Annotated in this window: 52 protein-coding genes and 2 pseudogenes; 29 read left to right on the top strand and 25 right to left on the bottom strand. The window is 42.3% G+C overall.

Annotated elements, in window-relative coordinates; genetic code table 11:
- Positions 1-279: 279 nt before the first annotated feature.
- The 3 genes from hemF to VHE99_11820 all read right to left on the bottom strand — a co-directional run bounded on the left by hemF (position 280) and on the right by VHE99_11820 (position 4,781).
- The gene (gene hemF / locus VHE99_11830; GenBank protein ID HVV69698.1) at positions 280-1,188 is read right to left on the bottom strand and encodes an oxygen-dependent coproporphyrinogen oxidase; all 909 of its coding nucleotides are present in this window, start codon (positions 1,186-1,188) and stop codon (positions 280-282) included.
- Positions 1,189-1,453: 265 nt separating this feature from the next.
- Entirely contained in the window at positions 1,454-3,886 is a 2,433-nt protein-coding gene (gene gyrB / locus VHE99_11825) for a DNA topoisomerase (ATP-hydrolyzing) subunit B (GenBank protein ID HVV69697.1), read from the bottom strand.
- Positions 3,887-4,046: 160 nt separating this feature from the next.
- Positions 4,047-4,781: a hypothetical protein gene (locus VHE99_11820; protein ID HVV69696.1), complete on the bottom strand. Its 735-nt coding sequence runs from the start codon at positions 4,779-4,781 to the stop codon at positions 4,047-4,049.
- Positions 4,782-4,945: 164 nt separating this feature from the next.
- On the opposite strand from VHE99_11820, the gene VHE99_11815 reads away from it, so the two are divergent.
- From VHE99_11815 to VHE99_11795, 5 genes are all read left to right on the top strand, one after another.
- Positions 4,946-5,614, top strand: coding sequence for a 50S ribosomal protein L25/general stress protein Ctc (locus VHE99_11815; protein HVV69695.1), 669 nt, complete (start codon positions 4,946-4,948; stop codon positions 5,612-5,614).
- A 2-nt stretch (positions 5,615-5,616) separates the two neighbouring features.
- Positions 5,617-6,207, top strand: a complete 591-nt coding sequence (gene pth, locus VHE99_11810; protein HVV69694.1) for an aminoacyl-tRNA hydrolase — start codon at positions 5,617-5,619, stop codon at positions 6,205-6,207.
- Between the two features lie 125 nt (positions 6,208-6,332).
- Complete coding sequence (locus VHE99_11805; protein ID HVV69693.1) at positions 6,333-6,866, top strand: superoxide dismutase family protein; 534 nt, start codon at positions 6,333-6,335, stop codon at positions 6,864-6,866.
- Positions 6,867-7,132: 266 nt separating this feature from the next.
- The gene (gene gpmI / locus VHE99_11800) at positions 7,133-8,689 is read left to right on the top strand and encodes a 2,3-bisphosphoglycerate-independent phosphoglycerate mutase (protein HVV69692.1); all 1,557 of its coding nucleotides are present in this window, start codon (positions 7,133-7,135) and stop codon (positions 8,687-8,689) included.
- A gap of 150 nt (positions 8,690-8,839) precedes the next feature.
- A complete protein-coding gene (locus VHE99_11795) occupies positions 8,840-9,958 on the top strand; it encodes a peptidoglycan DD-metalloendopeptidase family protein (protein ID HVV69691.1) in 1,119 nt (372 codons plus the stop codon).
- Between the two features lie 62 nt (positions 9,959-10,020).
- Here VHE99_11795 and VHE99_11790 read toward each other — a convergent pair whose 3' ends face one another.
- Positions 10,021-10,440: a hypothetical protein gene (locus tag VHE99_11790; protein ID HVV69690.1), complete on the bottom strand. Its 420-nt coding sequence runs from the start codon at positions 10,438-10,440 to the stop codon at positions 10,021-10,023.
- Between the two features lie 194 nt (positions 10,441-10,634).
- Here VHE99_11790 and VHE99_11785 point away from each other — a divergent pair.
- Positions 10,635-10,724 (top strand): annotated as a pseudogene (locus VHE99_11785) (hypothetical protein).
- Positions 10,724-11,050, top strand: a complete 327-nt coding sequence (locus VHE99_11780) for a hypothetical protein (GenBank protein HVV69689.1) — start codon at positions 10,724-10,726, stop codon at positions 11,048-11,050. The pseudogene VHE99_11785 and the gene VHE99_11780 overlap by 1 nt, the downstream one beginning before the upstream one ends.
- A gap of 51 nt (positions 11,051-11,101) precedes the next feature.
- Here VHE99_11780 and VHE99_11775 read toward each other — a convergent pair whose 3' ends face one another.
- Positions 11,102-13,051 carry an RNA-binding domain-containing protein gene (locus VHE99_11775; protein HVV69688.1) on the bottom strand — a complete coding sequence of 650 codons (1,950 nt, stop codon included), beginning with the start codon at positions 13,049-13,051 and terminating at the stop codon, positions 11,102-11,104.
- 190 nt (positions 13,052-13,241) lie between these two features.
- Here VHE99_11775 and VHE99_11770 point away from each other — a divergent pair, with 190 nt between their 5' ends.
- Entirely contained in the window at positions 13,242-17,372 is a 4,131-nt protein-coding gene (locus tag VHE99_11770; GenBank protein ID HVV69687.1) for an SEL1-like repeat protein, read from the top strand.
- A 59-nt stretch (positions 17,373-17,431) separates the two neighbouring features.
- Here the strand turns inward: VHE99_11770 and VHE99_11765 are convergent, their stop codons facing one another.
- The 7 genes from VHE99_11765 to VHE99_11735 form a co-directional block, all read right to left on the bottom strand.
- On the bottom strand, positions 17,432-18,631 hold the full coding sequence (locus VHE99_11765) for a UbiH/UbiF/VisC/COQ6 family ubiquinone biosynthesis hydroxylase (GenBank protein ID HVV69686.1): 1,200 nt from the start codon (positions 18,629-18,631) through the stop codon (positions 17,432-17,434).
- A gap of 26 nt (positions 18,632-18,657) precedes the next feature.
- Positions 18,658-19,734, bottom strand: coding sequence for a zinc metalloprotease HtpX (gene htpX, locus VHE99_11760; protein ID HVV69685.1), 1,077 nt, complete (start codon positions 19,732-19,734; stop codon positions 18,658-18,660).
- Positions 19,735-19,740: 6 nt separating this feature from the next.
- Positions 19,741-20,367: a LemA family protein gene (locus VHE99_11755; protein HVV69684.1), complete on the bottom strand. Its 627-nt coding sequence runs from the start codon at positions 20,365-20,367 to the stop codon at positions 19,741-19,743.
- Positions 20,368-20,496: 129 nt separating this feature from the next.
- Positions 20,497-21,348 (bottom strand): 16S rRNA (cytidine(1402)-2'-O)-methyltransferase, encoded by an 852-nt coding sequence (rsmI, locus tag VHE99_11750; protein HVV69683.1) that lies wholly within the window; start codon positions 21,346-21,348, stop codon positions 20,497-20,499.
- Entirely contained in the window at positions 21,335-21,931 is a 597-nt protein-coding gene (gene rsmD / locus VHE99_11745; protein ID HVV69682.1) for a 16S rRNA (guanine(966)-N(2))-methyltransferase RsmD, read from the bottom strand. The genes rsmI and rsmD overlap by 14 nt, the downstream gene beginning before the upstream one ends.
- Positions 21,924-23,264 (bottom strand): pitrilysin family protein, encoded by a 1,341-nt coding sequence (locus VHE99_11740; protein ID HVV69681.1) that lies wholly within the window; start codon positions 23,262-23,264, stop codon positions 21,924-21,926. The genes rsmD and VHE99_11740 overlap by 8 nt, the downstream gene beginning before the upstream one ends.
- A 96-nt stretch (positions 23,265-23,360) precedes the next feature.
- The gene (locus tag VHE99_11735; GenBank protein ID HVV69680.1) at positions 23,361-24,734 is read right to left on the bottom strand and encodes a pitrilysin family protein; all 1,374 of its coding nucleotides are present in this window, start codon (positions 24,732-24,734) and stop codon (positions 23,361-23,363) included.
- A gap of 209 nt (positions 24,735-24,943) precedes the next feature.
- On the opposite strand from VHE99_11735, the pseudogene ftsY reads away from it, so the two are divergent.
- The 11 genes and pseudogenes from ftsY to VHE99_11680 all read left to right on the top strand — a co-directional run bounded on the left by ftsY (position 24,944) and on the right by VHE99_11680 (position 35,497).
- Positions 24,944-25,891: pseudogene (ftsY, locus tag VHE99_11730) on the top strand (signal recognition particle-docking protein FtsY).
- On the top strand, positions 25,888-26,547 hold the full coding sequence (ftsE, locus tag VHE99_11725; protein ID HVV69679.1) for a cell division ATP-binding protein FtsE: 660 nt from the start codon (positions 25,888-25,890) through the stop codon (positions 26,545-26,547). Before ftsY ends, ftsE begins: the two are co-directional and overlap by 4 nt.
- A 24-nt stretch (positions 26,548-26,571) precedes the next feature.
- A complete protein-coding gene (locus VHE99_11720) occupies positions 26,572-26,889 on the top strand; it encodes a hypothetical protein (protein HVV69678.1) in 318 nt (105 codons plus the stop codon).
- The gene (ftsX, locus tag VHE99_11715) at positions 26,810-27,574 is read left to right on the top strand and encodes a permease-like cell division protein FtsX (GenBank protein HVV69677.1); all 765 of its coding nucleotides are present in this window, start codon (positions 26,810-26,812) and stop codon (positions 27,572-27,574) included. Before VHE99_11720 ends, ftsX begins: the two co-directional genes overlap by 80 nt.
- A 57-nt stretch (positions 27,575-27,631) precedes the next feature.
- The gene (locus VHE99_11710; protein HVV69676.1) at positions 27,632-28,561 is read left to right on the top strand and encodes a glyoxylate/hydroxypyruvate reductase A; all 930 of its coding nucleotides are present in this window, start codon (positions 27,632-27,634) and stop codon (positions 28,559-28,561) included.
- A gap of 52 nt (positions 28,562-28,613) precedes the next feature.
- Positions 28,614-29,807: a serine hydrolase domain-containing protein gene (locus tag VHE99_11705; protein HVV69675.1), complete on the top strand. Its 1,194-nt coding sequence runs from the start codon at positions 28,614-28,616 to the stop codon at positions 29,805-29,807.
- 151 nt (positions 29,808-29,958) lie between these two features.
- Positions 29,959-30,285: a thioredoxin TrxA gene (trxA, locus tag VHE99_11700; protein HVV69674.1), complete on the top strand. Its 327-nt coding sequence runs from the start codon at positions 29,959-29,961 to the stop codon at positions 30,283-30,285.
- A 390-nt stretch (positions 30,286-30,675) separates the two neighbouring features.
- Positions 30,676-31,932 (top strand): transcription termination factor Rho, encoded by a 1,257-nt coding sequence (gene rho, locus VHE99_11695; GenBank protein HVV69673.1) that lies wholly within the window; start codon positions 30,676-30,678, stop codon positions 31,930-31,932.
- Positions 31,929-33,392, top strand: coding sequence for a 4-hydroxy-3-polyprenylbenzoate decarboxylase (ubiD, locus tag VHE99_11690; GenBank protein HVV69672.1), 1,464 nt, complete (start codon positions 31,929-31,931; stop codon positions 33,390-33,392). Before rho ends, ubiD begins: the two co-directional genes overlap by 4 nt.
- Before the next feature lie 185 nt (positions 33,393-33,577).
- Positions 33,578-34,975: an amino acid permease gene (locus tag VHE99_11685; GenBank protein ID HVV69671.1), complete on the top strand. Its 1,398-nt coding sequence runs from the start codon at positions 33,578-33,580 to the stop codon at positions 34,973-34,975.
- 243 nt (positions 34,976-35,218) lie between these two features.
- Entirely contained in the window at positions 35,219-35,497 is a 279-nt protein-coding gene (locus VHE99_11680; GenBank protein ID HVV69670.1) for a hypothetical protein, read from the top strand.
- Positions 35,498-35,552: 55 nt separating this feature from the next.
- On the opposite strand, the gene VHE99_11675 is transcribed toward VHE99_11680, so the two are convergent.
- Positions 35,553-35,888, bottom strand: a complete 336-nt coding sequence (locus tag VHE99_11675; protein ID HVV69669.1) for a hypothetical protein — start codon at positions 35,886-35,888, stop codon at positions 35,553-35,555.
- A 450-nt stretch (positions 35,889-36,338) separates the two neighbouring features.
- Between VHE99_11675 and VHE99_11670 the strand changes: the two genes are divergently transcribed.
- On the top strand, positions 36,339-36,782 hold the full coding sequence (locus tag VHE99_11670) for a universal stress protein (protein ID HVV69668.1): 444 nt from the start codon (positions 36,339-36,341) through the stop codon (positions 36,780-36,782).
- Positions 36,783-36,947: 165 nt separating this feature from the next.
- Here the strand turns inward: VHE99_11670 and rsmB are convergent, their stop codons facing one another.
- Positions 36,948-38,249, bottom strand: a complete 1,302-nt coding sequence (gene rsmB / locus VHE99_11665) for a 16S rRNA (cytosine(967)-C(5))-methyltransferase RsmB (GenBank protein ID HVV69667.1) — start codon at positions 38,247-38,249, stop codon at positions 36,948-36,950.
- Positions 38,250-38,441: 192 nt separating this feature from the next.
- On the opposite strand from rsmB, the gene asd reads away from it, so the two are divergent.
- Entirely contained in the window at positions 38,442-39,296 is an 855-nt protein-coding gene (asd, locus tag VHE99_11660; protein ID HVV69666.1) for an archaetidylserine decarboxylase, read from the top strand.
- On the opposite strand, the gene thpR is transcribed toward asd, so the two are convergent.
- The gene (thpR, locus tag VHE99_11655) at positions 39,274-39,849 is read right to left on the bottom strand and encodes an RNA 2',3'-cyclic phosphodiesterase (GenBank protein ID HVV69665.1); all 576 of its coding nucleotides are present in this window, start codon (positions 39,847-39,849) and stop codon (positions 39,274-39,276) included. The two genes, asd and thpR, sit on opposite strands and share 23 nt — an antisense overlap.
- Before the next feature lie 128 nt (positions 39,850-39,977).
- Between thpR and VHE99_11650 the strand changes: the two genes are divergently transcribed.
- Complete coding sequence (locus VHE99_11650) at positions 39,978-41,021, top strand: hypothetical protein (GenBank protein HVV69664.1); 1,044 nt, start codon at positions 39,978-39,980, stop codon at positions 41,019-41,021.
- Between the two features lie 229 nt (positions 41,022-41,250).
- Complete coding sequence (locus VHE99_11645; protein HVV69663.1) at positions 41,251-42,228, top strand: DUF2807 domain-containing protein; 978 nt, start codon at positions 41,251-41,253, stop codon at positions 42,226-42,228.
- Between the two features lie 84 nt (positions 42,229-42,312).
- Here the strand turns inward: VHE99_11645 and VHE99_11640 are convergent, their stop codons facing one another.
- The 3 genes from VHE99_11640 to VHE99_11630 all read right to left on the bottom strand — a co-directional run bounded on the left by VHE99_11640 (position 42,313) and on the right by VHE99_11630 (position 44,383).
- A complete protein-coding gene (locus tag VHE99_11640; GenBank protein HVV69662.1) occupies positions 42,313-42,858 on the bottom strand; it encodes an OmpA family protein in 546 nt (181 codons plus the stop codon).
- Between the two features lie 94 nt (positions 42,859-42,952).
- The gene (locus VHE99_11635) at positions 42,953-43,195 is read right to left on the bottom strand and encodes a cold-shock protein (protein HVV69661.1); all 243 of its coding nucleotides are present in this window, start codon (positions 43,193-43,195) and stop codon (positions 42,953-42,955) included.
- Positions 43,196-43,516: 321 nt separating this feature from the next.
- Positions 43,517-44,383: a hypothetical protein gene (locus VHE99_11630; GenBank protein ID HVV69660.1), complete on the bottom strand. Its 867-nt coding sequence runs from the start codon at positions 44,381-44,383 to the stop codon at positions 43,517-43,519.
- Positions 44,384-44,617: 234 nt separating this feature from the next.
- Here VHE99_11630 and murI point away from each other — a divergent pair, with 234 nt between their 5' ends.
- Together murI and pyrE are read left to right on the top strand one after the other, a co-directional pair.
- Entirely contained in the window at positions 44,618-45,433 is an 816-nt protein-coding gene (murI, locus tag VHE99_11625) for a glutamate racemase (GenBank protein ID HVV69659.1), read from the top strand.
- A gap of 9 nt (positions 45,434-45,442) precedes the next feature.
- The gene (pyrE, locus tag VHE99_11620) at positions 45,443-46,081 is read left to right on the top strand and encodes an orotate phosphoribosyltransferase (GenBank protein ID HVV69658.1); all 639 of its coding nucleotides are present in this window, start codon (positions 45,443-45,445) and stop codon (positions 46,079-46,081) included.
- A gap of 54 nt (positions 46,082-46,135) precedes the next feature.
- Here the strand turns inward: pyrE and pyrF are convergent, their stop codons facing one another.
- Both pyrF and VHE99_11610 read right to left on the bottom strand, forming a co-directional pair.
- Positions 46,136-46,915 (bottom strand): orotidine-5'-phosphate decarboxylase, encoded by a 780-nt coding sequence (gene pyrF, locus VHE99_11615; protein HVV69657.1) that lies wholly within the window; start codon positions 46,913-46,915, stop codon positions 46,136-46,138.
- 141 nt (positions 46,916-47,056) lie between these two features.
- Positions 47,057-47,737, bottom strand: a complete 681-nt coding sequence (locus VHE99_11610) for a hypothetical protein (GenBank protein HVV69656.1) — start codon at positions 47,735-47,737, stop codon at positions 47,057-47,059.
- Positions 47,738-48,741: 1,004 nt separating this feature from the next.
- On the opposite strand from VHE99_11610, the gene VHE99_11605 reads away from it, so the two are divergent.
- A complete protein-coding gene (locus VHE99_11605; GenBank protein ID HVV69655.1) occupies positions 48,742-51,054 on the top strand; it encodes a penicillin-binding protein 1A in 2,313 nt (770 codons plus the stop codon).
- Positions 51,055-51,124: 70 nt separating this feature from the next.
- On the opposite strand, the gene ubiA is transcribed toward VHE99_11605, so the two are convergent.
- Both ubiA and VHE99_11595 read right to left on the bottom strand, forming a co-directional pair.
- Complete coding sequence (gene ubiA, locus VHE99_11600) at positions 51,125-52,006, bottom strand: 4-hydroxybenzoate octaprenyltransferase (protein HVV69654.1); 882 nt, start codon at positions 52,004-52,006, stop codon at positions 51,125-51,127.
- A gap of 89 nt (positions 52,007-52,095) precedes the next feature.
- The gene (locus tag VHE99_11595; protein ID HVV69653.1) at positions 52,096-52,593 is read right to left on the bottom strand and encodes a DoxX family protein; all 498 of its coding nucleotides are present in this window, start codon (positions 52,591-52,593) and stop codon (positions 52,096-52,098) included.
- Between the two features lie 234 nt (positions 52,594-52,827).
- Between VHE99_11595 and VHE99_11590 the strand changes: the two genes are divergently transcribed.
- The 3 genes from VHE99_11590 (at position 52,828) to VHE99_11580 (ending at position 55,234) form a co-directional block, all read left to right on the top strand.
- Positions 52,828-53,097 (top strand): ankyrin repeat domain-containing protein, encoded by a 270-nt coding sequence (locus VHE99_11590; protein ID HVV69652.1) that lies wholly within the window; start codon positions 52,828-52,830, stop codon positions 53,095-53,097.
- A 206-nt stretch (positions 53,098-53,303) separates the two neighbouring features.
- Positions 53,304-54,035 carry a 4-hydroxy-tetrahydrodipicolinate reductase gene (gene dapB / locus VHE99_11585; protein HVV69651.1) on the top strand — a complete coding sequence of 244 codons (732 nt, stop codon included), beginning with the start codon at positions 53,304-53,306 and terminating at the stop codon, positions 54,033-54,035.
- Positions 54,035-55,234 (top strand): class I SAM-dependent rRNA methyltransferase, encoded by a 1,200-nt coding sequence (locus VHE99_11580; GenBank protein ID HVV69650.1) that lies wholly within the window; start codon positions 54,035-54,037, stop codon positions 55,232-55,234. The genes dapB and VHE99_11580 overlap by 1 nt, the downstream gene beginning before the upstream one ends.
- Positions 55,235-55,374: 140 nt before the next feature.
- Here VHE99_11580 and VHE99_11575 read toward each other — a convergent pair whose 3' ends face one another.
- The 3 genes from VHE99_11575 to VHE99_11565 are packed head-to-tail and all read right to left on the bottom strand — an operon-like array spanning position 55,375 to position 57,496.
- Positions 55,375-56,394, bottom strand: a complete 1,020-nt coding sequence (locus VHE99_11575; GenBank protein ID HVV69649.1) for a hypothetical protein — start codon at positions 56,392-56,394, stop codon at positions 55,375-55,377.
- Entirely contained in the window at positions 56,391-56,573 is a 183-nt protein-coding gene (locus tag VHE99_11570; protein HVV69648.1) for an ATP-binding protein, read from the bottom strand. The genes VHE99_11575 and VHE99_11570 overlap by 4 nt, the downstream gene beginning before the upstream one ends.
- Positions 56,519-57,496 (bottom strand): PAS domain-containing protein, encoded by a 978-nt coding sequence (locus VHE99_11565; protein HVV69647.1) that lies wholly within the window; start codon positions 57,494-57,496, stop codon positions 56,519-56,521. The genes VHE99_11570 and VHE99_11565 overlap by 55 nt, the downstream gene beginning before the upstream one ends.
- Positions 57,497-57,671 lie beyond the last annotated feature (175 nt).

Below are 57,671 nucleotides of genomic sequence, written 5' to 3'. Positions count from 1 at the left end.
CTCTTAGAGAAAAATTGACACTCCAAAACCTCGAAGCCCTATGGTTAAATAAATTACCATCCCTGGCTCCGTCCCTGGAAATGAAGAAGTTACTTTCCTAAACAATTTATCTATTACTATTAAACCATACCACTTTTGATAAGGATGTAGTCCATAAGCTCTCTGTGCAAAAAAAATACAGACAAGCCAATCCCTTCATGCTTTAATAAGGCTGGCGCTGGATAAGAGACTGATTAATCGACGCGGAAGGGCGGCAAAAGATAAGATGTAATCACAAAGCTATACCCAATCTCGGGCTACTAGAAAATCTTCACACAATTGTGTTTCAACGCTGTTTTTCGGCAAGTTCCAATCATAACGCCAAATCACTTCCGGCGGCAGCGAGATCAAAATGGATTCTGTCCGCCCTCCAAATTGTAGACCAAATAAAGTCCCTCTATCGTAAACTAAATTAAACTCCACATAACGACCGCGCCGGTAATTCTGAAAATCACGCTCACGCTCACCATAGGGCAACTGCATGCGGCGCTTGACGATAGGAATATAGGCTGGCAGAAAATGCTCACCGATACTTTGCGCAAACGCAAAACTCAAAGCAAAATCATTTAGGCGTAAATCATCAAAAAATAGCCCACCTATGCCACGATGTTCTTTACGGTGTTTAATATAAAAGTATTCATCTGCCCATTGTTTAAAACGCGGGTAGAGATCTTCTCCAAAAGGCTCGCAAGCTTTTTTGGCGGTTTGATGCCAATGTACACAATCTTCCACAAATCCATAATAGGGGGTTAAATCAAATCCACCCCCAAACCACCATACCGGTTCATCTTGTAGATTGTTTGCAGAAAAAAAACGTAGGTTAAAATGGGTGGTGGGTACATAAGGATTGCGTGGATGAATGATGATAGATAATCCCAAGGCTTCAAAACCACCTCCTGCCAATTCTGGGCGCTTGCTGGTGGCAGAAGCAGGCAATTGTTCACCCCAGACATGAGAGAAATTTACACCGCATTTTTCAATCACGGCGCCTCCTGATAAGGCATGGGTACGACCCTCACCACCTTCGGGACGCTGCCATATATCTTGGATAAAAGCAGTATCTGGCTCTAATGCAGAAAGCGTAGAACAAATGGTTTCCTGCAAAGCCAGCAAATAGGTTTTTATTTTTTGTATCTCATCTGACTGCATATTGATTCTTTAATGTGAATTTGGATGTTGAGGATATTTCCTGCTTAATATCTTCTAAATTTGATAATTTTTTTGCTTTAACTCTCTTTAACAATTTGATGCAAATTTAAAAGATCGATTTATTTGAATGGTTTTAGAAGGGGGCTCTGAGGAACTTTCTTTTAGAGTCTGCAGCCATAGTTTGTCAAATTGGAATACTGCAAAAAATCTAGTGCATAATCCTTCTCCCCTTGTGGGAGAAGGATTATATGATGGCTAAGCTCTTCTACACATCCACATTAACCGCCGCCAAAGCATTATCTTCAATAAATGCTCGACGCGGTTCTACTTGATCGCCCATTAACGTATTGAAAATCTGATCCGCTGCAACTGCATCTTCCACACTGACGCGTAATAAACGACGGATGCTGGGATCCATGGTGGTTTCCCAAAGCTGTTCGGGGTTCATTTCACCAAGACCTTTGTAACGCTGTATGGTGAAACCTTTTTTCGCTTCCGTCATAGCCCAGGTAAACACATCGCCAAAACAGCTGACCGATTGCCGGTATTCGCCTTTTTGCAGATAAGCGCCTTTATCTAGCAAGTCACCAGTTTTCTGGTACAGCTCTCCCAAATAGCCATAATCACCGGAAGTAAAGAAATCATAATTTAACTCATGCACAGTTGTCGCACCGTGATGGGTGATAGAGATCGCGGGAACAAAGATATGGCGTTCGCGATTTTCTTCTACTGACACTTGATAAGCGGCCGCATTTTGTAACGCCGTCTTACCGCCCGTGAGTTTATGCTGCAATTGCGACGCCCAAGCGGATACTGTCGCATGATTTTGTAAATCTTCCAGCGTTAATACCGGCATATCTAACAACTGCTCCAGCACAACGCGCGGATAGCGTCGCGATAAACGCGAAACCGTGGCCAGACCCACCTGGTAATGGGCAAGCAGCTCAGAGAATGCGTTATCAGTCAGTGGTTGAGCGTTTTCACTCAAGAATAAACTCACGCCATTGGTGCCCAGCTGCAATAAATAATGACTCAGCGCTTCATCATCTTTAATGTATTGCTCTTGCTTACCTTTTTTAACTTTGTATAACGGCGGCTGCGCAATGTACACATGGCCGCGTTCGATTAATTCCGCCATATGACGGTAAAAAAACGTCAATAGCAAGGTGCGAATATGCGCACCATCAACATCGGCATCCGTCATAATCACAATACGGTGATAACGCAATTTATCCGGATTATATTCTTCCCGGCCAATACCGCAGCCCAAGGCCGTGATGAGCGTTGCCACCTCTTGAGAAGATAACATACGATCAAAACGCGCCTTTTCAACATTAAGAATTTTACCCTTAAGCGGCAAAATGGCCTGATTCTTACGATCGCGTGCCTGTTTAGCAGAACCGCCTGCAGAATCACCCTCAACGATAAATATTTCAGATTGTGCTGGATCAGTTTCCTGACAGTCGGCTAATTTACCTGGTAAACCGGCTAGATCTAGCACGTTTTTGCGGCGCGTCATATCGCGGGCTTTGCGAGCCGCTTCACGGGCACGTGCTGCATCGATGATTTTCAATACAATCGCTTTGGCTTGCTGTGGCTTTTCTAGCAAATACTCTTCCAACTTATCGGAAACAATGGTTTCTACTACCGGTTTCACTTCGGAAGAAACCAGTTTATCCTTGGTTTGTGAAGAAAATTTAGGATCGGGTACTTTGACCGATAACACACAGGTCAGACCTTCGCGAATATCATCACCCGTCGTCGTGATCTTGGCTTTTTTATTATAGCCTTCTTTTTCCAGGTAATTATTAATCGTACGGGTCAAACCTGCGCGGAAACCCGCCAAATGAGAGCCACCATCACGCTGGGGGATATTATTGGTAAAACAAAAGACATTTTCCTGGAAGCCATCGTTCCATTGCATGGCAAACTCGACCGTGATGCCATCTTGGATACTGGAGAAATAGATAATAGGGGTATTAACTGCGATTTTATTGGTATTGAGCAATTCGACGAAAGCCTGAATACCGCCCTGATAACAGAAATCATCCTGTTTGCCGGAACGCTCATCCAAGAGACGAATCCGCACTCCCGAATTGAGGAAGGCCAATTCACGCAGACGTTTGGCTAGGATATCATATTGGTATTCGATTACATTGCTAAAAGTATCAAGGCTAGGGCGGAAGCGGACTTCAGTGCCGGTGGTATCGGTTTCACCCACAGCCTTTAACGGCTCATCAGGGACACCTAGGCGATAGGTCTGGGCATATACTTTGCCATGCTGACGGATAGTGAGGTGGAGCTCAGAAGATAAAGCATTGACTACCGATATCCCAACACCGTGCAAGCCGCCAGACACTTTATAAGCATTGTTGTCAAACTTACCGCCGGCATGCAGCACGGTCATGATGACTTCAGCAGCGGATTTGCCTTCCTCCTCATGCATGCCGGTGGGGATACCGCGGCCGTTATCTTTGACGGTGACGGAGTTGTCGGTATGGATAGTGACAGAGATATCATTACAGAAACCCGCCAAAGCCTCGTCTATGGAGTTATCCACCACTTCAAACACCATATGATGCAGACCAGTGCCATCATCGGTATCACCAATATACATCCCTGGTCGTTTGCGCACAGCATCCAAACCTTTATAGACTTTGATACTGGTAGAATCGTAGGCGGTTTGTTCATCTGGCATAGTGGCGGTTTCTGTGTCTGAATTCTGCATAAATCGGGTGACTCCTGGGGCTCAAAAGGCCTTAGCTGCTGTGGTTTTCAAAACAAGATATTTTACCACACAATGCAGGAAATTACGCCTTTTTTGCGAATTTTAATCATTCATTTTACAACCACATCCCTCATCCTGGTGTTTTCTTGGATACATCCGATGCAGCCAATTCAACTTCAGCAAATATTCTGAATTTATTCTTTTTTTCTTCTGATGGGGCACTCCCAAATGGAAAACGCGCATAGCCCTGCGGTTCCTGCATCTGTTGCTCCTCAATGGGAGAGGAATATACACTGACTCCCTGAGTCAATTGTCCAACTTCATCGATCCTTTTTAAAAATAGGTTTATATAATCCAACCATATTGGATCATTAGTTAAATGAGAAGATATTTTTTCCATAGCGAACCATAAGCGTTGCAAGTAATTCACTACGCTTCTAATATGCTTAAAAGACTTTGTTGCTTTGAACTCATCTTCTGCAAATTGCTGAGGCAATTGCCCCTTTAGAAAAAGATTTATTTGCTTTTCACATTCATCAATAACTTTTCTCGCCCGTTCAAACAGCAGTTTTTCATCCTTTTGCAACACTTGTCGCAGTATTTGTGCTGACACGAATCCCGATACTTCACCTTCTAGAGTAAACCCCACAAGCAGTAGGATTAATGCGTAGACAGCACTTTGCAGCTCTGTTTCAGGCAATGTTACGGGTAGGAAGGATGAACAAAGCAATATCGGATGCGTTATAACCCATTCAGGATTTGTTAGAAATATCCCAGCTATGGTTTGATTAAAACTGGGAATGCCGCGTTTTTTTTGATCTCTTATCTCTGTTACAAAACTATTATTCTTCTTTTCATCTGTCATTATCTCACCTTTTTTATTATTATTTTATAAAAATCAGTGCTGGCATCTTGATTAAGATGCTATACAGATTACAGCCTCCACTTAAAAAATAGTATCTTTTTTCCTAAAAACGCGTGTAAAATGCCGCCTCACTTTTTATTCAGAACAGTTTTGAGGAGAATCCCATGGCGGACAAGTTTGAGCTTTCAGCCGAAATACGAGAACAAGCGGGCAAAGGTGCTAGCCGCCGTCTACGCCGCGTAGACAATAAAGTTCCAGCTATAATTTATGGCGCAGGCAAAGAGCCTAAATCCATCACTATTTTGCATCATCATTTCAACAATGCCCTGAAAAACCAGGCGTTTTATTCACATATTCTGACATTGAACATTGGTAACTCTCATGAAAAAGTAGTGCTAAAAGACCTGCAGCGCCACCCCAGCAAACCGCAAATTCTGCATGCAGATTTCTTGCGTGTCAGCGCCACTGAAAAGCTGCATATGCACGTACCTTTGCGCTTTGTCAATGAAGACACCGCACCTGGAGTCAAATTAGATGGCGGACAAATTTCCCACTTACTGAATGAAGTGGAAATCCGCTGCTTACCCAGCGATCTACCTGAATTTATTGAGGTGGACCTTGCGGAATTAAAAATTGATGAGTCCATTCACCTATCTGAGCTTAAGACACCTAAAGGTGTGGAATTGATTGCGCTATTGCATAACGATGACCGCCCTGTGGTCAACATCCACCGCCCACATGTAGTTGAAGAACCTGAAACCGTGGTCGCACCACCTGCTGAAGTGCCACTGGTTGGTAAGGAAGAAGAAAAACCTGAAGAAGGTGAGGCTTAAGCTTGTCTTCAGCACACAGTGCCATCCGCTTAATCGTAGGCCTTGGTAACCCCGGCGAAAAATATGTAAATACTCGCCATAATGCGGGTGCATGGTTTGTAGAACAATTAGCCACTGAATGGGGCATAAAGCTACTTGTAGAAACCAAGTTTCATGGGAAAGCCGCCCCCTTCAGTTTTCAAGGCCAACGTGGTTGGCTGCTATTGCCAACCACCTTTATGAACGCCAGCGGCCAATCTGTGCGTGCTTTCAGCCAGTTTTATCAAATTCCACCCGAAGCCATTTTAGTCGCACATGATGAGCTGGATTTCCCTGCCGGCACCATACGTTTCAAAGAGCAGGGTGGTCATGGCGGACATAATGGCTTACGCGATATTATGCAGCATCTCAGCACTGACCGTTTTAACCGTCTGCGCATAGGCATAGGGCATCCTGGGCAACGCAGTGAAGTACTTAACTATGTTTTAGCCCCCCCCTCCAAGCAGGATAAGTGCTTAATTACAGAGGCGATACAGCAGAGTTTTTCGATTTTGCCGGAATTAGTGACAGGCGATATTCAACAAGCTATTCAGAAACTGCATACGCCGCTGTGAGTTTCACACTTTTTCCCTCCCTCTTTCTGCCTAGGCAGCGACGCTTTCTATGCTATTCATCTTTTCCGGGCTGCCAGTTCGGAAAAAAAGAGAGAGCATTACACCACCACCAAGGAGCAGTTCTTATGAAAAACCCCATTCACCAAACTTTCCGCATCATCTCTTTAGTAGCTACTTTGACCATCAGCAGCATGGCCATAGCTCAGCCTACAACTCAGGCAATAGACGTCTTGACACCTACCCAAGGTAATACCGTTACCGGAATTGTCACTTTTTCCAAAGTAAAAGATGGCATAAAAATCGTTGCTGATGTTTCAGGACTGCCACAAGGTGAACATGGTTTTCATATCCATGAATTCGGGGATTGCAGCGCACCTGATGCGATGTCCGCCGGCGGGCATTTCAATCCTCTGCATATGTCCCATGCCGGTCCCGAAGACAAACTCCGCCACGAAGGTGACCTTGGTAACCTCTCTGCAGATGCTTCAGGAAAAGCTCACTACGAGCGTACCGACAAAATCATCATGTTAAGCGGTACTGACGCTATTATCGGACGCAGTGTCGTCGTCCACAAAGATGTAGATGATTTTAAATCTCAACCGGCAGGTAATTCCGGCGCGCGTGTCGCTTGTGGGGTGATTGGTCTGGCGAAGCAGTAGCGCCGCATTCTCCTCTAAATTAGTCCAACACCTTTTTCCCTTCTCCCGTCTGTGACCGAAGGGAATCCTCTTGTGGGATGGGAGAAGGGAAAATGCCAAGGCTTTAAGAGAGGCACCCTTTCCCAAAAAGAGAAAAAGAAAAAGGTGTTAGCTAATTTTAGACACACAAGCCCATATCAATACGCGTGCACACCACCGCAATTCCCGCTAAAATCCACTGACTTTAGCTCTACCTCCGTCTACTAAATCACAACGAGAATACGCCCATGACCAACTTGTCTCCTCATGCACCTTTAGTTTTAATCGTACTGGACGGCTGGGGCTATCGCGAAGATCCACAATTCAATGCCATCCACGCCGCCCATGCACCGTTCTGGCAGCATCTATGGCAAGATTATCCACACACTTTAGCCGTAGCCTCGGGATTAGCAGTGGGATTACCCAAAGGACAAATGGGCAATTCAGAAGTAGGTCATCTGCATATGGGCGCAGGACGTCTAGTACCACAGGATCTGACCCGCATTGATCTGGCTATTGAATCAGGAGAATTTTTTGAAAATCCAGTGCTGACTCGCACCATAGATCAACTGCTTAAATCCGGGCGCAGCTTGCATATCATGGGCTTACTCTCTCCAGGCGGCGTACATAGCCATGAAAAACATATCATGGCTATGATTAAACTCGCCGCACAGCGTGGATTAAAGTCCATTTATTTACACGCCTTCCTCGACGGCCGCGATACCCCGCCACAATCAGCACAAGCTTCTTTAATCGCCATCAACGAGACATTTAAGCAAGTAGGTATCGGCAGCATTAAAAGCCTGATTGGCCGCTATTATGCTATGGACAGGGATCAGCGCTGGGAGCGTACCGAACGCGCTTACGATTTATTAACCCAAGGCCGTACAGATTTTCATGCTTCCTCAGCGCTTGAAGGTTTAGCTGAGGCTTATGCACGCGGTGAAAATGATGAGTTCGTACAGCCAACTGCCATACACGCTCCCGGTCAAGAGCCGGTGATTCTACAAGACGGTGATGCCGTCGTGTTCATGAATTTCCGCGCTGACCGCGCCCGACAATTAACACGTGCCTTAACTGATAATCAATTTACGGGTTTTCAACGCAAAGTCCGACCGATACTAGCTACTTTTGTGACCTTAACTGAATACGCAAGTGATATAAACGCTGAAGTCGCCTTTGCGCCGACTTCATTAAAAAATTTCTTAGGGGAGTATGTTTCTAAGCTCGGTTACCGACAATTGCGTATCGCCGAAACTGAAAAATACGCACATGTGACTTTTTTCTTTAATGGTGGAGAAGAAAAACCTTACCCCGGAGAAGATCGCGAGCTCATTCCTTCCCCAAAAGTAGCCACTTATGACTTACAGCCAGAAATGAGCGCCGATGCACTGACTGAACGCTTGATTACTGCCATAGAAAGTCGTGAATATTCTCTGATTGTTTGCAATTTCGCCAATCCTGATATGGTCGGCCATACTGGTGATTTTAATGCAACAATTAAAGCGATAGAAACGATCGATCATTGTTTGAAACGTATTATTACTGCACTTTTGGCTGTCAGTGGTGAAGCCGTAATAACCGCAGATCATGGCAATGCTGAATGCATGTATGATCCTGCTACAGCTCAGCCCCATACCGCCCATACCACCAACTTAGTTCCAGTCATTTATATTGGCCGCCACGCTATTCCTACCACCCATGAAGGCGTGTTATCTGATATCGCACCCACGTTGCTAAATTTGATGGGACTGGAAAAACCGCAGGAAATGACGGGTAAGCCATTGTTTCAAGTAGTCGATTGATTGCGCCTAGGCGCCAAGTGAAGACATCCTCCTTTAAATGGGGGGTATTAAGGGAAATTTATGACCGAAGGAAATTTAAGCAGAAAAAAATTTAATCGCTTAAGAAGTCTCTTTAAATCCCCCTTCCCCCCCTTTTTCAAAGGGGGGGAAATGGCAATAGCTGCTCTGCTTTTATGCATAAATACCCATGCCCTTGCCACCGATAACGCCAAAAACCTATTACAACTCCAAACACAAATTCAAAATCTAAAACGGGATTTAACTACTCAACAATCCTCTCGTGAACAATTACTACAATCCCTAGCACAAGCTGAAACCAATCTAGGACAACTTAATAGCGCTCATAAAAAAAACACGATTGCACTCCACAAACAAAAAATGCTCTTATCCTCACTACAGCAACAACAACTGCAATATCGGAAATCTCTGGTGCAACAGCAACAACATATTGCCCAGCAAATTCGTGCTGCTTATCTTTTAAGCCAGCAGAATTATCTAAAAATGCTGTTGAATCAAGAAGACATAACGTTAGTAAACAGAAATCTAACTTACTATCATTATTTCATTCAGCAACGACTTAATCTAATTAATCAGCTCAATACCACCTTGAACCAACTCTCAATCAATCAACAAGCAATTATTCAACATACCGCGGACTTATCTACATTGCTCGCAGAGCAGCAACAGCAAATCCTGCAAATAAAATCCAACCAGCAACAGCGTAAAGAAATTTTACAACAATTAAACGCTGTCCTTACCTCGAAATATCAACAATTAAATGTCTTGCAGGCGAACAAACAAGCTTTAGAAACCGTAGTCCAAAAATTACAATCACAGCCCACCACTTCTAACGTTGCTTTTACCCATTATCAATCTTTCTCCCAAGCGCAAGGCAAATTAAACTGGCCAACAAAAGGCAAAATCATTTCCCACTTCAACTCACCCATCGATAACAGTGAGTTAAAAACCAATGGTGTTATTATCGCGGCAAAGGAGGGCCAAAATGTCTACGCCATCGCCCCTGGAAAAGTCATTTTTTCCGAGTGGCTGGCGGGTTATGGTTTATTATTAATCGTAGATCACGGCCATAATTTTATGACTCTCTATGGACGCAATGCGAGTTTGAATAAAGCCGTTGGAGATCATGTCACTGCAGGTGAGTTGCTGGCGACAGTTGGTAAATCCGGTGGTTATTCACAACCTGCTTTATATTTTGAAATCCGTAAGCAAGGTAAGCCGCTGAATCCTGAGAAATGGTGTGGCGGCTAAACGGTCATCTGGAGCAATCGTCTGTCATCCTGAGCGCAGCGAAGGATGACAGCATCGATACTTCAAATATAATAACAAGCCAAATGATATCGAGCGACAGCCGTCTGGTCATCATCGTGTGGAATATATTGCATCATGACAGAAAAATTAGTTTTCTCACCCATATATTGTTGCTGCGGTGTAAATTTAAAATAAATCACTGGCTGTTTAAGGTCAGCATGCCCTTCTGAATAGGCAAAAGGACAATGATGCGTTTTATCAACCGCACATAAGGTAATATCCAGAAAAATAGTCCCTGCCGGCGGTATTGTTTTGGGAGTTAATTCACAACTAAATTGATAAGTCTTTTTTGGAGTTAGCGCCAAAATTTCATGACCTAATCCTGCGGCATTTTTTGTCGCATTCAAAGACATATTAATCGATTCTGCAGTTGCTATGTTTAACATTAAAATACTGACACAGAAAATTATCGCTTTTTTCATCAATACATTCCTCATAATTTAAAGGGTTATTATAAAATAAGGAAAATTGCTTAATGTATATATTGTGTATTATTTAAAAGTAACACATGTCCGCGTCGTCCCGTGACAGGGGGCTTAACTCGGAAAATCCACAACTCTATTGCTGATTTTCGGGAATATTAATAACATAGCTGTTGATATCCTGGGAGAAATCTATGTTTATAGCGCATATACTTAACCTGCCTGAATTATTAAAAAGAAAATCCTTTTTCCTTTTTGGGCCACGCGCCACCGGTAAATCTTCATGAATCCACCAGCAATTTCCACCCCAAGTTCCGGCTTGGAACAGTGTCTTAAAGCTATCAATCGTATGAAACAAGAAAAAAATAACAATTCTTCCTTGCTTGGAGCTTATCTAAAGAGCATCAAAGAATATTCAACCGAATTTAATACTATACCTTTTAATGCTCAAACGAGAGAAAAGTTTGCAGATGCCTTGAGCTCTTATGATCTACAAGGCTTAAAACACTATATTGATAAACATGCAAAAAAATATTCCGATGTTTTAGCTACATTTGAATTAATTGTAAAAAACGTTGACTCCCACAGCAATAAACCACCCACATTTTAACCTGTAAATTCCAGCAGAAGATTTATTGAATTAAATTGCTCAAATAGCATCTCAACATTTACTCATATCATCCTCGCACAATTCCGTCCTCATCTGTGTGATTGAGGTATAAGCCTGGTCAACTCGATTCGGTTTATCTGGATAACGTAATTTCAACAAACCATGCTCTACCATGGGAGATAGGAAACGTGCGCGCAGCCCATCTGAATGACGACCTAATAAATCCGCCAAATCCTTTCTCGACAGCCAGCGATTCTGGCAAAGCTCATATATAACAGTCTCCATTTCAGTGCGTACCAAGCGCCGTTTCTGCCTAGCAGAAGCCGCAATGGCTTGTAACCGACCATCAGCCTCACTCTTATTTGCTTTACTATGTACGGAGTCAAGGGGCTTATGTATGGAGTCAAGGGGCTTATGTACGGAGTCAAGGGGCTTATGTACGGAGTCAAGGGGCTTATGTACGGAGTCAAGCAGATTATCTGAAGTACTCACTAAGATAGGTACAACGTCCTGTTCCATTGGCAGCCGATACCTGCTTCCACGAGTTTGACCCTCTTGTATGAGAGCACCATTAGCTACTAAGCCCTGTAGCACACGAGTGATATCAGCAGCATGATGCCCGGTAATTTGGCGCATACGCGCATTATCAACGGAATTCTCAATATCAGCAGTTGCCAGCACTTGCACCTCGGCTTGATTAAAATTCTGATATTTATCACCAAAACGTGACTTTAAGCGTTCTAGAGATTCAATAGGGATTAAGCTAATCATTAATAATTGCCACTCCACCCGATCTGGCCGGAACAGTTGGCGAACTAGAGGTGACCGCCAATGTTGAGAAGACCAACTTTTCATTATTTTATCTACCCCAGAACCGGCTTTTTCAGCAGCCCCTATCATCATGAACATAGTCTGCAGGGACTTATTTCTGCATTCACTGACATTTCCACGCAAAAGTTGTTCAAGAGAAATTAAAAGGGTGCCTGGATTTGAAAAAACAAAGTGGTCTGGAAATTTTTCAATAATAATTCCACCCGTTCCATAATAATCAGCATGAATTAATGCATTAACTAAAGTTTCACGTATTGCTGCATGAACTTCAGTCTCTCCAGCGCGGAACAGTGCCTCATCTAAATGAAATGGTAACTTTATATCAGCAGCTAATCGCTGAATCACTCGTAAATAAAATTGAAATAAGTTCGCATGCCAAGTTCCATCTATGGTCAAACGATCTGTCCAACGAATAGCTGGGTCATTTAAAAGTTTTTCTCTGTAATCTACATGATAATTAGGAACCGCATCACGAATTGCACCATCTTGTCCAAACATGAGAAGTCCCGCCAATGTTAATCCTTCTCGTTCTGTTTTACGATCGCGCCGCCAACCATTTAGCTTAGTTAATAATCCTTTGTCATCCTCACTTAACCAGGGATGAATTGGTTTGTGAGAAGCCAAACGCTGGCGATATTGCTGTAAACTTGTTATATCCAAATCATCAAACTTAAAGTTGTCTAATATTCGACTATCCGCTGGCTCTTCAGCCCGATCTGAAAGCATTCGACTCACTTCTTGTTCAGTACAATGGTAATCTCCTTCATGCGTTCGGCGATAAGTGCCTGTCAAAGGATTTTGATTAAGGTAAATAGGTCGCTGATAGCGACTGGCTTGTGGCACCCTAATTGCAAGAATCTGGACTGAAGCACATGACAATTCAACAACATCTGCATTAGTGAGCAAATTAGCGCTGACTTTGCCACGATTATTTATAACATCCCAGAAATTTTTTTTAATTTTAGCCGGCTCAAGAACGCCACTGACTGCCCCATCATCTTCAACTCCTAATAAAATAATACCCCCTTGAGTATTCGCCATTGCGCTATAAGTTTCCCATAAACTTTTAGGTATTCCTCCTTTCGCGGATTTAAATTCTAGATGCTCACCTTCCTCCCAATTCAAGCGAGCTATAATTTCCAATGGATTAATTATTTTGTTTATTCCCATGAAATAGACTCCTATCAACCAATCATTTGTTCACAAACTAATTTGCTAATTTTCAGCTCCTACAACTGATAACATCTTATCACCAGTTAGATTTAAAGATAACTTCAATCAGCCAAAAAAACATAGACTTTCAGACAAAATTACATATAATATTCAGCCTAAAATTAGATATCAGTATTGGAGAGAGCGCGTGGATAAAAAAGACACCAGAGAAACAATCAACCAAAGTTTCGGGTTGATTCAAACCAGTTTATCAACATCAATAACTGAATCAAAAGATAAAAAATTTTCACCGTCACCCACTATCTTACCCACCCCTGCTGCACCTTCAATAAAAGAATTACAACAATTCATATCCTCGACTAAAGATCGCAATATAGGCAAACCTTATGAACTCTGGTTGGAAAAAAATGCTGAAACTCCTAGACTAAGAATACTCAGCATTAGCAATACACTGGCATTAATCCAGCAAGATACCGGATATTTTGGAAAACTGCCCAAAACACAACTAGCAAACTATGTAGCAGATCTCCTACAATTACTTGAAAAAACTGTCGCCCCTTTATCTACATACTCCCCAATCGATGAACAAACCATACGCATTATCCTATCTAGTTTAGACTGTTTAACCAACCTTCCTTCTACAACAACGCTAGCTATCACAAGAACATCTGCTTGCTTACTAACGAATTTGTGTCGCATCGCTGATAACTTTCAACTCTCCGATTGCTTGTCGAATACAAGCATCAATGCTCTATTAAAACTACTGGAAAAATCAATATTCACTGATAACGCCGGAACTTTTCAACAGATACTCAGCAAACTAAAATACTTAATAGAAATTTCAGCAATTCAAGATGATGACTTATTGGATTTTAAATCAATATTTTTTATCCTGCGGCAAACCCTACAGGCCACTAATGAGCCACAAATATTATCAGAAGTTGTGTTCGTGGCAAAAACACTTATCCATTATAAACCTGCTAGTATCGACACTGATTTTAAGTTATTCCGTCCCGCAATACACAACTTATTAGAAACCTGTAAACAACCCACAAAATCTAAAGGTGATAGCAAAAACAATTTATCTGAAGACAATAAAGCTAAAGCGATTGGCAAAATTTTGTTGAATTTAGGCGCAATTAATAAAGGGCAACTATTATATGCGCAGCTAACAGAGGAAGATTTTCAAGTATTTGACGAGTTGCTTGAACAGTTATTTCTAGTAACCCAAAAGAAAAATCTTGATAGAGAATCAAGCTGGCATATCGTCCATGCTTTATTAGGTGCCGTGTGGCTAGGACAGCCGAAGTTAGGCAAAGACAGTAAGGATATATCCAAAAAATTAGCAGACCAGGTAGAAACTTATATTAGTGCTGAAAAAAACCAGGCTGTTTTTTCGTATCGTGAGTTTTTAAAATTAACTAATCAATTGATTTATCACCACTATGCTAGAAGAGAAAAACCGTCATCTTGGCCGCTTGTGCTACAAACAGCTATAAAAAAACAACGTCCTTTAATAAAAAATATGACTGTTTTAATGCAAGGGGTTAGAGACAGGTTAGCTGACATCAAAAAATCTCCGAAGAAATACCAGAAATTTACCGTTTCATTCATAGATCCTGAATTTGGATTTGGACCATTTTTTGTTGATATTTTTTTAAAAGTAATTACGCCACATCAGCATAAAAATTTACGCTTATCCATTGAAGATAATGGCAGCACGCATGAAGGTATTATTGCAGCAGGCAAAGATTTTCTACGCACTTGTTTAATTAAATTAAATGATGATGCTGATGAAATAGTCGATATTGACACTTGGCAACACAGCTTTAGTATTGATGATGTTATGGACAAAATAGAACAGACAGTTTCTAAATATGATAAAGCCGATATAATTTCATTGACTGAGAAAAATGAAAAGCGACAAAGATTATGCCATCTTATTGTTCCGTATTTATCACAAGCTAAAGAGCTTGAAGTATTGGACAGCTTTACTACTTCACCAATACCTATTTTAAACTCTACCTCTGGAGCATCAACTGCCTCATCATCTGCCTCTTCAGTATCGTCTTCGCAGACATCCCTAGCTTCCGAAGCAGCTATATCTAAAAAAGAAACTCCCAAACAACCAAACAAAGATAAAATTTATAAAAGCAAAACAAAACCACCTCGTGAGAAAAAGTCTAAAAAGAAAAAAATTGTTACCGATCAACCTCGCACCGCTACTAGCGTAGAACCCACAGTTCCCCCCTCACCAGAAGATAAAAAGCGAACATTTCAAACGATTAAAGACTACTCTCTGGGTGTTATTAATTTCCGCAAACCAGATCCAAAAATTAGCGATCTAAACCCTAAACAGGCATTACAACTTTATCTTAAATCTCACCGAAGTTTACAGCGAATATTTAATTTAGCACGCCAAGATGATCCTGCAGCACAAAAAACGTTAGGGGATTTATATACACATGGATTAGTTAATTTAAAACCAGATAAAAAAGCAGCAGCTGCGTGGTATAGATTGGCAGCAGAACAAGAATATCCTCCAGCACAGTATAATTTAGCAATATGCTACTATCATGGTTATGGCGTAGAACAAGACCGGAAAGAAGCATTTACCTGGTGTAAAGAAGCTGCAGAAAACAATTTTTCTCAAGCCCAATTCGACTTAGGATTATTTTATCAACAAGGAGAAGGTGCTTCTAAAAATGATAAAGAGGCCATTGCCTGGCTGACTAAAGCTGCAGAACAAAATAATCCCGATGCGCAATTTGAATTAGGAAACCATTATTTTTTTAAGCAGGGAGTTGAACAAAATCTTCCGCTAGCGCTGGAACTTTATCGAAAAGCCGCGGCACAAGGTCTTCCACTCGCTGAATTTTATTTAGGGTTTTGTTATTATTACGGGAAAGGGGTTAATAAAAATTTCGAAACTGCTATCATTCATCTTCAAAAATCCGTAGAGCAAGGTTGTTCACTTGGATTTGATCTTTTGGGACTTTGTTATCGAGAAAAAAAGGATTTTAACACCGCATTTAAATTCTTTAAACAAGGCGCTGCTCAAAATAATGCCTGGTCACAATTGTATTTGGCTGGGTGTTATGAAGAAGCTCAAGGTACCGATCAAGATCTTAATGCTGCATTTTATTGGAATAATGAAGCAGCAAAGCTCGGTTTAATAGAGGCACAGTACAAGGTGGGTGTTTTTTATTTGCATGGAATTGGTACACCAAAAGATGAAAAAACCGGTTTTAACTGCTTAAAAAAACTGGCCGATCAACATTGCCCTGAGGCCGAATGCGAAATAGCACTTTGTTATCGTGACGGGAAAGGCACTCAAGTAGATATTTCCTTAGCATTCGACTATTTAAAGCGCGCTGCTGAAAAAAATTTCCCTAAGGCACAATCTAATTTAGCAACTTGTTATATGTGGGGACTAGGTACCCCAATAAACGAAAAGCTCGCATTTACTAATTTTCAAAAAGCTGCAAAAGGAGGAATACTCGAAGCACAAATTGGTTTAGCCATCTGCTATTTTAATGGAGAAGGCGTTGGAACAAATCGATTGCTTGCAGCTGAATCGCTTACGAAAGGGATAGCAAGACCTTCAACATTGTCAAAAACTATGGGACAACAGTTAAAAACCCAAATATTGACCCAACTGGAAACTAAAGCCAAATCAAATCCAATAATACAATACGAGCTAGGCATGCTATATGAGCGAGGTTGGTTAGTTGAAAAAGACACCTCCATAGCGATTTCTTGGTATCAAAAAGCAGCAGGGCAGAATCATTCAGAAGCAAGAAAACGCTGCGCTGTCCTAACTCAGCTTTCTACACCGAAAGATAAAACATTACCACGCCTAGCCAGAGATACACCTATTCATAACAGACCCAAAGCACCCGATAAAAAAGATTTATTTACTGATTTACTTCAAGCTGCACAGCAAGGTAATGCAAATGCACAGTGTGAGTTGGCGTGTTGTTATTATAAAGGAGAAAACACCAAGATAGATTTATTAAAAGCTCTTGAGTGGTTTCACCAGGCAATTCAACACCCCAGTGAAATACGCCCTAACTTACAACAGAAAAGTGAAATCTATATCGGGGAAATACTATCAAGGATAAATCAGGGAGTACATGAGGACGACCGCGAATCACTCTATATATGCGGCATAACACAAGAAAAGGGTTGGTTCACTCAAAAAGATGAATCATTCGCTTTAGAACTGTATCAAGCCGCAGCAGAAAAAGGACATAAGGAGGCTGAAAAGTGTTTAAACAATTTAATTGGGAAAACATCAGCTACTATAGGAAAATAATACGCTAAAGAAGCTTCACCCCCTTTGAAAAAGGGGGTGAGAACTGCCCCACTTTAATTTTAATCCAATCCCATTGCATAACGCATCAAATAATTTTTTATTAAAGGTAGCTTTTGCGTGAAAGCAAAACCCAGGCTGCGCAGATGACGTAAGACTTCTTGTTGGTTACCAAACAATTGCTTGAATCCAGCCATCGCAGTCATCATTAAAGCGTTTTCACTTTTGCGTGCGCGCTCATAGCGCCGCAAGGTGCTGATACCACCGATATCACGCTGCAATTGTAATGCAGTTTTAAGTGTTTCCGTCAAACAACGTGCATCAGCAAGACCTAGGTTTATGCCCTGGCCTGCTAAAGGATGCAAGGTGTGTGCCGCATCACCGCACAGTACGATGCGGGGTTTTATATAGCGCTCGGCGTGTTTTTGCGTTAAAAGAAATACTTGACGTTTATCCAACACTTGCACATCGCCGAACTGATATTCTATGGCCTGCGTCAAGGCTTTATTAAATGCGGTATCATCGAGTTGCTGCAAATGATTAGCATGCGTTGTGGCGGTAGACCAGACAATAGAAACCCAATGTGGATCGGCAAGCGGTAAAAATGCTAAGACACCCTGCTTTAAAAAACGTTGCCAAGCAGTATTTTGGTGCGTCTGCTGAAGATGTACTGTGGTGACAATGGCGCTTTGTTGATAGGGTTTACTCTTTACCGATAATTTTGCTTGTTGTGCTACCCAAGAGTCTGCACCATCTGCTCCAACCAAAAGCGGTGCACTCAAATAATCACCATTTTCCAATCTGATGGCTACTTGATCGTTGCTCTCAAATAAACTGGCAGTCTGCGCTTTGGGAAATAATTGTACTTGTGGTTGATGCTTTAGATATTGCCATAAGCTACTTCGCATGACGCTGTGTTCGACGATATGACCTAAATAGGGCTGACCGAGTTCAGTGCAGCTGAAATGGATTTTTGCTGGGCTGTTGGCGTCCCATACTTGCATTTCTTGGTAACTGGCAGCGCGTAATGCGTTGATGGTGTTCCACAAATCTAGAGAACTAAAAACGGCTTGTGAGGCGTGATTCAGTGCACTCACTCGTTTATCATAAGGCTGTGGTAATTGGAAATGCTCAGATGGTGCGCCTTGCTGGTCAATAACGGCTATTTTTAGGTTGGTTTTTGCCAAAAGTCCGGCTAATGCTAATCCGACAATACCGCCGCCAACAATAATGACATCAAAATCGGAATTTTGGGTTGGCATGGGGTTTCCTTTAATGGGATTAAAACCTACTGCCCTTTTTTCATGGTAAATCCCAAAGCCTGCAAACGTTTTTCAATAGGCGGATGCGTGGAAAAAAGGTCAGCTAATGATCGGGTGCTGGCGATACCTGCTTCTAGTGGATCGTACAAATAAGCTTGTCTGCGTATGGATTCATGGGCAGTGGCTTGAGAAGCCGCGCTGTAATTATCCGCATTTTGTTGATAATCACCTTGAATTTTTAATAATGCCCGCGCCAAGGGTTCATTGTCACGGGTTAACTCCACACAACCGGCATCCGCCATATACTCGCGGGTGCGGCTTAAATATAACATCAACAGTATCGTAGCCAACGGCAATACCCAACGTAAAATCAAAATGATAAATAACAGCTGGTTACGCGAACGGCCATTGCCTTCTTCATCGGAGCGGCGGCCGCTGAATATTGCGTTATAAAACAAAATATCCAACACGATCAAGGTTAAATTACTTAATACAGAAGCCATCAAGGTCAATTTGATATCCATATGGCGGATGTGACTTAATTCATGCGCCATAACCGCTTGTAATTCGCTTCGGTCTAATTTTTCAATCAAGCCGCGGGTAATGGCCACCATCGCCGATTTTTCACTATAACCACTGGCAAAAGCATTCATATAATCGGCTTCTATCAAATACACCTTGGGCATAAATCGTAAGCCGGCTGCGACTTTCATTTCTTCAACCACATTGTATAACTGTAATTCCTGCGTGGATTTGGCGCTTTCGGGGGTGATTTCACGATACTCGGTTCCGAGCAGCATGAGTTTGTCATGGAAACTGAAGGTGACAAATAAAGAAACCAAGGCCACCAGCAACGTGATTAATGTGACTTTTGGGAAGAGTTGAAAAGTAATCAATGCGAAAAATAATTGCGACAATGTCGCCTGGGGATAACTTCCAGCATAAATATACATATCCACCAATAAACCAATACAAATATAAATCAAAATAAATGTCGCAATCACTAGGCGCGTGCGGCGCGAATTGTGTTTTAATGCTGAACGCCAATCTGCCGCCTGCTCTGTGTATGGGTCTAACGGTTTGTTGGGTGGAGAAGTCGTCATAAAATGTTACTGTTTGGTTTCATCGGAAGATTTCGGCGCTTCTGGCGTTTGTCCTTCCAATTTGACGGTGTAACTTTCTTTGGCGGTTACTTGATCCTGGGTTAATTGCCAATAATCAAAATTAAAATCCAGTTTGCCTTTGAATAGGGAGACGATCATAGCGGCAAAAAAGGATTTTTTATCGGCGTTATAGCGTTCTATGCTATCGTTTAGCGCCTGTTTGGAATAGGCGAGTTTGTTTTCGGTGTTGACGATTTCTTCTTGTAATTGCAAGGCGTTTTCATTGGCTTTAAGGTTAGGGTATTGCTCAAACACCAGATTTAAACCGCCTACGGCCTGGGATATTTTATTTTCTGCTTCCATACGGGTTTTTTCATCGCCCTGTAGATGTGCCTGCTGCGCCTGATTACGCAAAGCGACGACATCTTTTAATGTGCTCTGTTCGTAATTCATATAATTTTTTACGACGTTGATTAGCGATTCGAAAACTTTGAAGCGCCGGTCTAATTGAATATCAATTTGCTTTTGATTGTTTTTTACCGCTTCAATTAAAGCAATCAAGCGGTTATAGGTTGCAACCACAAACGCGATGATTAAAAGAACTATAATTAATATGATAATAAATAGGCTCATTAGATTGCCCTCTTGGGGTAAATTAAGACAAAAGTATTTATAGTATAGCAGTGTATTCTCTTCTTGCCTAAAAATAGCCATGGCCTTTTTCCTTCTCCCACAAGGGGAGAAGGGGGAAAAAATCCCACTTCAGTAATGCTGTTTCACCGCAAAATTATATAACACATTTTTCTTCACCCCAGTAATTTTCGCTGTCAGTAGAGCCGCCTGTTTCAGCGGTAACTCATCGCATAATAGCGCTAAAATACGTTGTGCTTCCTGGGGAATTTCCGAATTTTTTTCTAGTGAAGCCCCTTCTACCAACACCACAAACTCACCTTTTTGATGATAAGGATCTGCCTTTAGCCAATTATAAACTTCAGCTGCAGTGCCTGCAAAAAACGTCTCAAAGGTTTTGGTTAACTCCTTAACCAGTACAATACGCCGTTTTTCCTCAAATATTCCCATAATATCCTGCAGCAGTTTCAAAATCCGATGCGGGGCTTCATAAAATATCAACGTGGCTGGTTGGGTTCTTAGTGATTCTAAGCGCTGTTTACGTTCACCAGCTTTGCTAGATAAAAATCCTGCAAAAATAAAGCTCTCAGTTGGCAGGCCAGCGGCGCTTAAGGCTGCGATCGCTGCACAACAGCCGGGTATGGGGGTTACAGTCATAGCCGCGGCACGAACGGCTTGTACTAATAAATAGCCAGGATCACTGATTAATGGTGTACCGGCATCGCTGATTAGGGCAATGTTATTCCCTTGTTCAAGTCGCGACAACAATAAGCCTATGCGTTTGGATTCATTGAATTCATGCAAAGATATCAAGGGGGTATTGATGTGGTAGTGCTGGAGTAATGCTTGACTATGGCGCGTATCTTCGGCAGCGATGAGATCAACGGCGTTTAGCACTTCGAGGGCACGTTGCGTGATGTCTCTTAAGTTGCCTATGGGCGTTGCGACAATATAAAGGGTGCCACGTTGGTTAGATTTTTGCATACTGAATTAGATAATAGCTTACTTGCCCAGCTTTTTGCTGACGCAATATGTTCCAATTGGACGGGATAGGTAAAGGTTGCAGTTCACATTCCGCTTCAATGTAAATCAAAGCACCTGGGGTTAAACATTGGCTGATTTCCAATAACTGGCAGCATAGTGGTATCCAACCTTGGTGGAAGGGAGGATCTAAGAAGACGATGTCAAATTGGCGGTTTTGTAAAATGCTTACTTGTGGTTCGATGCGTTGACAAAAAATCTCGGCCAGTGCTTCAGCTGCCAATAATTTAGCATTTGTATGTAATTGCGCCACAACCTGGGCTGACTGTTCAACCATCACTACCGAATGGGCACCTCGCGACAATGCTTCAAAACCCAAGGCACCACTGCCGGCAAATAAATCTAAGCATTTTGCATTATGAATGTGAGGGGCCAACCAGTTAAACAAAGTTTCGCGTACGCGATTCGGGGTAGGGCGGAGGCCTGCCACATTGGGGAAGGTTATTTTTCGACTTCGCCACTTGCCACCGATAATGCGAACTTGGCTGGTAGCATTTTTTGAGTTAGTTACAAATTTATTATTCAACTATGCCTTGTTTGGAAGAATTAGCTATCGCAGAATCCATAAGCCCACCGACTGTTACTGTCACCATATTATTAGGCTGAAGATGCTTCTGATAAGCCTCACGTACCTGATTGACGGTTACAGCATCGACTTTTGCACGGTAAGTATCTAAATAATCCAGCGGCAAATGGTAGAAAACCATATAAGACAATTGATCTAAAATATCGGAATTACTATCCAAGCTTAAAGGGAAACTACCAATAATGTTTTTCTTGGCATCAGCTAATTGTTGCTCGGTCGGTCCCTGCTGTATAAATTGATCGACAATTTGCCGTGCTAGGTTGATGGCATTTTGTGCTTCTGCATTACGGGTTTGCAAGAACACGGCAAACGGCCCACCTGCCTGCAACGGTGAAAATACGCTGGTTACCGTATAAGCCCAACCGTGCTGAGATCTGATTTGCTTAGATAATTCAGAAACTAAGGGATCAGAGCCTAAAACGAAATTACCTACCGTCAAAGGAAAATAATCAGGGTCTTGCGGTGTAATCCCAACTTGGCCCAGTAAAACTGTGGTTTGTTGTGCTGGGAAATCAATGGCCTTTTGTTGGGCTATTGTTACTTGTTTAGCTGGCAGTAACGGATTTGCGGGTTGTCCGGGGGGTAATCCTTGCGTCACCTGATTGGCAATTTCCCGCGCTTTATCAGTACTCAAGTCACCCACCATCACTATCACTGCATTTTTGGCAACATAATACTGTTGATAAAATTGCTGAACATCAGCTCGTGTCAGTGTTTGGACTGACTCCTCCGAGCCCAATATACTGTGACCATAAGGTTGGTCACCATACAATAATTTTACAAAGGCCTTTTTCGCAATGGTATCTGGCGATTGCCGCTCTTCTTGTAAAGATATCAGCACCTGGTTTTTTATACGTTGTACTGCGTCTTCAGGAAAATTTGGTGCAGTTAATACTTGGGTAAAAGTATTAATAGCTGGTTCTAAAAATTTTGGATCAGTCAAGCTGCGTAATCCTATACCCCCCATATCTCGGTCTAATGTTGTCCGGTAAATTACGCCTACATTATCAAATTGTTGCGAAATCTGGTCGGCTGTTAAATTGGCAGTACCCTCATCTAATAATGAGTTGGTTAATTTCGCAAGTCCTGGCTTTATGCCATCACGTGAAGCGCCTGCATTAAACAAAACTAAAATATCCACCATAGGTAATTGTGGAGTTGCCACAAAATAAACAGGAGTTCCCTGTGAAGTTTGCCAATGTTGAATATTTAATATTGAGGTGCTCCCAACTTCCGGCTGAGCAGTCGCTGTAGTTGATTTAGGTTGCGTCATAGATAAAGTCGCCTGGATATTTGTGATTAAACCAAAGCAGCTAATTAGCAGAATTATAAAATTTTTACGAAAATTCATCTAACGCTCCCATGATTCTTAATGTACATACTTTGCTCCCTCAATCATGGGAGGTGGTGGGGAAGGCTGATTTTTCGGCAAAGGCAGCGGTTGCAGTTCGGCTACCGTCATGTTTTCAGGAACTAGATAGCGGCTCGCTACGGCTTGCACATCATTTGGTGTCACGGCAGAGATATGTTGAATAAAATCCTCTTTTAATTTCCAAGGCAAGCCTACGGCTTCCAACGAGCCTATATCTTCAGCTTGGCTCTCTATGGAATCTTGCGAGAAGACCTTATTAGCAATCACGCCAGCTTTCACTCTTTCTAGTTCATCTGTAGCAACTTTGGAGGTTTGTAATTTTTTGATTTCATTGAATAAAGCTGTTTTTAACTCGGCTATGGTATGACCTGGCGCTGGTGTACCGCTTAGTATCAACAGATCCGAAAGACGCGAATAAGGTGAGTAAGAAGCATTTGCTTGTGCGGCAATTTGCTGACCACGCACTAAGTCTTTGTTCAGGCGTGTACTACTGCCGCCATCCAAAATAGCAGCAATCACTGCCAGGACATAAGCGTCATTGGATTGGCCTTGGGTTTTAATCACTGGTACATTGTATCCGATAGCCAGCAAGGGCAGTTCGGCAGGGAATTTGACTACGAGATTGCGTTCCCCTGGAGTTGGGATTTCCGCTTCGGGTTTCACAACAGGTAATTGACTGGCTGGCAATGAACCAAAATATTTGAGCGCTAACTGATGTACTGCTTCAGGATTGACATCTCCGACTACGACTAAAATGGCGTTATTGGGCGCATACCAATTTTGATACCAACGACGCACGTCATCTACGGTTAAGTGTTGCAGATCATTCATCCAACCGATGGTTAAATGATGATAAGGTGAGGCGACATGGGCTTGTGCCATAAACAGTTCATAGAGTTTCATCTGAGGATCATCATCGACACGCATGCGCCGTTCTTCCATGACTACTTGAATTTCTTTTGCAAATTGGGCAGGGTCAAGGGAGAGGTTTCGCATGCGATCAGCTTCGAGTTCAAAACTGAGCGGCAGTTTATCTTTGGCCATAATTTCGTAATATGCCGTAAAATCATTGGCAGTAAATGCATTCATTTGACCGCCGTTTGCCGCGATAATTTCTGCAAATTTACCGGGACCATATTTGGGCGTGCCCTTGAACATCATGTGTTCTAAAGCGTGGGAGATGCCAGTAATCCCGTTTGGTTCATAGCCAGATCCCACTTTGTACCACACCTGCGTTACGGCAACAGGGGCGCGATGATCTTCCTGAACGAATAATTGCAATCCATTGGGGAGCTGATAAAAAGCTACGTCATTAGCTGATGCGAGTGTTGGCAATATAATCAATAAAATAACCCGGAATAAACGAGACACGGAAAAAGTCCATAGATTTGATGAGATGGAAAAGTATACTGGTTAGAATTCAGGGGTGCAATCATTGCGATCACTAACTTGAGTGCGCTCTGCCTGATATCCCGTTATAATCACCCTTCATAAAAATCTCTCTTCCCCATTCTGGAAATCACATGTTCGGGTTCAAAAAAAACAAAATACCTCCTGTCAATGAAGAACAACTGACGCCTGCCCCTTTGGAAAAACCAAAATCCGGTTTATTTAGCGCCCTAGGACGCGGTTTAAAACGCACCAGTGCACAATTTACCGAAGGTTTAGCAGCATTGGTCTTGGGTAAAAAAGATATTGATGACGATTTGTTGCAGCAGTTAGAAACTTATTTACTGGTGGCGGATGTCGGTGTTCAAGCCACAACGCGCATTATTACCGATATGACCGGGCGAGTGCGACGTAAAGAATTGGCTAATTCTTCAGCATTACTTGCAGCGCTACAGCAAGCACTAGCCGACATTCTAATTCCCTGCAATACGGCATGGGATATTCCCGACACTATTAAGCCTTATGTCATTTTAATGGTCGGCGTCAATGGCGCAGGAAAAACTACAACGATTGGTAAGTTGGCCAATCAATTACAACGACAAGGGAAATCAGTATTACTCGCTGCGGGCGATACTTTTCGCGCGGCTGCAGTTGAACAGTTACAAATATGGGGTGAACGTAACCATATTCCAGTTATCGCACAACCGACTGGCGCCGATAGCGCCTCAGTGATCTTTGATGCTTTTGCTGCAGCTCGAGCACGCAATATTGATGTCATGATTGCCGATACCGCAGGACGCTTGCATACGCAAAGCCATCTCATGGAAGAGTTGAAAAAAATTAAACGCGTATTGGGTAAATCTGATAATAATGCCCCGCATGAAACGATGCTGGTGCTAGATGCCGGTATTGGCCAGAATGCATTGCGGCAAGCTGCGCAATTTAATGAAGCGGTTAAACTGAACAGTTTGGTTATTACTAAACTTGATGGTACCGCAAAGGGCGGTGTAATTTTTTCTCTGGCGGAAAACTTAAAGCTGCCAATTCGTTTTATTGGCGTTGGCGAGGGGATTGACGATCTGCAACCGTTTGACGCTAATGCTTTTGTTAAAGCACTATTTCCAGCAGAAAACCTATGATTCATTTTAATCATGTCAGTAAATATTACCCAACCGGCCAGCAAGCACTCAATCAGGTGAATTTTCAGCTGGCAAAGGGCGAAATGGCATTTTTAACTGGACATTCCGGCGCCGGCAAAAGCACCTTGCTTAAATTAATCCTGCTGTTGGAGAGGGCAACGCAGGGGCAAGTCTTTATTTCGGGTAAAAATCTTGCCGAGTTATCCGAGCGGCATATTCCACAATTGCGCCAAAATATTGGCGTGATTTTTCAGAACCCGCATTTACTGATGTCACGCACTGTATTTGATAATGTGGCATTACCGCTAGTCATTGCCGGCAATACCATGGAGGAAATCCAAAGACGCGTGCGCGCTGCCTTAGACAAAGTGGGATTGCTGGACAAGCTTAAGCTGTATCCAATGAGTTTGTCGGCTGGAGAACAGCAGCGCGTGAGCATTGCTCGAGCTATCGTGAATAAACCTTCCCTGTTGTTGGCCGATGAACCCACTGGCAATCTCGATCCAGTGCTGGCAGCGGAAATCATGCAACTATTTGTCGCATTTAATCAGGTGGGAGTAACGGTTTTAATCGCTACCCATGATCTGGCATTGGTGGCTGCAATGTCTTATCGAATTCTGACTTTGAAACAGGGGCGATTGACTGGAGCACAGTAACTCCCTACTTACAGGATCATCATCATGTCCGCCACACGCCAACGACTATCAAATACCAAGCTGCAAAAAACTAACAAAACCGTCACTAAACCTTCAAAAAACAAAATTTCACCGTATATACGTCGTTTTTTCCGACTCTATGGCAGCCGTCACATGCAGGCGGCATTACTCAGCCTGGGTCAAATCGCACGCACGCCAGTGACCAGCGCTATGATTGTGATCGTGATTGGAATCGCGCTAATTTTTCCTACCACCTTACGTATTGTTAAAAAACGTTTCTACTATTACGCAAAATTGGGATGGTCATTCTCCCATTGTTTTGTATCTCAAATCTCAAGTTGATCCGCACGCTGCACAATCATTGGCAAAGCAATTGACCAAAATTTCCGGCATTGAAAAAGTAGATTATGTTTCTCCCGCCCAAGGATTGGCTGATTTTCAACGGCAATCAGGATTCAATCAACTGCTGAGCACGCTTAAAGAAAATCCACTGCCTAGTGTGCTAATAGTCACTCCGCAATTGAAATGGCAGACGTCAAATGCGATGGCATCTTTGTTAGATACCCTGAAGCAATTACCACAAGTGGATATTGCGCAGCTTGATTTAGCCTGGGTTAAAAGGCTAAATGCATTGCTGCAATTGGCAAGCCGCGCCACTTGTGCGCTGGCCATATTATTGAGTCTGGGCATTGTATTTATCATAGGCAGTACAATTCATCTTGCCACCCTACGCCATCGTGATGAAATCTTTGTGTATCAATTGGTTGGAGCCAGCAACGCGTTTATCCGCCGCCCGTTTTTATACACTGGGATGTGGTACGGATTGATTGGCAGTATCATCGCTTGCATCGGGGTTGTGGCATTGTTTATTTGGATTAACGCGCCTACACAGCTATTGGCAAAACTTTATGGTAGTGATTTTGTATTGCATACTTTAAGTGTGAGTGATGGTATTAATTTATTATTGCTGGGGATTGTTCTTGGGTGGCTTGGGTCATGGGTTGCAGTGTATCGGCATTTAAGGTGAGCGGTATAATTTTCACCTCTTAGGGGCAGAGGTGAAAACGTATAAAAAGGATAATCTATGACTATGATGATAATTTCTGAAAGATCTGATGCCTGGGCTGAATCCTGGGTAAAAGCCATTCATGCTGTCGATCCTAATATAAAAATTAATATCTGGCCGGATATAGAGGATCCTCTCAGCATAGCATTTGCTGTAGCCTGGGTTTATCCACACGGTGAATTAGCAAAATTCCCAAACTTAAAATGTATTTCATCAGCAGGTGCCGGTGTAGATTTTATTCTCAGTGACCCCAAACTCCCTAAAGACCTAGCCGTTGTTCGCCTGATAGATAAAAATTTAATCCGCGATATGACGCAATATATTGTTTGGGCAGTGTTAAATCATGCGCGCCACTTCGACTTTTATTCACAATCACAAACGCGGAAATTATGGGCGCCGCGCAGCTTAACCCAACAACCTAAAATCGGCATCATGGGCTCTGGACAACTCGGCAGCGATGCGGCCATTAAATTGACCCAACTTGGCTTCCAGGTATCTACCTTTAGCCAATCTCCACAAACCCTGCCCGATATCACACATTTCTATGGCAAAAATCAGCTAAACGCTTTTTTATCGCGCATAAATATTTTAATATGTCTATTACCGCTGACTCCGGACACCCGGCATATTCTGAACCGGGAACTTTTTGGGCAATTGCCACCTGGTGCTTATTTAATTAATGTCGCAAGAGGCCATCATCTGGTGGAGGCAGACTTAATTGCTGCCATTGAAAGCAACCAATTATCTGGCGCGTGCCTGGATGTATTTGCCACCGAACCGCTGCCTACAAGCAGTCCATTGTGGAAAGAGGCACATGTTATTATTACTCCACACATTGCCAGTACAACGGACACGCATTCCGTAGCACCGCAAATAGTCGAAAATTACCGGCGTGTAATGGCAGGACAGCCGCTATTAAATCTAGTCAACAGGGAGAAAGGCTATTAAAAACTTCACTCAACGTTTGTTTAAAAACCTCATCTGTTTAATCAGTTTGGTTATGGCTTGTGGCTTAAGTCAGGCGCAAGTCGTCAAAAACTTCCCCATCACCGGCACATCTGACAGTCCAAAGATTCAGACTTTCGATCGTAATATGGTCAATTTCATGAAGCGCTGGAATCTACCTGGCGCTGCACTGGTGGTCATGAAAAATGGTAAGGTTACAACGGCACGCGGCTATGGTTGGGCGGATATGCAATCACGTACAGAAGTAATGCCAAATGATTTATTTCGCATTGCCAGTACTTCCAAAACTTTTACCGCAGTGACAGTGCTAAAATTAATTCAAGAAGGAAAACTCAATCTGAATGATAAAGTTTTCGACATTTTAAATGATTTAAAGCCTTTAAATGGACGCAGTATCAATCCACAAATTTATCAGATTACCGTACAAAACTTGTTACAGATGTCCTCGGGCTGGTTTAATCCTGGGGCGGGACATTTCGACCCCATGTTTGGTCCTTGGCCGCAAAATTTTCTTGCGGTACTCTCTCCTGAATTACCTGCCAGCTGCGAAACTACGACCCGCTATATGATGTCTCAGCCCTTAAGACATAAACCTGGAACCACTTATGTCTACTCAAATATGGATTATTGCATTTTAGGTTTAGTGATTAATAAGGTAACCGGCACGCCCTATGGCTACAAAGGCTATGAAAATTATGTGAAGTCGCAAATTCTAGCGCCTATAGGCATACATGATATGGTCATAGGGAGTACACAGCAAAAGTACCGTCTGCCGAATGAAGTGACCTATTACCGCCCACCCGGTGGCATTACTCCGCAAGAATTAGCAAATTCTTTTTATCTTCCCTATTCTAATATGGAAATTTTACGTAAAAACTTTGGTAATGGTGGTTGGCTAGCCTCTGCCTATGACTTGGCAACCTTTATTCAAGCATTAAAGCATTTTCAAATTTTAAATAGCCGCTATTTAGGCATCATGCAAACTAAGCCTGCTTTTGTACCCAAAAACAAAATGACTTATTACACAATGGGCGGCATTATTTCCAACCTACCGGGTGAAACGGATTGGATTCAAACCGGTAGTTTCACAGGTACTAATGCTTTTATTTTATCGCGGCCGGATGATACTACGATAGCGGTGATATTCAATTCACGACCCAATGCTTATGCGTTTTTATCGAGAACTCGACCGGAGTTGAAACGGTTATTGATGAATAGTGGACTCTAAATAATTTTTCTCAAATAGCCTTGGCATTTTCCCTTCTCCCCTTGTGGGAGAAGGGAAAAAGTCACGGCTGTTAGAGGAAAAAAATTCACCTATTGCAATTCCCCCAAGAATTTCTTATGCTAATAACATTCATCTTTCATGAGCCTTAATTATGAGCGAATCACTGCAACACGTAACCGACGATGCCTTTGACGAACAAGTTCTTAAATCCTCGACTCCCGTTCTAGTCGATTTCTGGGCTGAATGGTGCGGTCCCTGTAAAATGATAGGACCGGTATTAGAGGAAGTCGCCAAAGAATATACTGATAAGCTCAAAATAGTTAAAATAAATGTGGACGAAAACTCCAAAACTCCGGCAAAATATGGAATAAGAGGTATACCTAGCTTACTTTTATTTAAAGATGGTAATATGGTTTCTATGAAAGTAGGCGCATTGTCTAAATCGCAATTAACCGCTTTTTTAGATGACCACCTCTGATTTTTTACAGGGATCTAAGTAAAAAACATGCGCTTGAATTTATATTTTAATAGATGCTTGCGTTTTAAGTTAAATGGATTTAAAATTTTTCATATATTTCGTGACAAATTCATTTCCCCTGTATTAAAGCCATCCGGCAAATTTTCCCTTAGGGTTTAAGCATTCAACTATTCGATTGGATAGTTGAATTTCGGTATGCGTTTAATGCCGGTGTCATTAATTCATTTTTAAAAACTCAGAGCTTAGGGCTGTCATTCTGAGCAACCGCTGTCATCCTTCGCTACGCTCAGGATGACAGCAGTTGCTCAAGATGACAGCGCTTACCACTATAAAAGATCATTCACATATAAAACCTTTTACCTTTTCACCATCACTCTAAGAAGCGAACCTATGAATTTAACTGAACTAAAGCAAAAATCTCCCTCTGAACTCATTCATTTAGCCCAAGAAATGGGTATTGAAAACATGGCGCGAACGCGCAAACAAGATATTATCTTCGCTTTGTTAAAAGCCCATGCACAAAGTGGAGAAGATATTTTTGGCGACGGTGTCCTGGAAATACTTCAGGATGGTTTTGGTTTTCTACGCTCCGATGACAGCTCCTATTTAGCTGGACCGGATGATATTTATGTATCACCCAGTCAAATTCGTCGTTTCAATCTACGCACCGGCGATACCGTTTCTGGAAAAATACGTCCTCCCAAAGAAGGCGAACGTTACTTTGCGCTATTACAAGTCAGCGAAATTAATTTCGATAAACCTGAACTGGCTAAAAATAAAATACTTTTTGAAAACTTAACGCCTCTGTTCCCCGATGTACGTATCAAAATGGAACGTGGCAATGGCAGTTCCGAAGACATCACTGCCCGCATCATTGATCTAGTTGCCCCAATAGGCAAAGGCCAACGCGGCCTCATCGTATCACCGCCTAAAGCAGGTAAAACGATGATGTTGCAAAATATCGCTACTTCCATCGCACATAATCACCCTGAATGTTATTTAATCGTATTGTTAATCGATGAACGCCCTGAAGAAGTGACAGAAATGGAACGTTCCGTCAAAGGCGAAGTCATTGCCAGCACCTTTGATGAACCCGCGACGCGCCACGTGCAAGTGGCTGAAATGGTTATCGAAAAAGCCAAACGTTTAGTAGAACATAAACGTGATGTAGTGATTTTATTAGATTCCATCACCCGTTTAGCCCGTGCCTATAACACGGTTATTCCCTCATCAGGAAAAGTGTTAACAGGCGGTGTCGACGCCAATGCGCTACACAGACCAAAACGCTTCTTTGGTGCAGCACGTAATATCGAAGGCGGTGGCAGTTTAACCATTATTGCTACAGCTTTAGTTGAAACTGGCTCGAAAATGGACGATGTCATCTACGAAGAATTTAAAGGTACCGGTAATATGGAAATTCATCTTGACCGGCGCATCGCTGAAAAACGCGTGTTTCCTTCTATCAACATTAACCGTTCCGGTACGCGTCGTGAAGAACTCATCACCAAACCTGATGAACTGCAAAGAATGTGGATTCTGCGTAAAATTTTGCATCCTATGGATGAATTGGCCGCCAGCGAATTTCTCCTAGACAGATTGAAAGTGACTAAAACTAACGAAGAATTCTTCGAGGCTATGAAGCGTTGAGATATGTCGATCTAAGAGATTTCATCCACCAGCTCGAAAATTTGGGTCAGTTACAACGTGTATCTGTAGCAATTGATCCAAAGCTAGAAATCACTGAAGTCTGCGATCGGACCTTGCGTCAGCAAGGTCCGGCTTTGTTATTTGAGAAACCGCTACATTCCAAAATTCCATTGTTAGGAAATCTGTTTGGTACCCCAGAGCGTATCGCCATGGGCATGGGAAAAAGTAGCTTACAGGAAGTTCGCGAGCTAGGTAATTTACTTGCATTTTTATCAGCCCCTGAACCACCACAAAATCTGAAAGAAGCCTGGAAAAGCCTGCCCATTTTAAAAAAAATATTTCACATGTCGGCTAAAGTGGTGAAATCTGCACCTTGTCAGGAATATGTAGTGGAAGGCAATGCAGTGGATTTAGGACAATTTCCTATCCAAACCTGCTGGCCGGATGACGCGGGTCCTTTAATCACTTGGGGTTTAGTCATCAGCAAGGGACCCCATCAAAAACGTCAAAACTTAGGAATTTACCGACAACAAGTCATAGCTCGTAATAAAGTCATCATGCGCTGGCTTGCACATCGTGGCGGTGCATTGGACTATGCAGCCTGGCAACAAGCCCATCCCGGACAGCCTTTTCCTTTGGCTGTCGCACTAGGCACAGATCCTGCGACGCTATTAGCAGCTGTAACACCCATTCCTGATAACCTCTCAGAATATGCTTTTGCCGGTTTACTGCGTGGTAACCGTTCAGAACTGGTTTATTGCAAAACCCATGATTTGCAAGTGCCTGCCAATGCAGAAATCGTGCTGGAGGGTTATATCTATGCGGGAGAAACAGCAGTGGAAGGGCCCTTTGGCGACCACACCGGATATTATAATGAGACCGAGACTTTCCCAGTTTTCACTATAGAGCGCATTACGCATCGTCACCAACCGATTTACCATAGTACCTACACCGGTCGTCCTCCTGATGAGCCTGCATTACTGGGATTAGTACTCAACGAATTATTCATTCCCTTGCTACAAAAACAATTTCCTGAAATTATTGATTTTTACTTACCGCCTGAGGGCTGCTCTTATCGTGTCGCGGTCATTACGATTAAAAAACAATACCCCGGCCATGCCAAACGCGTCATGCTCGGTACCTGGTCGTTTCTGAAACAGTTTATGTATACCAAGTTTATTATTGTCACGGATGATGATATCGACGCCCGTAACTGGCAGGATGTGATTTGGGCGATGAGCACGCGGATGGATCCAGCACGGGATACAGTCATCATTGAAAACACGCCTATTGATTACCTGGATTTTGCTTCACCGGTTTCTGGGCTAGGGTCAAAAATTGGCTTTGATGCTACAAATAAATGGCCGGCAGAAACTCAACGTGTCTGGGGTAAAACCATTTACATGGATCAGGCAGTGAAACAGCGTGTAGATCAGCTTTGGCAGCAGATTTGGAATTAAATGAAAAAACTATCCTCTAACAGCCATGGCTTTTAGAGGAAAGTTACTTCTTCATAAATCTCCTTGACAATCATTACCCACTTTGTCATTGTTTTTTGTTTTAGACGATTCCAGGAACAAAATTCCCCGGAGGTTCCGCAAATCCCATTTAAACAAGCCCCTAACGTCTACGGAGATCAATAAAAATGAGCTTTGTTAAATCCCTGTTTCGCACCAAACCAATGGACAATTACCCTCTACGGCAGACCAGCCTTAGACGTTGTCTCAGTGCATTTGATCTGACATTGATGGGCATTGGCGCCATTGTGGGTGCGGGTATTTTTGTGTTGACAGGTATTGCGGCGGCAACTAAAGCAGGTCCAGCGGTAATTTTCTCTTATATTCTTTCCGGTTTAGCTTGCGGCTTTACCGCATTTGCTTATGCAGAATTATCTTCTAGTATTGGTGGCTGTGGTAGCGCTTATGGTTATTCTTTTGCCGGCCTTGGCGAATTAATTGCCTGGTTGATTGGATGGGATTTACTGCTGGAATATAGCGTCGCTTGTGCGGCAGTGGCTATTGGTTGGTCGGGCTATGTCAGTAATGTGTTTACCGCTATTGGCATTCCTATACCAAAAGCACTAACTACTAACCCATTTGAAGGTGGAATTGTCAATTTACCGGCAATGATTATTATTTTACTGCTCACTTATTTGCTGAGCGCAGGTATTCGCGAGAGCGCTCGTATCAATAAGCTGGTAGTTTTCATTAAGCTCGCAGTGATTGTGCTATTTATTGTATTGGCGGCATTTCATTTCAATCCCAGTGCAAACTGGCATCCATTTTTACCGTTTGGTTTCTCAGGTATCGCCAGCGGTGCGGCATTGGTGTTTTTTGCTTATATTGGCTTTGATGCGGTTTCAACTGCAGCAGAAGAGGCTGTTAATCCGCAGCGTGATTTGCCACGAGGCATTATCGCATCTTTATTGATCTGCACTTTGTTATATATCATCGTGGCGGCATTACTGACTGCCGCAGTTCCCTATACTGAATTGAATGTAAGCTCCCCTATTACTTATGCCTTGTTGAAAATGGGATATAAGTTTGGTGGCGCTATTGTGGCTTTAGGGGCAATTGCCGGACTGTCTACGGTGATTCTGGTGATGTATTATGGTTTGACGCGCATTTTTCTGGCTATGTCTCGTGATGGCTTGTTACCTTCAGTATTAGCAGCGGTGAATGCCAAAACTCAAACGCCAATTCGTATCATTGTGATTGCCGGCATTGTTATGGCTATTGTAGCCGGTTTGACGCCTATCCAGCGTGTTGCGGAGTTAACAAATATTGGTACCTTGGCTGCATTTACTTTGGTCAGTTTAGGGGTATTGGTACTACGTTATACCAAACCGAATATGCCACGTCCTTTCAAAACCCCGCTTAGTCCGATTGTCCCAATATTAGGTATTTTACTGTGCGGCTACTTGATGGCTAGCCTTTCTCCTGTTACCTGGGAAAGTTTTCTAATTTGGACGTTGATTGGCTTAGTGGTTTATTTTGGTTATAGCCGTTCGCGCAGTGTGTTGTCGAAAAAGTCGGGTTTTTGAAATATTGTTAAGGGCCCTCTAGAAATTAGAGATTTTCGTTCAAGACAAGGCGGATTAGATTTTAAACCTGCGTTTATACGGGAATAAATGAGGATTTTAAAATCTAATCCAACGCCGTATTGAGCGAAAAGATCAATTTCTAGAAGTGCCCTTAAGGTTGTATTAAGATTAGCCCTTTAAAATAGCTGTTAGATCGTGTTTTTGATACAAAAACAGCATAGATAGCAGCCGAGGAGAAACGCTATGGTGAATATGACAAATGATTGGCCTACCCAACAAGAAGATATGCAAACTGCTTCTTCTATCGTCGATAAACATTCTGCAAACAATGATGGTGAACCTTTAGGGTTTTTAGAGGTAATTGTTTACCGTGGTGAAAAAGGCAAAGTTGAACTAAAAATGCCTGATTGGATTTTGGAAATTCAATCTTCATTTCGTGAGCAATACGGGCATGAACACGGGCATGCAGTGACTAGTAAGGTGTTAACTAAGCTGTTACTGAAGAATGAAACAGTGCATTAACTTTTTACATAAATAGCGCCGCCCCAAAAGAGCAGGGTGGCGCTATTTTTTATGATTATTTAAATCTATTTGATTGCGATGATGAAGTAGGTTTATCTGCTTCAAGCCCACTATCCTTCGTTTTTATTGGCTTGTCTTCAGGCCGTTTAAAATAATCAAAAATTAATCCTCCTTCCTCTCTTCTTTTAATTTTTAGCGCTGAAGCGTCGTGTGAAAATGTTATCGTGTCATCATCATTTTTTAAGTAATAACCAAAATCACCCGCTTTTTTTATGGTTTTAGTTGATATTGGTTTGGTGGCAATTTTACTATAGTCCCGAATAGTAGAAACCGAATATTCCGATGTTTCTTCCTTTTTTCTTAAATTGAATTCATTATCTTGGCTAGACATAAAAAACCTCTCTCGTATTAAAATTAATAAATTTGTGAAAAGTATAAACAAAATTTATTAAGAATTTATTAGGGAGGCGGAAATGCAATTTACGATTAAATAATAATATTATTTAATTTATTCTTATTTTTATTATTATGTTCCTTTTTTCAGTTGATATATCCGTTTATGTTATTAAAAACATAGACTTATTTAAAAATTCCTTTGTTGGTATTACCTCATTTTCTTGTGGATAGTTTGTTTGTAACTTAAATAGTTCTGAAAGCTATTCCTTTATACTCAAGTTGTTCACAGGATATTGCCAGGTTTTTTATGCAATACCTTTGAATCTTATGTCTGGTTGAAATTTACGGCATTTCCCTGCTAATATGCTATACAATGTGATAAACCATTTACCTCAACCTAGGGGTTAACCTAGTCCTAATAATTCAATCGGGGAGAAAAAATATCATGACGGAATATAACCACATTCTGGTCGCTGTAGAATTAGATACCACTTGTGATGATCTGCCGGTAAAAAGAGCGCTTGATCTGGCCAGACAGTTTAATGCTAAATTAACCCTGATCCATGCAGTAGAGCACATGAGCAGCTATGGCGCAGCTTATGGTATTGCAGCTGGTGCAGATATTGAAGAGATGCTGCTGGATAATGCCAAAGAAGCGATGACTAAACTTGGTGGTAATCTTGGTATTCCTGATAGCCAGCAAGTTATCAAAATCGGACCGGCGAAACTGGTCATATTGGAAGAAGCAGAACAAAATAACGTTGATCTAATTATCGTCGGCAGTCACGGTCGTCACGGCGTGCGTTTATTGCTGGGTTCTACGGCCAATGCAGTATTGCATGGTGCTAAATGCGATGTATTGGCGGTTAGGATTAAGGAAGGGAAATAGGAGCTGTCATTCCCGCGTAGGCGGGAATCCATCCCTTGAGAAGCACACAGTACGTCAGCATTTGCACCTAAATGTACCAGTCAAAGAAGTTTAGCTGATACGTAAGTTAACTGCCTTGCCTAGATGGATTCCCGCCTACGCGGGAATGACAGGCAGGGTGAACAGTTAATGTTTTTTAACGAGGCAAGCATAATAGAAACCATCCATACCCTGCTCTCCTGGTAATATCTGTCTGCCAACAGATTTAGCTAAACCCCAAGAGGCAGTTATTTTTTGTTCCTCCGCAGTCAATTCCTCACGTAAAAAACCAAGTACTACTTCTTCATTTTCTTGCGGTAAAATCGAACAAGTCGCATACAATAGCAAACCACCTGGTTTTAATAATGGCCACAAAGCTATTAGCAACGCCTTTTGTTCTGCGGCTAATGCTGAAATATCTTTGGCTTCGCGCAGCAATTTAATGTCCGAATGGCGGCGGATAACACCTGTTGCTGAACAAGGAGCATCCAGCAGAATTCGGTCAAATAGTTGACCATCCCACCATGTCGTCTGTGCGGCATTGGCGACTTGCCATTGAATTTGTTTAGGTAATTGCAGCCGTTGCCAGTTTTGTATCGCTTTATCTAAGCGTTCTTCATCTTCATCTACCGCCACGAGTGCAGCGATGTTCGGTTGCTGCTCTATGATATGTGCGGTTTTACCACCCGGTGCGGCGCAGGCATCCAGCACCCGCTGTCCAGGCGCCAGCATCAGCAGGCTAGCTGCAAGTTGTGCTGCACTGTCTTGTACAGAACATTGCCCTGCTGCAAAGCCAGGCAAACGGTTGACATCTTGGGGCTCAGTCAGTACGACCCCCTGGGGGGCGAAAGGTACTGCAAAAGCATTAATGCCATGAGCTGCGAGGAGAGTAAGATAATCATCACGACTGATTTGGAGCGCATTGACCCGTAAGCATAAGGGTGGGTGTTGGTTGTTGGCAGTTAATATGCTCTCCCAAGCATCGGGATAGGTTTGTTGAAGCATCTTTATTAGCCAGAGTGGGTGGGCATAGCGGCTCACAGGGTTGGCGTCGAGTTTTGTTTGTAATGTTTCGTGGTTACGCAAGAAATTCCGCAGTACTGCATTGATAAGCCCCGTTGCCCAAGGTTTTTTTAGATCTCTTACTGCATTTACGGTTTCAGTTACTGCTGCATGATCGGGGATGCGCAAGTAAATAATTTGATAAAGACCAATCAATAGTAGGTTACTGACATCGGCGTCCTTGGCTTTAAGCGGTTGTTTCATTAATTCAGATAGTAGTGCTGTCAGACGAAAGTACCAGCGCAGTACGCCATAACAGAGCTCTTTAATCAGCGCGGGCTCGGTTATTTTAGGTTGTTTATCTATTAAAGATAATGCTGAAGTCAGGGAGCGGCCATTTTCAGTGACTTCAGTTAGAATTTTAGTGGCGATGGTGCGTGGATTCATAAAGGGTCTTTGATAATTTTAGGGTTTTTTAGTGAGAATTAAAAAATCTTTGCTCTGTGTCAAAAATACTAAGAAAGCACATCATGCCAATAGAAGCTAGCTTCAAGGGAGTCAATTAGGGCACAATGTTTGTAGGGTAACTGCTCCCGCTTAGATTGTCATTCTCCTTATACCCTATCAGGAAAAAACCACGTGTCAAAATCTCTTTCCGTTTTCTGGCAATATTTATTGCCGCAGCATTGGCTATCACGTTTGATCGGCAAGCTGGCGCATAGTCGTTGGCCTTGGTTAAAAAATCAGCTGATTACACATTTTATACAGCATTATCAGGTTGATATGAGTCAGGCTCTGGAGCCTGACCCTACTCGTTATGCCGATTTCAATGCATTTTTTACCCGCGCATTAAAACCCGGGATACGTCGTATTGATGATGCTCCGTATTCGCTGGTTAGCCCAGTGGATGGTTGCGTAAGCCAGGTAGGAAGAATACAGGCAGGCCGTATCTTTCAAGCGAAAAATTTTTATTTCAGCTTGGTGGAATTGCTTGGCGGGTCTGAAGCGCGTGCTCTACCTTTTTGGAATGGGCATTTTGCTACTTTTTATCTCGCGCCCAAAGATTATCATCGAGTGCACATGCCGGACAGTGGCAAATTGGAAGAAATGGTTTACGTGCCGGGTCGATTGTTTTCCGTCAATCGTCAATCGGTAGAAAATATCTCAGGGATATTTGCGCGTAATGAACGTGTCATCAATATTTTTAATACCTCAAGTGGTGCTATGGCAGTGATATTGGTTGGCGCTATGATTGTCGCCAGTATAAAAACAGTTTGGGCAGGTACGGTCGCACCTGGAATGGGTAGAGAAGTTCAAAGTTGGCGTTATATAGGATCGGATATTCAGCTGAACAAGGGCGAGGAAGTGGGTCAGTTCCAATTAGGCTCAACGGTGATCGTGTTGATGGCTAACAGTGAAATGCGCATGGATACGAGCTTAATCCCGGAACAGCCGATTTTAATGGGACAGCCTATTGGTTTTCTGCCAAATTAAATTTTTTTACTAGGGTATAGATGCTGCCTTCTGGCTTAGTTTCACTTTGTAGTAAATGAATATATTTTACTTTAAATGGTGAAAACTCTGGCAGCGCGTAATCTTCTAGCAGTAATGGCAAAGATATTTTCCCACCGCGAGCTCGGCCTAAGGTGATGTGGGGGAAAAATGGGCGGGGTTCGGGGGTGAATCCTAGGGAAATCAAGGATTGTTCAAGCGTTTGAAACAACTTCGCCAGTTCGAAAGTGATGGGGACTGCTAGAGCAATGATTCTGGGAAATTTTTTGGGAAGCGTCACAAGCTGACCCATAGACAAGGAGAAAGCAGTCAAGTTTTCTATCTGCGATTCGATCAGTTTGATACAGTCAGGAATTTTTTCAATTTTAGTTGCGCCAAGAAAGCGCAATGTGACGTGCAATTTTTCAGACGGAGTCCATTTTATTTGATGGCCGGTTTTATGTTTGTGTAAGGTTTTGATGGTATTTATGAGTTGTATTTGTAGTTCATCACTGAGTGGTATAGCAAAAAATAGGCGTTGGGTGTTAGGGGGCATTTAGCATTCCTCGTGTTATCCCCCTGTTTCAAATGGGGATACTGGTTGTATTGTATAAACAATCTACAACATGTTACCATGCCGCACTTTTAGAGAGTTTATAATAATATAACTAGGGTGCTGGTACGATGAGATATTCTTTCCGATTGCTTGCTTTAAGTCTTTTATTTATTCCTTTCGCACTAGCAAGTGCAAACACACCAACGGCTACTTCTTATAATGACCAATCCTTACCTGTTTCCGTTCTTGATAGCCCAGAATTAATGCCAGAGGTATGGTTGGGTGGTAGTAATAGCAGTGTCTATGGCTTTGTAGCGCATAGCCAATATGCCAATTACTTAAGCCCAGAAGATGCGCTTGCGCTGCAACTCGATTATGGTTCTCGACAATTTCGTATGGGTTTGAGTTGGGCGCATGAATTAAACGAACAACAGCGTTTGAAAATTTCTGTTCAGCATCTTTCACAAGATAATAATTTTGATTTTGTTACTGGGACGGATCACCAGTTTATAGGGCAGAATTCCGCAGGAATTGCTTATGAGTATGCTCTACAAAGGCGCTTTCTCGAAGCCATACATGTCAATGGTTATTATTTTAGCGCTAACAACGGTAACTTGGATAATGTTACTTATATCACACCCGCTGGGAAGTTTGTTGATAATCGGACTTTAATTGGTGGAACAGGGGGCGGTTTAGGTATAGGTCCACGTTGGAAATTGTGGCCTGGCAGTCAGATAGAGATGACACTAGGTTACGATACCGTGAATTTTGATACGCATAACCAGGCTGCTAAAAATAGCTCAGGATTTGGGCAAAATCTCTATTTCACTCAGAGAATTGCTAAGAACCTCGCAGTAGAGCTAACCGTCAGTCGCCGTCAACCTTATAAACAGTATGGCGCCAGTGTTAATTGGGCTTTTTACCAAAAACCTGGCCGGACTTTAGGATTGCAAGTCCAGGCTAGCCATCTAGACAGCAATGTATTACCGGCTGGCAATGAAAATATTGTTGGGCTTAATCTATTTTATCAATGGGGTGGCAATAAAGACCGTGGAAATGCACTTTGCTTTAAAGGCGATACATCCTGTGACCTGTTGAATTGGAGTGCGCGTTCAGCGGCTTATATGCCAGGAGTTTTTGTACAGCAAGATGAATCAGTTGTGTTAAAATAGATAGATTGAATAAAAGTTAGTTGCCGCAAAATAAAAAAATGGCACGTCGTCCCGGCAGGAAGCCGGGATCCAGTTCACCAGGATGTGAAAGTTTTGCTTCCCGCGGCCTTTCTCCCTGCTTCCTGCCGGGACGACGTGCGTTTTTAAGTTTTGCGGCTGCGACTAATTAGAACACTCCCCACTTCGACCATAGGGGAAAATTTAAAATTTATCCAAGAGTAACAAGGAAATGAAATATTTTTGGAAGCTTGGAATTATTAGCAGCATTTTGACTTTGCTGAGTTATGCTGGAATGGAGCCGGCATTTGCCAAAGTTGACTATGAACGTTATAACGTTCCTTATTCAACGCCCACCTCTAAAACGACCCCTACCCCCCAAACGGCTCCTCCTGTCAAGAAGACAACGACAGTAAAAAAATCGACGAGCACTTCGCATCATAAAAAAGCCACTACATCAGCCCCAACCTCAGAGCCAAATATTTACTCGAAAAAAGTGATACAGGAATCACGTCAGCTGCCTTACTTTTCTGCTATAGATATCTCGGGTCCATTTAAGGTGGATGTGGCAACGGGTAATGGACGGCAGAGTGTGGTTTTAACAGGTAATGTCAATGCGGTACCCAGAGTCACCTCTAGAGTCATTGGCAATACCTTAGTCATACGCATGTTACCCTCAAAAACCGGACAACTCGTGCCGCCCTACAATCCACATGTGGCTATACAAATCCATATGGTCGACGGCTTGACCACTGTGGCAGCAGGAGGGTCAACGCAAGTTTACGGCACAGGAATTTCTAGTTCTCGATTGTCATTAAATACCTCTGACCAGGGGAGTATTTATTTAAGAGGTAATCTCATAGTCTATGAGATTAATTGCAATTCTTCTGGCATCATTGATGTAGCACTTGGCCACTTAAGAGGTATAGGTGTAGGAGGGGCTGGGAGTGGTATTATCCGCATCACGGGTTCTGTTGATATGCTAACAGCGGTATTGGGAGGGGCTTTGCGTCTTGATGCGAAAAGGCTCCGAGCGCAGCAAGTTTATGTGACGACTTGGGGGAATGCTTGTGCAGAGGTGTTGCCGGTGATCGCCTTGTATGCATTTGCGAGGGATATTAGTAATATTTTTTATTATAAAGAACCGCAGGTAATGTCAGGTAACTCTAAAGGTTCAGGGAATATTTTGCGATTGGCTAATTGGCCTTAAAACAGCAATTTCCATTTTTCCTTCTCCCCTTGTGGGAGAAGGGAAAAAGCTAGGGCTAATAGAGGGAAAATGAAAATTGCTAAATTAGGGCGCAACTATTTCTATACGGCGATTCGCCGCCGCGCCATCAATGGATTTATTACTCGATACTGGGCGGGTATCACCGTAACCCAGAGCCGTAAGATTAGTTAAAGGAATGCCTTGTGACCACAAATAGGCGGCAATGGTATCCGCTTGTTGTTTAGAACGGCGCAATTTGCCTTGATCTGTGCCTACATTGTCAGTATGGCCGCTAACTGTAATCGGCGTATTTCCTCGGGTGCGCAGCAGTACTGCGACTTTATTTAAAACAGGAATACAGGCGGGAACAATTTCAGTAGTGCTGGTACCTTTAAAAAAATGATCCACTCCTAAAACAACCTGCATTTCATGCCCAACGAATATAATTTTCACCCCTTGTGTTCGCAACTGGTCAATCAAGCGCGACTGATAATTCATATCGATAAATGGGGTTTGGGCCGTGACTACCGTTCGGGCAGTAATGAGATCATTTGCCTTGCTAGTGATAGCTATTATTAAGAGAATCACAGTTAAGACAGCGGTTTTTTGGAATATCTGACGAAGGTGCATGGTTGAATACATTCCCTGGTACTGTGCATTCTGCACAACGATGATGTGGGTAAATAAAAAGGGCGTCTAAGACGCCCCTTTTTTTCAAGATGATTTAGTCACCTTTATCGTCATTGCCACCATCAATAACGACAACATCTTCTGCCTGTAGACCTTTTTGTCCCTGGATTACAGTGAATTTAACGCGTTGGCCGTCCGTTAAAGAGCGATGTCCTTCACCGCGAATAGCGCTAAAGTGTACAAATACATCCTCACCTTTGGTTCGCTCAATAAAGCCATAGCCTTTAGCATTATTGAACCACTTAACGGTGCCGATTTCACGATTATCTACTGCCATAAAAAACCTCTTATTTCAATTTAAAAAACTACACGCCCGTTGGAACGTAGCTGCACTCTAGTGGGAGTGGATTAGTTGCCACAGGACGCCTGATGCAAGAATAGTGATCTCCCACATCAACACTTTCTATAACGGGGGGGACAAAGGTCAGTCTGACCGGTTTGACTTCTTCTTACACAGATAATTATCTAATAAAAAGCCTCATATTGTCCAGCGCAGTGTCTATTTAAATGCTAAATTTACTGACTTTTAAGCTAATTGAGATAGCGATTTAAGCGATTTGGCTTAAATAACTGCCATATACAGGGTTACGAGGGAGAATTATGGTGTGTATCCTTGTGGTTCTGATTCGTCTGCTTCCGGCGCATCTAAATCTTTAGAAAATCCAGGAATACCTGGACCTAAATATTCTATGATGGTTGTTTTTACTTGTTCCGGCAATGCTGTTTTAGAGGATGTGAGTTTGGAGGAGGCACTCTTTAATTGGTGTTTTATTTCCCAGCTATGGTCCCGATCTGAATTATATTGTTTTACATCGGCTATTAATTTTTTTGCAGTTGGATTCAAGCCTAAATCTAACAAATCTAACAAGTCAGTTTGTTGTTCTTTATCAAATATCCCAAGCTTAGAAATAAAATTTTCATATGCTTTTTGATTTTCTTGAAATTCATGCCGATGATCCTCTGGGCATAATTGGTTCATTAATAATTTAACCGGCTCTGTTGATGATTGAATGAGAGATTTGATAAAGTCTTGGTAGCGTGGGTTAATTATAAGATGGCCTCCATTAAGCAAACCTCTAATTGATATTCCATCTCCCCCCATAACGGAAAAGATGATATTTTCTGGGCAAAGCGTGTCTAAATAGACTTTGGGATGACCATGCATAGGGGCATCGATAAAGAGATTCGCGCCATTAAGTTCTAATAATTGCACCGGTACAATAGCTAGTGAAAGACTTATGCTTTTATTTGTGGGTAGAGCCGTGCAAATGCCACCGCGTTTCAAATATTGATTTTGAGACAGATAAACAGATGCTTCAGCAGAAGGATGATTTTGTCCAATATGTTCTATTAATTGAAATAATGGTAATGGTGGTGCCCAACCATTTGGATAATAAAGCAAAACCAGACATGTGCTTTGTGGTTCAGCCTCTTTAGCGCGTTTTTTTTCTTTAAAAAATTCCATGATTAACCTCATTATTTATCTTAGTTAGTTGGATTGTAACTGCTCGCATCTTATTTAGATCGTCGTCCCAGCATCTATACCGGGACGATGTGCAAGTAGTTACGTTAGATTGTATTAAATTGACTGATCCATACAATACAACTAAGGTAAATTGTAACTAAGCCCCCCCTTTTTAAAGGGTGAGCAGTTACGGCAAATTTATGTTAAATTGTTGGTTTTTACGAGTAAAATGAAATGTCTACAGAGAAACAAGCCATAGGCGTTTTTGATTCCGGGATTGGCGGAATGACGGCTTTGCATAAATTGGCAGAATTGCTGCCGCATGAGAATTTGATTTATCTGGGTGATACTGCGCGCGTGCCCTATGGTAATAGATCTCCTGAAACTATCCGACAATATGCACAACAAAGTGCCGAATTTTTACTCCAGCACTCTGTCAAATTTATGTTAATTGCTTGCAATAGCATCTCTTGTGTTGCGCTTTCTGACATTGAAAATTTATCACCTATACCCGTGATGGGAGTCATCAAGCCGGCAGTGGATGCGGCTTTAAACCGCCCAAAATGCCACCGCATAGGCATTATCGGAACTCGCGCTACCATACAAAGCCGCGCCTATGAAATTGAAATCCACAGTAAATTAAATTCCGATGAAGAAGTTTCTATTTATACTATGCCATGCCCATTATTTGTTCCGCTGGTCGAGGAAGGATGGCATCATCATCCTGTGGTCTACACCATTGCTAAAGAATATTTACAACCTCTAATTGAGGCGAAAGTAGATACGTTAATTTTGGCGTGCACCCACTATCCTTTGTTAAAAAAAGTCATACAAGAGATCATGCCTGACGTTCACTTGGTGGACTCCGGGGAAGAGGCAGCCATACGGGTTGCAAAACATATTACTTCCGATAAAAATCAGGATCAAACATCCAATCGCAAAGGTAAGATAGAGTGTTATTTAACGGATTTGAGTCGGCATTCCTTAGATTTTTCGCAACGCTTTTTAGGTTTAACTAAAGAAAATATACATGAAATTTCAGTAGGTTGAGGAATAGAAATGGAAACCTATCAAAGAGAATTTATAGAATTTGCCTTGCATTATAAGGCGCTGTTATTTGGCGAATTTACCTTAAAATCGGGGCGCAAAAGTCCTTATTTTTTTAATATGGGCTGTTTTAATACGGGTCAAGCGATTGCTAAATTGGGCTGGTTTTATGCCACAGCAATTAGACAGGCGCAAGTAGAATACGATGTATTATTTGGACCGGCTTACAAGGGTATTCCATTGGTGACGGGAACTGCTATCGCCTTGGCTGAACATTATGCTGTTGATAAACCCTATTGTTTTAACCGTAAAGAAGCAAAAAATTATGGAGAAGGCGGCATGATTGTTGGGGCGCCTCTTGCCGGGCGGGTGCTGATGATTGATGATGTCATCAGCGCGGGAGTGACTGTACATGAAGTGATTCGTATTGTACATGAAGCAGGGGCTAGTCTTGCAGCTATTGCTATTTCGGTAGATCGGCAAGAGCGGGGCATGAATCAGCAGTCGGCAGTGGAAGAGGTCGAACAGAAGCACCATATTCCCGTCATTCCCATTATCAGGTTAAAGCATGTGCTTGAATATTTAAAAGAGGTGGGTAAGGATTCACAATTGGAGCGGATGCTGGCATATCGTGCGCAATATGGGGTGTAATCTTTTTCTCTACTTTATCCCCTCTCTCCTTGTGGGAGGGGGTTACAGTGCGAGTCAGATGCTTTTTTGCCTCTTTTGATAAGCCCTCCACCCTAGTTCGCGGTATTTTGCCGCTTCAGCCTTAGGATCATTAGCCTGATAAATCCCCCGCCCGACGATAATCACATCGCTATGGTGCTCTAATATAGCCGTTTCAGGAGAAATATATTGCTGTCCCAGCATGTCGCCACCTGCAGTTAAACTTACCCCAGGGGTGCAATGAATGAATGCCGGATCATCAGTCAAACGATGTTGGGTGATAAAACCGCAAACAAAATCTTTATGCGCTAATGCCATTTTCAAAGTGCTTTGCTGATAATCCGCATTCATCAAATGACCGCTAGAACTCATTTCTGCAATTAACAGCAGGGCATTTCCCCGAGGTAGTCCCACTTCTTTTAGTCCATTGATAATTCCTTCTCCAGGTAAAGTATGCGCGTTGGTGATATGTGCCCAATCCGCGATACAATACATGCCTTTGCCATATTGCCCTTTGACAGTATTGCCGATATCAGCAAATTTTCTGTCTTCAAAGATGAGAAATTGATGTTTTGTGGCGAGGTCTGTTAAAGCTTGAATAACGGCCGGAGTAAAGTCTTCCAACAAATCAATGTGGGTTTTTAACATGCAGATTTCAGAGCCGGTTTTATCGGCTAGGTTTAATAACTCTGTGCTGCGAAACGCATCGGCGGATACGGCTAAGTTAGTTTGTTTTTGTTCGATTAGTGATAGTAGTTTTTTTGCAGTAGGGTTGGGACAGTAGGGAATGCGTTCAGCGTAGGAGAGTGTTTGCATGGGTGTCCTTTTTTGGCTGTCATCCTGAGCGAAACGAAGGATCTCCTTATGGTGGCACTACAAGCTATGTTGATGTCACTATAAGGAGGGCCTTCGCTTCGCTCAGGATGACTGGCTGTAGCGCCTTTGGCGCTAAGCCAGTCACTTAGGATCATGCCGCCGATGCCAAATAACCGGTGCAGCACTTAGTAATTCCAGGTCATAAAGCGTAGGAGTAGCTACAGACGTATCCGAGTTAGTGCAGATCAAAGTGAACAAACCAGGTTTAGAGCCATTTTTCACTCTACGCAATAAAATCTCATTATTTGCTGTTTCTACAATACAGTCATGATTCAGGGTGCGTGTAATATCTTCCTTAGTTTTCCGTTTGCCAGCCACATAATCGCCGCGTGTATAATAAGGTTCCATACCATCATCTGCAACGACCAGGTCAACGACATTGGTGTTGAGCTCACGGAAAGTGAGTAATTCTTGAATAATCGCTTTATCTTCAGGTAAAGCCGCTTGGGGGACTGGAGGAGTTTCAGATGCCGGAAGGTTTAAATTGGCAGGTTGCGGAGGCGAGCCTACACCATACAAAAGCCAATCAGCAGTACAAAATATCCCCTCTTTTTGTAATACTGGAATAACGCGTTGCACACCTCTTTCGGTTAATCCACCGGCTTTAGCTGCTTCCCAAGATTGGATGGTGCTGGCGCTGATGCCGTATTTATCTTCAAGTCCATTACGGGTAAGTCCGGCCATCATGCGCACAGTTTTGAGGCGTTTGCCGCGTGCCAGAGGGCTAGATTTAGGATCATTATTTTGGTGTTTATTTGGCATTTTTCACTCATTCATATTTTAATCAATGCTCCCCATAAGCTAGCTGTGGGGTCTAAAAATCCGTTATTAAATATCCGTAAAATGTCTTGTGTATTCATAGTTTATTCTCTAAAATGAAGCTTATATACATTTCTTGCTTCATTTAAGGATGATACTGCCATGTCTAACTAAAAATTCCACCGAACAGCTGAAAAGCTAAAGCCGTAGGGCGTGTTCCCACTTGGACAGACAGCTATTGGCGAGTCTCTAACTTAGCCTGTTGCCCATACAATCAAAAATGTTTGGACAATTTATTTTTCTGCCTGTGACGTAAAACAGCAGAAATAAAAAGCTGTCTTCCACTTGGGGCCCTAATTTTTTTTAGGCCTTTTAGGGCTTACGACCTCGCTCGGCATTGCTTTTTTAAAAAAACCACGGAAAACCCGTGTAAGTGCCGCTCGAACTTGTAAATTTAACATAATTTACAAGGAGATGCTTTATTGGCCAAAAATAATATCATTTCAATGTGGAAATTGGTAAGGGTATTTTGTATATTTTGAGTTAAAAATGTGAATCTTCTATTACAGCCTTTGCAAAGCGAAGGACACAGTTTCCCTTCTCCCCTTGTGGGGGAAGGTGCCCGAAGGGCGGATGAGGGGTGAGTTAGAATTGGCTTTTAGTGTAGTTACTGCAAGCTTAGCTTTCCTTCTCCCACAAGGGGGAAGAGGGGTAATTTGATTTGGCTTTTAGTTAGAGCTACTGCAAACTAACCCCTCATCCGCCCTTCGGGCACCTTCCCCCACAAGGGGAGAAGGGAAACTGTGTCCTTCGCTGCGCGAAGGCTAATATAGAGCCAATAAAATTCACTACTTTGACACGAGATATTGTGCTAAACTCCCCAAGATACATTGCTGTTCGTCTGTTTTAAATTATGATATGAAAATGACACCGCGTTTTATTCCTTCTTTTACTCCTGTGCTTCTGTTCTGATGAAATTCCTTCGTTATATTGCTAGACATATGTTTATGACGCTATTAAGTCTACTTTTTAGCGTACTTATTCTTGCGGGTTGCGTTTATTTCTACATGGTGTTCCAACTCCCTGATGTGCAAACCCTAAATGACACTCGATTACAAATTCCTCTACGTATTTACTCTAGCGATGGGCAATTAATTGGTGAATATGGTGCGATGCGGCGTAATCCTGTCACATTGCCTGAAGTCCCAAAACCGTTGTTGCAAGGCTTGATTGCCACCGAAGATCAGCGTTTTTTTGAACACCCTGGTGTCGATTTCATTGGCATCCTCCGTGCTGCCCGTGAATTAATCATAACGGGACAAAAAAGCCAGGGCGCCAGCACGATCACCATGCAGGTAGCGCGTAATTTCTTCCTAACACCGGAAAAAACCTTCAGCCGCAAAATCAATGAAATCTTGTTAGCGCTAAAAATCAATAGCACTTTCAGCAAAGAAAAAATCCTCGAACTCTACATCAATAAAATTTATTTAGGGCAGCATGCTTATGGCGTATCAGCTGCTGCGCAAATTTATTATGGAAAATCACTCAATGAATTAACGCTGGCAGAAATGGCGATGATTGCTGGATTACCGCAGGCGCCATCCAAAGAGAACCCTATCACCGACCCCAAAGCCGCTAAAGTGCGTCGCGATCATGTATTGCAGCGTATGTTGGAGTTGGGCTATATCAGCAAAGATGCTTATCAACAGGCAGTATCATCACCTGTGGAAACTTATTACCATGGTCCAAAAACCACCGTATTGGCGCCTCACATGGCAGAAATGGTGCGCAATGTGGTCTATCAACAATTTGGTGATGATGGCTATACCAATGGACTGTCAGTCTATACGACGATCAATAGCACTTTGCAGGCGGCTGCCAACGCAGCTTTACGCAATGGCCTAGTGGATTATGAGCGGCGTCATAAGAGCTATCGCGGTGCGGAAAGAAATTTAGGCCATGTGCCGGCGCGCCTTGGCATATGGCAAGATAAATTATCGGATATCCCCATTGAGAATGATTTGATTCCTGCGGCGGTCATGGAAGTTGCGGGTCGCACGATCAAAGCGATGCTAGTCAATGGTGGGGTAGTCACGATTCCCTGGTCGGGAATGGCCTGGACACGTCGCAAAGATGCCGCTCATGTTGCGCGCGTAGGAGATGTTATCCGTGTGGTTCAGCAAAATGGTCAATGGCAATTGGCACAGACTCCCAAAGTGGAAGGCGCAATTGTAGCGCTGAACCCTGATGACGGTGCGGTTTGGGCGTTGGTCGGCGGTTTAAAAGATTCAGAAACCGGCCTTAATCGCGCCATTCAAGCCAATCGCCAACCCGGCTCTAGTTTTAAGCCATTTATTTATGCTGCGGCATTAGCTAAAGGTTTTACATTGTCCACCGTCATCAATGACGCACCCATTGCCATTAATGATACCGGAGATCCTAATAATCTATGGCGGCCAGGAAATGATGATGGCATATTCCACGGTCCTACTCGAGTTAGATTAGGATTAGTCCATTCCTATAATGTGTTGACGGTGCGTTTATTACAGCTGGTTGGTATTCCTTATGCCTTAGATTATATTTCTCGCTTTGGATTTGATAAGAGTGTATTGCCACCCTCACTGTCACTGGCATTAGGCACTGCGCAGGTGACGCCATTGCAAATGGCAGCGGGCTATGCCGTGTTTGCCAATGGCGGCTATCGCATTAACCCTTATTTTATCCAGTATATTAAAGCAGCTGATGGCAAAATAGTTTATGCGGCACATCAACCGGTCGTACCAGGCTCACAGACAGCCACCGATCCCGCCAGTCCTCCCGCACCGCGCGCAATTGATGCGGATATTGCCTATTTGGTTACCAATGTTTTGCAAGATGTCATAAAACATGGAACGGGCTATGCGGCAACTGTATTGAAACGTGATGATCTCGCAGGAAAAACTGGTACCACTCAGCGCCAAGTAGATGCTTGGTTTTCCGGTTTTAACCGGCGTATTGTCACCACCGTGTGGGTGGGTTATGACCAGCCCAAGCCTTTATACGAACACGGTGCTCAAGCCGCCTTACCTGTTTGGATAGAGTTTATGCGAGCGGCATTGACAGGCACCCCTGAACAGACGCTTTCACCCCCGGATGATATCGTGACTGCACGCATAGATCCTGATACTGGACAGTTGGCGGCTGACCCAGACCAGAATGCCATTTTTGAACTATTTAAAGCGGATAATTTGCCTAAGGAGGGAGATGGCGAAGATGGTAGTATGGATGCTGCAGATGCGGACTCAACCGATGGTACGAATTCTGAGGCAAGAATTTTTTGAGGGATCGTACTTAACTTTCGTACAGGAAGCTAAATTTCTTTTGAACAACAGCCTACAAACAAGCAGCATATCAAGTTGGAATTAAATAATTTAACCATAACCCCACCAAGATAAAACACCCCGCCCATTGGCTATTAACAAAAGCTTGAAAACAGCGTTCTGGTTTTCGATCTCTAATTAAATATTGCTGATAACCCATCATCACAGCCGCCGCGAATAAGCCTAAATAATAATAAAATTGGTACGAAAGACTGATGCCTAGAGCAACCAGCAAAAGCAACAGGAGTGTATGCAGTGCGGCGACCATTTTAATATCCTGATTGCCGAATAAAATGGCGGTGGATTTTATGCCGATACGTAAATCATCCGGCCGGTCCACCATAGCGTAAAGCGTATCGTAAGCGACAGGCCAAATGCAGGCAATAAGAAATATCAACCAGCCAGTTGTTGTAACTGTCCCGATGGTAGCGGCAAATGCCATTGGCACTCCCCAGCTGAAAGCAATACCCAGCACTAATTGCGGCAGATGTGTGAAGCGTTTTAAAAAAGGGTAAATTATCGTGATAATCACCGCCGGAATCGCAAGTAGACGCGCTGATGCATTTAACGGCCAAAGTAATCCAGCTGCTAAAACACATAATACGGCAAACAAAATTAAAGCTTCAACTGGAGTAACTTCCCCACTCACAATAGGGCGTTTACGGGTACGCGTCACTTCACCGTCAAAATGTCGATCTGCAAAGTCGTTAATCACACAACCGGCAGAACGCATCAAAACCACCCCACAAATAAATACCAGCGTTAACTTAAGCGAAGGTTTACCTGCTCCCGCGATACACAATGCCCAAAGCGTTGGCCAAAGTAATAACAAAATACCAATAGGACGGTGCCAGCGCATAAGTAATGCAAAAGCTTGCAATTTGTTGGTGAGTTTTTTAAGCGGTAAGTGCATGAGGCATTTTAGAAAATTTATTTAATTAAAAATCGACTCAGAGCAAATGGCTCACCCCCTTTTTTAAAGGGGGTGAGAACTTGTCCACATCAAGCCACAGGATCACGCGTTTCTTTTAATTTAGTATCCGTGGCGGCATGCCCAAATTTCCGCTGCAGCAAATAGTCTAAAGATAACTTACCTGAGCCATAAAACATCAGCATCATAATTAATAATCCCCAATTAATATGTTGCTGCAGGCCGGCATAACCGACAGCTGTTAACAGATAAGGATAAGATATCACGGCGATGATGTTATAGACAAAAAGCACGAAATACATGAAACGTCCGCCTAATCCCAAAACTAACAAAACTGGCCAGACTAACTCAATAAAAGTTGCTAACACGGCAGCTAGCTCAGGTGGCAGAAACGGAACATGGTATTCATAAGTAAATAATGTAACTGTGGATAACCAGGTCTGTATTTTTACCAATCCAGCACTGAAAAAAATATGGGCTAACCATAAACGAATAAGCAAATGCCCAATTGGCACAAAAAAATTGTTAATTGATCCTAAAAAACCAAAAAACCTTACAACATTTTTCATAAACATAAAGTTTCCCTCTCTTTTTTAGCGCCCTCCCTTGGCATGAAAATGTTTTTGATTTAGTCATATATCTAAAACTTCCTTGTCTTGCTTAGCGAAAGCAGACCATTTCTTTCAGTCTAGCATATCCCTGGCAAATTGCTGTATTTATAAAATTTCGACTGACATTGCTCCCCAAAAGCGTTAAAATTTCCTAGCATTTTTAATAATTTATAAATCCAAATTGGGGGAAATATGGAGTATTTCATAGAAGCAGTAAAAGCGGATGATGCAGTTCGTGTCGAAGAACTATTGCACTCCGGGATTCATCCTAATCAATATGAAGATTCTGCAATGGTGACACCGTTACATTTTGCTGCCCAACATAATTCTTTGCAAAGTGCCAAAGTATTGATAAGAGCTGGTGCAGAAATTGATGCGGAAACTGCAGATGGCGTTACACCCATTGAAGTGGCGAGACTGTATTTTCATGAAGATATGATTGAGTTATTATTAAATAATTAGACAATTTATTTTTAACAGGTTCATTCATCGTTAGCATTAAATCTTTCGCTCCACGCTCACGTCGTCCCACTGACATTAAGTTAAGCACTGTATCTCCTCTCCCCTTGTGGGAGAGGGTTAGGGAGAGGGGGTTGCGGTGTAACTTAATGACAGTGGGACGACGTGAGCGTTGGAGAGAAGGATTTTATTTTTTTGGGATTAAGTAAATGGCAATACGTATATTAGTCAATGGCGCTTCGGGTAAAATGGGCGCAGAAGCTTGTATGGCTATCAAAAATTCACCTGGTTTGCAGCTGGTGGGTATGGCCGGTAGAGGCGATGATTTGTCCAGTATGATAAAAAATAACCAGGCGCAAGTTGTCGTCGACTTTACCATCGCAACCACAGCTTTTGACAATGCAGCAAAAATTATTGCAGCAGATGCGCATCCAGTCATCGGCACTAGCGGCTTATCACCAGATCAACTCGCTCTGCTGACACAACGTTGTGCTGAAAAAAAACTAGGTGGGATAGTTGCACCGAATTTTTCCATTGGCGCTGTGTTGTTGATGCGCTGTGCGAAGGAATGTGCGCGTTATTTTCCTGATGTGGAAATTCTCGAATTACATCATAACCAAAAAATAGATGCGCCTTCTGGAACAGCACTGCACACGGCTGAAATAATTTCTGCCGTCAAGGCAGAAGTACCCGTCAATCCTGCTGAAAAAGAACTGCACAAAGGTGCAAGAGGCGCAAGGTATCAAGGTATTCCTATTCATTCTATACGTTTGCCAGGTTTAGTTGCGCACGAAGAAGTGATTTTTGGTGGCATGGGACAAACATTGACATTGCGTCATGACACACTGAACCGTTCAGCTTTTATGCCCGGGGTTTGTCTTGCCTGTCATAAAGTCCTTGAACTTGAAACACTCGTTTATGGATTAGAGCATATTTTGTAATGAGCTTCCTGCCTGTCCCCGCGCCCTTACGTCTAAAAAAACGCGAAGATACCCGTCTGCAAATGGGACATCTGTGGATTTACAGTAACGAAATTGATGTCGCCCAAACGCCGCTTAAACATTTTCAACCAGGACAGCTTGTCGTTATAGAACGTCATGATGGCAAAGCCTTAGGATTAGGATATATCAATCCGCATACACTGTTGTGCGCACGGTTGTTGACCTATGGTGTGGCACTCACTTTCGATCAGACGGAGATTGCACGGCGCATACAACAGGCATTGGCATTGCGCACGGCACTTTTTTCTAAACCATTTTATCGCTTGATCTATGCAGAAAGTGATGCTTTGCCTGGTTTAATTGTTGACCGTTATGATGACATACTGGTGGTACAGATCACCACTTATGGTATGGAATTATTACAAAACCAAATTATACAGGCACTCAAACAGGAGATTAATCCACGCGCGATTTTATTACGTAACGATCATGGTATGCGCGCGGTGGAGGGTTTGCCTGAATATGTGCAGGAAGCCTATGGACAAGTCCCAAAGATTTTGACGCTAGAAGAAAATGGCGTAGCTTTTTCGATTTCTCCTTGGACTGGTCAAAAGACTGGCTGGTTTTACGATCATCGCGAAAATAGAGCGCAATTATCGCGTTATGTTTCAGGTAAGCGGGTATTGGATTTATTCAGCTATGTCGGTGGTTGGGGAATACAAGCTGCAGTCAATGGCGCTAAAGAAGTTTGCTCAATCGACAGTTCATCTCAAGCACTGGAGATGCTACAGACTAATGCGGTATTAAATCACGTGCAGGATCGTGTTTATACTCGGCAAGGAGATGTATTTGCACAATTAAAAGCCTTAAATGACAGCGCCGAAAAATTCGATGTGATTATTATTGACCCGCCGGCTTTTATAAAAAAACGTAAAGATATAGCCGCAGGTTTAATTGCATATCAACGCGTCAATGAACTAGCCATGCGCTTGTTACAAAAAGACGGCTTTTTAATTTCAGCTTCTTGTTCGCAACATTTTACGAAAGAACAATTAATTCAATCTGTGCAAGCAGCGGGCGTAAAGCACAAGCGCTTGATACAGATTGTGGCACAAGGACATCAGGCCGCAGACCATCCGGTACATCCGGCTATTGTAGAAACGGATTATCTGAAGGCGGTGTTTTGTAGAGTGTCTTAAATGAACAAAACTGATTTAACTCCCAGTTCTTTAGCCTGTTTTTGCAGAGTTAAAGAGCATTGAAAATGCTCTACCCTTATGATAGGTTGTATTTGTGGTTAGTTATAAACTTTCTTTAGCACTCAAGTTGCTTTATCTAGCTACTTAATATGTTGAGCCGATAAGCTACTCTTTAAATACTCATTAAACGACAGAATTTTATCTTTGTTTAGTGGAAAGCCAGGGAGGTTATTTGCTAAAGCATACCTGTATTTTTTTTCTCCAAGAAGTTCTTTTGCTGGGTATAGATATTTTTCCCAATGGCCTTGCGTAGCATCTACGTATTCATCAAAATCATTAAAATACGAAATTTTCTCTCCATTTTTTATTGGGTTAACAATTTCCATTGGCGCACCTTCTGCTTCTGCCTGCTGGGCAAATTCCAATGTTTCATCTTCTGATCTAACTAATAGCCACGTCGGCGAAGCATTATGATCGAGGATTAAGAAGCTACCGGAAGTTTCTATTAAGTAATAGCTAGGGATAGATATACCAGCCAAAATATGATTGAAAAATTTAATAAATGCAGGATCAAAAAAATAGAATTCAGATTGTAGAGATAGTGATTTTAAAATAATATCAGATAGACCATGAAAATACTTTTTTCGTAAATCCTGAATACTCTCGTTTAGAGTTTTTTTTAACGACTGGGAACCCTTAGGTATAAACTTATCTATAATTCCATCATTAAATAATTTAACTGCAAACGCTTCATCGGCTTGTCCGGTTAACGTGATTTTCTGTATAGGAATATCAACTAATTGTTCGAGGAGGTGTGCGCCATTCATTTGTGGCATAGAGTAATCAACCACTACGACAGATACTTCTTCGTATGGATTTTTATTGTAGGCTTCTTTGAAAATAGACGAAATGTTAAGGTTCATCGGGTACTGACCACCTTCCAAGGAGTCGTCAGTGTTTAAAGTGATGGCGTGTGAAAGTAATTTATTTTGAGATTTTAATTTTTTTAAATCGTTTAAAGCTCGTAAAGGGTCTTGATATGTTTTGTAGTGTATATCTGAATCTAATTCAAGCGCGGTATTTTTTAAAAATATTTCATCGTCATCTATTATGACAGCAGTTGTGGGGTAATAGAGACAGGGTAATTCAAATTTTTTCATTGCTGACTTCCTTTTTCATTAACGTTTGGGAAACTAAGGCTAAACTGCGTAAACTCACCATATTTTGACGTGCAACTTATATGCCCTTGGAACATTTCCATTACCATCTTACAAAATGGTAGCCCTAAACCAGTTCCATTAGTGGTGGTGGTATAAAATTTCTCAAACAATCGGGACATACCATCTTCAGGTATGCCCTTTGCGGTATCTTTAAAGTATAATATATTAGCATTATTTCCATTTTCGCACATATGGTAATGTCTCCTTTTCCCTCGGCTTCAATGAAATATAGGGCATTTTTTAGGAGATTAAACAGAATATGAATCATTAACATCTTGTCTCCGTTAAATGAGAAATCCACATCGTGATTCCATTTTATTAGCGCCATTTCTTTTGATTTAAATGGGTAACGGCGTATGGCTTCGTCTACACATTGACTGATGGAATTTATTTGGAAGTTAAAGGGAGATATTCTATCTTGTTTAACGTTCATTAAAATGATGTTAATAATGGTATTAGAGTAGTTTGTTTCTGATTCAATATCGTCTAGTAACGTCGATAGTATTTCGTAGTGGTGTGGTAGGATAAAGTCAACTGGAAGATTATGCTGTTTTGCCATTTCATAACCATCAATGAGAGAGGGTAAGTACTTCCTAACACCACTTATACCCATCTCGATAGCTGAAAGTGGTGTGCGCAGCTCATGGGCTACGTTGGCACCGACAGATACCATGCCGGCGACCCGTTCTTCTGCTATTTTTAGCTTATCTTTTGTATTTTTAAGCTCAGTAACATCGACAGAAATACCTACCATCCCAATTGTAACCCCGTTTTTATTTTTTAAAGGTACTTTTTCGCTTAGCATAGCGACGGAGTGATTGTTAATTATTACGGTTTCTTCGACAGAAATACCTTTGCCAGAATTGATTACAAGGAGATCATTTTCTCTGAAAATTTCAGCTAATTTTTTATCATGAGTCAGATCGAAATCTGTCTTTCCAACTATTTCATTTCTATCATTAAGACCAAGATTCTTTGCCTGTAGGTTATTACATCCTAAGTAAATTCCATTCCTATCTTTCCAATAAACATGTCCTGGTATTAATGCAATAATTTCTTCTAATGTTTGTTCATTCGTAAACCCCTAATAATCCCACCTAATAACCACGCATCAAACATTTAAACTCTCCTCAAAATATAAAACATTTTGGAGAAATATATGTCCACAAAACCAGCGCCATTTATTGAGCTAAAAACACCATCCACTTTAAAAAGAT

Source organism: Gammaproteobacteria bacterium (genome assembly GCA_035546635.1).
GTDB lineage: Bacteria > Pseudomonadota > Gammaproteobacteria > JAURND01 > JAURND01 > DASZWJ01.
The sequence above is the reverse complement of the archived record's forward strand: the minus strand, read 5'-3'. Positions and strand labels throughout refer to the sequence as shown.

Excerpts from the sequence above, each read along its gene's own strand:
- VHE99_11820 (HVV69696.1), bottom strand. The coding sequence starts at position 4,781 with ATGACAGATGAAAAGAAGAATAATAGTTTTGTAACAGAGATAAGAGAT.
- ftsE (HVV69679.1), top strand. The coding sequence starts at position 25,888 with ATGATTCATTTTAATCATGTCAGTAAATATTACCCAACCGGCCAGCAA.
- VHE99_11675 (HVV69669.1), bottom strand. The coding sequence starts at position 35,888 with ATGTCTAGCCAAGATAATGAATTCAATTTAAGAAAAAAGGAAGAAACA.
- pyrF (HVV69657.1), bottom strand. The coding sequence starts at position 46,915 with ATGCAAACACTCTCCTACGCTGAACGCATTCCCTACTGTCCCAACCCT.
- VHE99_11815 (HVV69695.1), top strand. The coding sequence starts at position 4,946 with ATGGCGGACAAGTTTGAGCTTTCAGCCGAAATACGAGAACAAGCGGGC.
- trxA (HVV69674.1), top strand. The coding sequence starts at position 29,959 with ATGAGCGAATCACTGCAACACGTAACCGACGATGCCTTTGACGAACAA.
- ubiA (HVV69654.1), bottom strand. The coding sequence starts at position 52,006 with ATGCACTTACCGCTTAAAAAACTCACCAACAAATTGCAAGCTTTTGCA.
- VHE99_11610 (HVV69656.1), bottom strand. The coding sequence starts at position 47,737 with ATGCCAAATAAACACCAAAATAATGATCCTAAATCTAGCCCTCTGGCA.
- VHE99_11685 (HVV69671.1), top strand. The coding sequence starts at position 33,578 with ATGAGCTTTGTTAAATCCCTGTTTCGCACCAAACCAATGGACAATTAC.
- VHE99_11635 (HVV69661.1), bottom strand. The coding sequence starts at position 43,195 with ATGGCAGTAGATAATCGTGAAATCGGCACCGTTAAGTGGTTCAATAAT.
- VHE99_11630 (HVV69660.1), bottom strand. The coding sequence starts at position 44,383 with ATGGAATTTTTTAAAGAAAAAAAACGCGCTAAAGAGGCTGAACCACAA.
- VHE99_11755 (HVV69684.1), bottom strand. The coding sequence starts at position 20,367 with ATGAGCCTATTTATTATCATATTAATTATAGTTCTTTTAATCATCGCG.
- VHE99_11780 (HVV69689.1), top strand. The coding sequence starts at position 10,724 with ATGAATCCACCAGCAATTTCCACCCCAAGTTCCGGCTTGGAACAGTGT.
- VHE99_11705 (HVV69675.1), top strand. The coding sequence starts at position 28,614 with ATGGCTTGTGGCTTAAGTCAGGCGCAAGTCGTCAAAAACTTCCCCATC.
- rsmI (HVV69683.1), bottom strand. The coding sequence starts at position 21,348 with ATGCAAAAATCTAACCAACGTGGCACCCTTTATATTGTCGCAACGCCC.
- rho (HVV69673.1), top strand. The coding sequence starts at position 30,676 with ATGAATTTAACTGAACTAAAGCAAAAATCTCCCTCTGAACTCATTCAT.
- VHE99_11720 (HVV69678.1), top strand. The coding sequence starts at position 26,572 with ATGTCCGCCACACGCCAACGACTATCAAATACCAAGCTGCAAAAAACT.
- VHE99_11710 (HVV69676.1), top strand. The coding sequence starts at position 27,632 with ATGACTATGATGATAATTTCTGAAAGATCTGATGCCTGGGCTGAATCC.
- gpmI (HVV69692.1), top strand. The coding sequence starts at position 7,133 with ATGACCAACTTGTCTCCTCATGCACCTTTAGTTTTAATCGTACTGGAC.
- VHE99_11765 (HVV69686.1), bottom strand. The coding sequence starts at position 18,631 with ATGCCAACCCAAAATTCCGATTTTGATGTCATTATTGTTGGCGGCGGT.
- gyrB (HVV69697.1), bottom strand. The coding sequence starts at position 3,886 with ATGCCAGATGAACAAACCGCCTACGATTCTACCAGTATCAAAGTCTAT.
- pyrE (HVV69658.1), top strand. The coding sequence starts at position 45,443 with ATGGAAACCTATCAAAGAGAATTTATAGAATTTGCCTTGCATTATAAG.
- VHE99_11740 (HVV69681.1), bottom strand. The coding sequence starts at position 23,264 with ATGACGCAACCTAAATCAACTACAGCGACTGCTCAGCCGGAAGTTGGG.
- dapB (HVV69651.1), top strand. The coding sequence starts at position 53,304 with ATGGCAATACGTATATTAGTCAATGGCGCTTCGGGTAAAATGGGCGCA.
- VHE99_11595 (HVV69653.1), bottom strand. The coding sequence starts at position 52,593 with ATGAAAAATGTTGTAAGGTTTTTTGGTTTTTTAGGATCAATTAACAAT.
- VHE99_11575 (HVV69649.1), bottom strand. The coding sequence starts at position 56,394 with ATGAAAAAATTTGAATTACCCTGTCTCTATTACCCCACAACTGCTGTC.
- VHE99_11650 (HVV69664.1), top strand. The coding sequence starts at position 39,978 with ATGAGATATTCTTTCCGATTGCTTGCTTTAAGTCTTTTATTTATTCCT.
- VHE99_11580 (HVV69650.1), top strand. The coding sequence starts at position 54,035 with ATGAGCTTCCTGCCTGTCCCCGCGCCCTTACGTCTAAAAAAACGCGAA.
- VHE99_11805 (HVV69693.1), top strand. The coding sequence starts at position 6,333 with ATGAAAAACCCCATTCACCAAACTTTCCGCATCATCTCTTTAGTAGCT.
- VHE99_11570 (HVV69648.1), bottom strand. The coding sequence starts at position 56,573 with ATGTCCCGATTGTTTGAGAAATTTTATACCACCACCACTAATGGAACT.
- rsmB (HVV69667.1), bottom strand. The coding sequence starts at position 38,249 with ATGAATCCACGCACCATCGCCACTAAAATTCTAACTGAAGTCACTGAA.
- VHE99_11670 (HVV69668.1), top strand. The coding sequence starts at position 36,339 with ATGACGGAATATAACCACATTCTGGTCGCTGTAGAATTAGATACCACT.
- VHE99_11790 (HVV69690.1), bottom strand. The coding sequence starts at position 10,440 with ATGAAAAAAGCGATAATTTTCTGTGTCAGTATTTTAATGTTAAACATA.
- murI (HVV69659.1), top strand. The coding sequence starts at position 44,618 with ATGTCTACAGAGAAACAAGCCATAGGCGTTTTTGATTCCGGGATTGGC.
- VHE99_11775 (HVV69688.1), bottom strand. The coding sequence starts at position 13,051 with ATGGGAATAAACAAAATAATTAATCCATTGGAAATTATAGCTCGCTTG.
- VHE99_11605 (HVV69655.1), top strand. The coding sequence starts at position 48,742 with ATGACGCTATTAAGTCTACTTTTTAGCGTACTTATTCTTGCGGGTTGC.
- VHE99_11795 (HVV69691.1), top strand. The coding sequence starts at position 8,840 with ATGGCAATAGCTGCTCTGCTTTTATGCATAAATACCCATGCCCTTGCC.
- VHE99_11645 (HVV69663.1), top strand. The coding sequence starts at position 41,251 with ATGAAATATTTTTGGAAGCTTGGAATTATTAGCAGCATTTTGACTTTG.
- VHE99_11640 (HVV69662.1), bottom strand. The coding sequence starts at position 42,858 with ATGCACCTTCGTCAGATATTCCAAAAAACCGCTGTCTTAACTGTGATT.
- htpX (HVV69685.1), bottom strand. The coding sequence starts at position 19,734 with ATGACGACTTCTCCACCCAACAAACCGTTAGACCCATACACAGAGCAG.
- thpR (HVV69665.1), bottom strand. The coding sequence starts at position 39,849 with ATGCCCCCTAACACCCAACGCCTATTTTTTGCTATACCACTCAGTGAT.
- VHE99_11680 (HVV69670.1), top strand. The coding sequence starts at position 35,219 with ATGGTGAATATGACAAATGATTGGCCTACCCAACAAGAAGATATGCAA.
- hemF (HVV69698.1), bottom strand. The coding sequence starts at position 1,188 with ATGCAGTCAGATGAGATACAAAAAATAAAAACCTATTTGCTGGCTTTG.
- VHE99_11590 (HVV69652.1), top strand. The coding sequence starts at position 52,828 with ATGGAGTATTTCATAGAAGCAGTAAAAGCGGATGATGCAGTTCGTGTC.